Source organism: Micromonospora sp. WMMD729 (assembly GCF_049315225.1).
In the GTDB taxonomy this organism is placed as follows: domain Bacteria; phylum Actinomycetota; class Actinomycetes; order Mycobacteriales; family Micromonosporaceae; genus Micromonospora.
On the sequence record NZ_CP186059.1, the window covers coordinates 3427929 to 3485349 of the forward strand.

A 57421-nucleotide genomic window follows, 5' to 3' on the forward strand; every position below is an offset into this window, starting at 1 on the left:
GGGCGGGACCACGGCAGCGGCGGCGGGGCCCGCGCCGAGCGTCGTGGCGCCGGTCGCGGAGAGTACGGCGGTGGCGCCGGCGGCCTGCAGCACGCGGCGTCGGCTGAGGGGCAGGGACGACATGGGACCTCCAGATGAGCGCTACCGGCGACGGGACGGCAACCGGGCGGGACGGGCTCGGTGGGATGCAGGGGTCCGAACGTTAACGTTCACATCCGTGTCCGGCATGCTACGGCCGGATGACTGGGAAATTCAAGGTTCTAACTATTACGGCTCGCTGTGCACTACGTCTGAGCTGGTAGATCAGCCATCAGGACACCGGTACGGTATGTGACTCCACCTCGTGTTATCGATAACACCGATGGATCCCTGTACGGCGCGGCCGCCGTCGACGCACCCCGAAACGGGATGCGCGCCGACGGGTGTCGCTGGTGGAATCTCGGGATGCAGCACGACGTTGTGCGTCCTCCGAAGGCGCGACCGGGCGACCGCATCGCGGTCCTGTCACCCTCGTTCGCCGCGGCCGGCGCGTTCCCCGAGATCCACGAGCAGGCCATGCGCCGGCTCGCCGACGTGACCGGGCTCGTGCCGGTCGAATACCCCACCACCCGCGCCGTGGGCGCGACCGCGCAGGCGCGCGCGGCGGACATCAACGCCGCCTTCGCCGATCCTCGGGTACGCGCCATCCTCGCCGTCGTCGGCGGGGAGGACCAGATCACCGTCATCCCCCACCTGGACGCCGACCTGGCCCGCGCCGACCCGAAGCCGTTCCTGGGCACCAGCGACAACACCAACCTGCACCAGTGGCTCTGGGGACTCGGCATCGCGAGCTTCTACGGTGGGTCGTCCCAGGTGCACCTCGGCCCCGGTCCGGCCGTGGACGACATCCACGCCCGGTCGCTGCGCGCCGCGCTGCTCACCGGTGAGCGGTTGGAGGTCACCGATCCCGGCGAGTCCGAGGACATCGGGGTCCCCTGGGACGACCCGCGGGCGTTGCAGTCGTTCGGGGACCGCGAGCCGACCGAGCCGTGGAGCTGGTACGGGCCACCGCGTACGGTCACCGGCCCCACCTGGGGCGGGTGCCTGGAGGTCCTGCAGTGGATCCTCACGGCGGGACGCTTCCCGTTCCCGCCCGGGGTGCTGCGCGGCGGCGTGCTGATCATCGAGACCTCGGAGGAACTCCTGCCCGCCCGCGAGGTCGGCTGGATCGTCCGCGCGCTGGGCGAACGCGGTCTCCTCGGCGCGGTCGACGCGGTCCTGGTCGCCCGTCCACCGGTCTCCGACTTCGACCGCCGGCCCGACGCGCAGGAGCGGGTGCGGCTCCGCGAGCAGCAGCGCGACACGGTCGTCGACGTGGTGCGCCGCTACAACGCCGACGCGGTGGTGTGCGTCGGCGTTCCGTTCGGCCACACCAGACCACAGTGGATCCTCCCGCACGGCGGCACGGTCACCGTCGACGGCGCGCAGCGGCGGATCTTCGCCGACTACCGGTAGCCGGCCGACACGCCGCGCCCCGGCCGACGCCGGGACGCGGAGTGGCGTCAGCGGGCCGGAGCGTGGGCGGCCAGCGGATTCGTCAGGGTGCCGACGAACTGGAGGGCGGCCGACGGGTCAGCCAGGTCGATCATCTGCTGGTTGTCGCGGAGTTGGAGGCGGTTGAGGCAGGACAGCGCGAACTCGGGGGCGAACAGGTCGTAGTGGTGGACCCGCTCGGCCAGGTGCGGCACCCGCGCGAAGTAGTCGGCGGCACAGGACGCGACCGTGCCCCAGAAGGCGTCCTCGCTGAGCACGTCCGCCTCGACCAGCACCGCGCTGAGGTGGCGCAGGAAGCAGTCCACCACGTCGGTGAAGATGGTCAGCAGCTTGGTGTCGTCGGGCACCTCGACCCGGATCCGCTCCACCTCGGTTGGCAGCGCGACGTCGGCGCTCAACACCGCGATCTCCTCGGCGATGTCCTTGAAGATCACCCGCCGGACGGTGTCGTGCTCGTCGAGGACCAGGATGACGTTCTCGCCGTGCGGCATGAAGGCCAGGTCGTGGGCGTAGAAGCTGTGCAGCAGCGGGGTCAGGTAGGCGTCCAGATAGCGGCGCAGCCAGACCTCGGGCGCGCGGCCGGACCGCTCGATCAGCGCCGCCGCCAGCGAGCCGCCGTCGGCGTCGACGTGCAGCAGCGCGGCCATCGTGGACAACCGCTCCCCCGGGGCCAGGCCGGGCACCGGGCTCTCCCGCCACAACGCGGCGAGCATCTTGCGGTACGGGGAGGTCCGCTCGGTGGCCGCCTCGTACTGTCGATGCCGGTAGCCGACCGCCGCCCGTTCCCGGATGACGGTCAGGCCCGTGCCGGCCAGCACCTCGTCGTTGCTGATCAGGTCGGCCAGCCAGTCGTTGATGGCCGGAGTGGCGGCCATGTACGTCGCCGACAGTCCCCGCATGAAGCCCATGTTCAGCACCGACAGCGCGGTCTTGACGTAGTGCCGGCCCGGTTCGCTGACGTTGAAGAAGGTCCGGATGGACTGCTGCGCCAGGTACGAGTCGGGGCCGGGGCCGAGGTGCACGAGCCGCCGTTCGGCCAACTCGCCCGCGAACGTCACGGCCAGCTTGTTCCACCACTGCCAGGGGTGCGCGGGGATGAGGTGGTAGTCGGCGAGGTCGAGCCCGACCTCGGCCATCGTGGCGGCGAACCGGGCCCGGGTCGACGCGTCCAACTCGCCCGCGATGAGGGCGTCGTAGTCGAGGTCGGCGGCGCTGCTGAACGTCGAGTGGTCGCGGTGCGCGGCCAGCCACTCCAGGCGTACCGGTGTGGCGGCCTCCGGCGCGTAGCGGTGGTACTCGTCGACGCCGAAGCCGAGCCGGCCGTTGTTGGCCACGAAGCAGGGATGACCCTCGGTCATGGACGTCTCGATGGTCTGGAAGTCGGCCCCGGCCAGCTCGGCGGCGCTCGGCGCGGACTGGGCGAGCTTGTACGCCGTACCGGCGAGCGTGGAGGTGATCTCCTCCAGGTAGACCGGGAGCACCCGCGCGGAGAGCCCGAGGGCGTCGCGCAGCTCGACGATCAGGTCCACCGCGTCGGGTGGCAGCGCGACGCCGTCGCGGTGGCGGGTGATGCTGTCGGCGTCGATCTGCCAGTGGGCCAGGGCGAGCACCCGGGCGGCGAACCGGTAGGTGACCGTGCCATCGTCGCTGCGGACCTCGTACCACTGCCGGTCGTCGGGGCCCGGCACGGGCGCCGGGGTGAGCAGCCGCTCGTGGGTGAACTCGGCGAGCGCCTTACGGACCAGCATCCGGTTGGCCCGCGCCCAGCGCTGCGGGGTGAGGTGCGCGACCGGGTCGCCCGGGGTGGCCGGGGTGGCGACGGCCGGTGGGGTGGGGACGGCGGTGGTGGTCACGCCGGGGCTCCTTCGTCTCGGGCGGCGGCCCGTTCGGTGGCGGTCTGGAACTGGGCGCGGGTGCAGACGCTGAGCAGCGCCTCCTTCTCCGGCTTGGTGATCGGGCCGACGACCTCGAAGCCGACGGTGGCGTTCAGGGCGTGCACGGCGGTGTTGCGCACGTCCGGCTCGACCACCACGCGCCGGGTCGCCGGGTCGGCGAAGAGCCAGGCCATGACGGTACGGATCACCGCGCGGGTGAAGCCGTGCACGGGAGCGTCGGCGGGCGCGCAGAGGAAGTGCATGCCCACGTCGCCGGGCCGGTTCTCGTAGAGGTCGACGAGCTCGACGTGGGCCGGGTCGTAGCGCTCGGCCAGGAAGGCCGGACTCCCCCGCCACAGACCGAGGTACGCGTCGTGGTGCGGGTGCGCGGCGATGCGCCGGTACTCCTCGACGACCTGCGCCTGGTCGGCGTCCTGCATCAGCCAGAACGCCGACCTCGGGTGGGTCACCCAGCCGTGCAGCAGCGCGGCGTCGGCCTGCGGATCGAGGGTACGCAGGGCGAACTCCCCCAGCCGGTCGTCGACCCGGGTGAAGACCACGCTCACGACACCACCCCGAACTCCTGGAAGGTGATGCTCTTCTCGATCGGGTAGTGCTCCCGGCCGAGCAGCTCCCGGATGATCCAGGAGTTGCGGTACGCGCCCATGCCCAGGTCGGGCGAGGTAATGCTGTGCGTGTGGGTGCCCGCGTTCTGCAGGAAGATGCCCCGACCGGTGTGGTCGATGCTGTAGTTGCGGGCCACGTCGAAGCGGCCGTGTGCGTCCCAGCGGATCCGCTCGCGGACCGGTTCGAGGAACTCCGGCACCCGGTAGTGGTAGCCGGTGGCCAGGATCAGTCCTTCGGTACGGAGGGTGAAATCGCGCTCCTGCTCCACGTGCCGCAACCCGAGCGTGTACTCGCCGTCGTGGTGTGCGGCGTCGACCAACTCGGTGTTGGTGAGCAGCCGGGTACGCACCGGGCCGTCCACGCTGTGCGCGTAGAGCAGGTCGAAGATGTCGTTGATCAGGTCGGCGTTGATCCCCTTGAACAGCCCCTTCTGCTCGGATTCCAGCCGGTAGCGGGTCTCCTCGGGCAGCGCGTGGAAGTAGTCCACGTAGTCCGGCGAGGTCATCTCCAGCGTCAGCTTGGTGTATTCCAGGGGGAAGAACCGGGGCGAGCGGGTGACCCAGTTGAGCTGGTAGCCGTACCTGTCGATGTCGCCGAGCAGGTCGTGGTAGATCTCGGCGGCGCTCTGCCCGCTGCCCAGCACGCTGATGCTGCGCCTGGTCCGCAGCGCGTCCCGGTGCTCCAGGTAGCGCGAGTTGTGCACGGCGTCCCCGGCGAGCCCGGCGACGGCGGCCGGCAGGTGCGGCGGCGTGCCGGTGCCGAGCACCAGGTGCCGGGCACGGTACTCGACGCTCTCCGACCCGCCGGTGGTGGCCCGCACCACGTACCGCTCGTCGGCGTCGTCGTACTCCACCGTGGTCACCGTCTGACCGAAGCGCAGGTTCGGCAGCTTCGCCGCCGCCCACCGGCAGTACGCGTCGTACTCGCTGCGCAGCGGGTAGAAGCTCTCCCGGATGTAGAACGGGTAGAGCCGGCCGATCTCCTTGAGGTAGTTGAGGAACGAGTACGGCGAGGTCGGGTCGGCGAGGCTGACCAGGTCGGCGATGAACGGGGTCTGCAACCGGGCCGACTCCAACAGCATGCCGGGGTGCCAGGCGAGGCTCGATCGGGCCTCCAGGAACACCCCGTCCAGCTCGTCGATCGGCGCGGTGAGGCAGGCCAGACCCAGGTTGTACGGGCCGAGCCCGATGGCGACGAAGTCGTGGGTGGACATCTTCTTCTCCAGGCGCGGGGGTGGGGATCAGCCGACGGGGCAGGTCAGGTCGGCCGCGACGGTGTCGCGCACGTACCGCCCGGCGTGGCCGGCGATCAGGTCGAGCACCTGGCCGACGTCGTCGACGGTCGTGGCCGGATTCAGCAGCGTGAACTTGAGGAAGTGCCGACCGTCCACCCGGGTGCCGGCGACCACGGCCAGGCCGGAGGCGGCCAGCGCCTCACGGGCGTACAGGTTGGCGGCGTCGGCCAGCTCGCGGCCCGGACCGGTGGGCAGGTAGCGGAAGACCACGGTGCTCAACTGCGAGCGGGTCACCACCTCGAAGCGCGGATCCTCGCTGACGAGCCGCCAGGCGTCGGCGGCGGCGTCGACCACCTCGTCGAAGAGTTCACCGAGCGCGTCCGGGCCCATCACCCGCAGGGTCAGCCAGAGCTTGAGCGCGTCGAAGCGGCGGGTGGTCTGCAGGCTCTTGTCGACCTGGTTGGGGATCTGCTGCTCCACCATCCGCGCCGGGTTGAGGTAGTCGGCGTGGTAGGTGGCGTGCCGCAGCGCCCGCCGGTCGCGGACCAGCAACGCGCTGGAGCTGACCGGCTGGAAGAACGACTTGTGGTAGTCGACGGTCACCGAGTCGGCGCGCTCGATGCCGTCGAGCAGGTGCCGGCGGGTCGGCGAGACGAGCAGGCCGCAGCCGTACGCGGCGTCGACGTGCAGCCAGACGCCGGTCGCCGCGCAGACGTCGGCGAGTTCGGCGAGCGGGTCGATGGAGCCGAAGTCGGTGGTGCCGGCGGTGGCGACGACGGCCATCGGGACCAGTCCGGCCGCCCGGCACCGGACGATCTCGTCGCGTACGGCGGCGGGCCGGATGCGCCGCCGCGCGTCGGTGGGCACCGCGATCACCGCGTCCGGGGCGAGGCCGAGCAGCTTGGCGGACTTCTGGACGCTGAAGTGCCCGGCGACGGAGGTGAGCACGCGCAGCCGGGGCAGCAGCTCCAGGCGGGCCGCCGAGGTGGTCGCGGCGGCGCACGCCTCCTCCCGGGCCAGCAGCAACGCCTGGAGGTTCGACTGGCTGCCCCCGCTGGTGAACACACCGTCGGCGTCCGGGCCGAGGCCGATCCGGGCGGCGGTCCAGTCGATCAGTCGACGCTCGATGAGGGTCGCGCCGGCGCTCTGGTCCCAGGTGTCCAACGAGGAGTTCACCGCGCTGAGCACCGCCTCGCCGAGCAGCGCCGGGATGACCACCGGGCAGTTGAGGTGGGCCAGGTAGCGGGGGTGGTGGAACCACACCGCGTCACGCAGGTAGACACCCTCCAACTCATCCAGCGCCGCGCCGGCGTCGCCCAGCGGCCGGTCCAGGTCGACCCCGTCGACCAGGGGGGCCAGTTCGGCCGGAGTGATCCCGGTGCCGGGCCGGTCCACCGTGGCGACCCGGCGGGCGACCCGGTCGACGCCGTCGGCGATCGCCCGCCGGTACTGCTCGACCGAGCCGTCGTGCAGCAGGTGGGCGCGGGCCCCGGCGGGTGCCGCGGCCGGTGGTGGAGCGGCCGGCGGGCTGCTCGGGTCGGTCTCGTCGGGGTACGTCGGCACGGTCACGGATGTCCTTCCACGGTCTGACGATGGGCAGCCGGAACCCTCCCCCGGCGCGTGCGCGCGCCGGGGGCCGTGCTGCGTTTCGGTGGGGTCGCCGGTCAGGCGGTGGCGCCGGCCAGCGCCTGCGCGCGCACGTCCTCCTCGGACATGCCGCGCCGCCAGTAGCCGGCGAAGGTCACCCGTCGACGGTCGAGACCGCGCTCGCCGACCAGGTGCCGGCGCAACGCCCGCACCGCGCCGGACTCACCGGCGATCCAGGCGTACGGGTTGGCCGCCGGAAGCCGGGCGGCACGGAGCGCGCTGACCAGCAGGTCACTTCCGGGGGCGGTACGGCCGCGCACGATCCAACGGATCTCCGCCTCGGCGGCGGTGGGCAGCTCGGTGATGTCCGCCGCGTCCGGAACCTCGATCCAGGCCCGGACGCGGGTGCCGGCGGGCAGCCAGGCCAGGATCCCGGCGGTGGCCGGCAACGCCGTCTCGTCGGCGGCCAGCACCACGAGGTCGGTGTCGTCCGGCGGCCGGAAGCAGACGCTGCGGTTGTCGTACACGGCCGGGCCGAGCAGCAGCACCCGGTCACCGGACACCGCGAGGCTGGCCCACCGCGAGGCGGGACCGGTGCCGCCGTGGTCGACGAAGTCGATGTCCACCTCACCGGCGGCCGGCCGGTGCTCCCGGATCGTGTAGGAGCGCATCACCGCCCGGACGTCCAGCGGGAGGGCCCGCCACGCGCCGAACCAGTCCTCGCCGCGCTCGACCGGGACGACCGGGGCGTCCTGGCCCGGGTGCGGCAGGAACAGCGACACGCTCTGGTCCCGGCCGCCGCCGGCGAAGTCGACCAGCTCCGGGCCGCCGAGGGTGATCCGGATCAGCGAGGCGCCGACCCGGCGGGCCCGTACGACGTGCGCGGCGAAGAAGCGGTACTGCAGGGCGACGGGTTCGACGGTGCTCGTGCTCATGGTGTCAGCCGACCTTCTTCGCGTTCCGGATGGCGGTGGCGAGGTTCTCCAGCAGCGGCGCGGCCCCGGCGTACGAGAAGCGGGGCACCGCGTCCCACGGCGTCACCTGGTTGGCCCGCACGGCGGGGAGCTGCGCCCAGGTCGGCTTGGCGGCGAGGTCCTTGGGTTGCAGGGCGGTGCTGCGGTTGTCCAGCAGGATCAGGTCGGCGGGGAACTTTCCGGCGTTCTCCCAGCTCAGCGCCTCGAAGTAGTCGCCGGCCTCGAGCTTGGTGGGCACCACGATGTCGACGCCCAGCTCGGCGAAGTACATCAGGTCGGTGCTGACCTTGGGGTTGGAGACGTAGAACAGGTCGGGGCTGCCCGAGCAGGCCAGGACCCGGATGCCCGGGTTGGCCTTGACGGCCTGGCGCACGGCGTCGGCGGCGGCGTCGAAGCGGGTCTTCGCGTCGGTGACCTTCTTGGCGGAGAGGTCGGCGCCGAGCGACTGTGCCAGCGCGGCGTACCGCTCGATGGGCTTGGTCATCGGCACCCGCGCGGTGGTGATCGCGACACTCGGGGCGAGCGGCAGGATCTTGTCCTTGCTCTCGTCCGGCACGTACCAGAGGGCGTCCGGGTCGTACATGTGCGTGACCAGCAGCTCGGGGCGCAGCGCCGCGTACTTCTCCAGGCTGAACTCGCCCCACACGTTGCCCAGGATCTCGACGGCCTCGACGTTCAGGTCACCGGCCTGCGGGTCCTTCGTGCCGTCGGCCCGCTTGGTCTCGCCGAACACGCCAACGAGCTGCTTGTCGAGACCGAAATCGACCAGAGCCGCCGCGACGCCGGTGAAGGCCACCACGCGCGCCGGACGAGCTGCCGCCTCGACCTTCTTGCTGCGGTCGTCGGTGAACGACCAGGGGCCAGCAGCGTTGTCGCTGCCCGACGGTTTGGCGGCGTCGTCCTTGCCGCAGCCGGCGAGCAGCGCGGCCAGTGTGGCGGCGCCGCCAGCGGCCAGCAGGCCACGACGGGAGAGGCGACGGGCGGACAGTGCATCGGGCATGGTGTCGTCTTTCGATCAAAGGATGGCCGGGGTCGACCGGGACAGCGGGGTTAGGTTAGCCTAACCTCGCTCGTTGTCAACAGCGGTTCGCCGTGTCGCCACACCCCGGAGCCCACACTGGACGCCACACCCACCGTCACCACTCCGACACCATCGGTGCCGGACGCGTCGACGGCCCCCACCCCGAAGCGACGCCGGGCGACCCGCGCCGCCGGCCTGCTCGCCGCCGTGGCGCTGCTCGGCGTGATCCTGGTGCTCAGCGTCGCGGTCGGCGCGAAGTCCCTGCCACTCGCCGACGTCTGGTCCGGGCTGCTGCACCGCGACGCCGCCGAGTACGCCGTCGTGCACCGGATGCGGCTGCCCCGCACCCTGCTCGGACTGCTCGCCGGCACGGCGCTCGGCGTGGCCGGCGCCGTGATGCAGGCGCTCACCCGCAACCCCCTCGCCGACCCCGGGCTGCTCGGCATCAACGCCGGGGCGTCCGCCGCCGTGGCCACCGCCGCCGCCTTCCTGGGCGTCACGGCCATCGGCGGGTACGTCTGGTTCGCGCTGCTCGGCGCGGCCCTGGTCACCGCGCTGGTCTACGCCGTGGGTGGCGGACGGGGCGCCACCCCGGCCCGACTCGCGCTGGCCGGCGCGGCGCTCAACGCCACCCTGTACTCGTTCGTCAGCGCGGTCATGCTGCTGGACACCGCTTCGCTGGACCGGCTGCGGTTCTGGACGGTCGGCTCGCTGGCCAGCGCGGACGCGGCGACGGTGGCCAGGGTGGCGCCGTTCATCCTCCTCGGCCTGCTGGTTGCCCTCGGCGCCGCCCGTCCGCTGAACGCCCTCGCGCTCGGCGACGACGCGGCCCGGGCGCTGGGCGCCCGCCCGGCCATGATCCGCGCCGCCGTGATCGTCGCGGTCACCCTGCTCTGCGGGGCGGCGACCGCGGCCTGCGGTCCCATCGTCTTCGTCGGCCTGCTCGTGCCCCACCTGGTCCGCGCGCTGACCGGACCCGACCTGCGCTGGCTGCTGCCGTACTGCGCGGTGCTCGCGCCGGTCCTGCTGCTCGGCGCCGACGTGCTGGGCCGACTGCTCGGGCGACCCGGTGAACTCCAGGTCGGCATGGTCACCGCCGTGCTGGGCGGCCCGCTCTTCCTCTGGCTGGTCGGCCGCTCCCGGGTGGCCGCCCCGTGAGCGCGAGGAGTGAGCCGGTTTTGCGAGCCCCGCAGTCGAGAATTGAGGTGACCCCGTGAGCGCGAGGAGTGAGCCGGGTTTGCGAGCCCCGCAGTCGCGAACTGAGGTGAGCCCGTGAGCGCGGTCATTCGTACCCCCGGTGGGTTGTCGCTGCGGTTCCGCCCCCGCGCCCTGGCCGTCGGTCTCGGTGCGGCGCTGCTCGCCGCCGGGCTCTCGTTGGTCGCGATGGGCAGCGGCGACTACCCGATGGGCCCGGCCGACGTGCTGCGCGCCCTGACCGGCGGCGGCAGCGCGGCGGAGCAGTTCATCGTGACCGAGCTGCGCCTGCCCCGGCTGGTCACCGCGCTGCTGGTCGGCGCGGCGCTGGCGCTGGGCGGCACGCTGTTCCAGTCGCTGGTCCGTAACCCGCTGGGCAGTCCGGACATCCTCGGCTTCACCCAGGGCGCGTCGACCGGCGCGCTGGTGATGGTCGTGGTGGGCGGTGGGAGCCTGGCCCTGGCCGGCGCGGCCGTCGTCGGCGGGCTCGCCACCGGCCTGGTGATCTACGCGCTCGCGTGGCGGCGGGGCGTGCACGGCTACCGCCTCGTCCTGGTCGGCATCGGCGTCGCCGCGATCCTCACCGGCGTCAACGGCTACCTGCTGACCCGTGCCCCGCTGATGGACGCCGCCCGGGCGGTGCTCTGGCTCACCGGCAGTCTGGACGGGCGGGGCTGGGCCAACGCCGGGCCGCTGCTGGCCGTCACCGCCGTGCTCACGCCGCTGGTGCTCGTGGGCTGCGCCCCGGCGCTGCGGATGATGGAGCTGGGTGACGACACCGCCAGCGCGCTCGGCGTGCCGGTGCGTCGGGTACGCCTGGTGCTGCTCACCGCGGCGGTGCTGCTCGTGTCGTTCGCGGCGGCGGCGGCCGGCCCGGTGTCGTTCGTGGCGCTCGTCGCGCCGCACGTCGCGAAGCGACTGACCCGGGCGCCCGGCCCGAACCTGCTGCCCTCGATGGCGGTCGGCGCGGCCCTGCTGGTCGGCGCCGACCTGGTGGCCCAGCGCGCGTTCGCCGGGCACCAGCTTCCGGTCGGCGTGGTGACCGGCGTGCTCGGCGGCGGCTACCTGGTCTGGCTGCTGGCCGTCGAACGCCGGGCGGGCCGGCTGTGACCACCCCTGCACAAGGAGCTTCCCAATGCTGTTGTCAAGCCGCCGCTGTGACGGGAGGTGAGAGGTGGTAGGACTGTCCGTCACGGATCATGGCCCACAGGACGTTGACGCGGCGGCGGGAGAGAGCCAGCAGTGCTTGTTTGTGGCCTTTCCCCTCGGCCCGCTTGCGTTGGTAGAAGGCTTTCGAGGCTGGGCAGGACTTCAGGCTGGCGAACGAGGAGAGGTAGAACGCTCGCAGCAGTCCGCGGTGGAAGCGCCGGGGCCTGCGGAGGTTACCGCTGACGCGTCCGGAGTCGCGTGGGGCCGGTGCCAGCCCGGCGTATCCCGCGAGTCGATCGGCGGTGCCGAAGGCGTCCATGTCGCCGCCGGTAGCCGCCAAGAACTCGGCGCCCAGAAGCTTGCCCATGCCGGGCAGGCTGAGGATCACCGCAGCGTGCGGATGCTCACGAAACCGGGCCTCGATCAGGGCGTCGAGTTCCGCGATCTCCTGGTCGAGGGCGATCACCCCCTTGGCCAGACGCGCCACCATGGCGGCGGCCAGCTTCTCGCCGGGCAGCACGGCGTGCTGGGCCTGCGCGGCCTGCATGACAGCCGTGGTCAACGTGCCGGCTCCGCGGACCTTGCGGTGGCGAAGCCAGGTCTCGACGCGCTTCGCACCGGCCTGGCGGATGGCCGCCGGCGTCTGATAGCCGGTCAGCAGCAACACCGGTCCCTGGTTGGTCAGATCCAACACCCGCTCCAACGCCGGGCATACCTCCAGCAGCTGGGCACGAAGACGGTTGATCTGGCGAGTCCGGTCGGCCACCACATCCGTGCGGCGGGTGGTCAACGTGCGAACGTCGACGGCAATGTCGTCGCCCGGCCGCAGCAGGCCGAGATCCTTACGCATGCGGGCCTGGTCGGCGATAACGAAGGCATCCTTCGCGTCGGTCTTGCCTTCGCCGCGGTAGGTGCCCGAGGCGCGATGCACGGCCAGGCCGGTCAGGTACGCCACGGGCTGATCGCCACTGACCAGCAAACCGATCAGCAGCGCGGCCGCGCCGTGATTGACATCGACCGCCCACAGCGCGTCGTCGTCGAGAGCCAGAACGTCCCGGATCAGCTCCAGCAGAGCCGACTCATCGTTCAGAACACGACGCGACAGCAGCCGCCCACCGCTCGCGTCGATCACCACACAGTGGTGATGCTCCTTGCCGATATCCACTCCGGCCCAGATCCGGGGCACGGTCACCTCCGCCAGCTCGACACGGCTCCAACTCCCAGCAGACGACCTCGCCGACGTTGCCCTACACAGCGATCACATCGCAATTCCCAATCGGCGGTCGAGTCGTCGCGGGGCTCCGGGCGGCCAAGCTCCTTAAGCCATCTCGTGGTCTCAGCCATGACAGCCATACCCAGAGCCCCTGGGCCGCTCCGATCCTACGAATGATCAGCTCCAACCCACCCAGAAAGGTAGGGCGGGGCTCCGGGCGGCCAAGCTCCTTAAGCCATCTCGTGGTCTCAGCCATGACAGCCATACCCAGAGCCCCTGGGCCGCTCCGATCCTACGAATGATCAGCTCCAACCCACCCAGAAAGGTAGGGCACTCATGACCACCCGCCTTGGCGGCAGCGCGCTGACCCTCGCCTACGACCGGCGCACCATCTCCGAGAACCTCACCGTGGCGGTGCCCGACGGGTCGTTCACGGTGATCATCGGACCGAACGCGTGCGGCAAGTCGACGCTGCTGCGCGCGCTGTCGCGGATGCTGCGCCCGAGCGCTGGCGCAGTGCTGCTGGACGGCCGGGACATCCACGCCCAGAGCGCCCGCTCGGTCGCCCGCACCCTCGGCCTGCTGCCCCAGACGTCCATCGCGCCGGACGGGATCGGCGTCGCCGAGCTGGTCGCCCGGGGTCGCTACCCGCACCAGGGGCTGCTGCGGCAGTGGTCGCGCGAGGACGAACGGATCGTCGCCGAGTCGATGGCCGCCACCGGCGTCGCCGACCTCGCCGACCGGCCGGTGGACGAGCTGTCCGGCGGCCAGCGGCAGCGCGTCTGGATCGCGATGGCGCTGGCGCAGCAGACGCCGCTGCTGCTGCTCGACGAGCCGACCACCTACCTCGACATCGCCCACCAGATCGACATCCTGGACCTGTGCGCCCGGCTGCACGAGGAGCAGGGCCGGACGCTTGTCGCGGTGCTGCACGACCTCAACCACGCCGCCCGGTACGCCACCCACCTCATCGCCATGCGCGACGGTCGGGTGGTGGCCGCCGGCGACCCGCGCGAGGTGGTGACCGCCGATCTGGTCGCCGAGGTGTTCGGGCTGCCCTGCCGGGTGATCGACGATCCGGAGACCGGCACCCCGCTGGTCGTACCGGCCGCCCGCCGGCGAGCGGCCGAGCCGGCATGACCGCCCGGCTCTTCCGCGACCCGTGGGGCGTGCCGCACGTCCGCGCCGACGACCCGCTCGCCCTGGCGACGGCGCAGGGTCGGGTGACCGCGTACGACCGGGCGTGGCAGATCGAGGTCGAGCGGCACCGGTCGCAGGGCACCAGCGCGGCCTTCCTCGGGACCGACGCGCTCGGCTGGGACCGCTTCGCGCGGCAGGTCCGGCTGGACGACACCGCCCGCCGCTGCCACGCCAACCTGGACGCGGCGACCGCCCGGTGGGTGGGCGCGTACGTGGCCGGGGTAAACGACGGCCTCGCCGCCGGGGCGGCCCGCGCGCCGGAGTTCGCGGCCGTCGGGCTCGCCCCGGGCCGGTGGGAGCCGTGGACGCCGCTCGCGGTGTGGCTCGGGCATCACATCCTGTTCGCGGGGTTCCCGGGCAAGCTCTGGCGGGCGCACGTCGCGCGAATCCTCGGCCCGGCGGCGGTCGACGCGTTCGCCACCGACGGGCCTGCCGTCGCCGGCAGCAACGGGTGGCTGCTCGCCGGTTCCCGCACCGCCAGCGGAGCGGCGCTGCTGGCCGGCGACCCGCACCGGATCCTCGAGGACCCGGGCGTCTACCAGCAGATCCGGCTGGCCTGCCCGGAGTACGACGTGGTCGGCCTGGCCGTGCCCGGCGTGCCGGGCGTCGCGCACTTCGGCCACGCCGGCCCGGTGGCCTGGGCGATCACCAACGCGATGGCCGACTACCAGGACGTCTACGTCGAGCGACTGCGCCGGCACGACAGCGGGGTACGGGCGCTCGGCCCGGACGGCTGGCGGGAGGCGTCCGTCCACGTCGAGACGATCGAGGTGGCCGGTGCGGACCCGGTGCGGGTGGAGGTCGTCGAGACCGACCGGGGACCGGTGATCGTCGGCGGACCGGACGACGAGACGGCGCTGAGCCTGCGCTATCCGCCCCGGGTCAGCGGTGAGCTGGGGTTCGCGGCGATACCGGAGCTGCTACGGGCCCGCAGCGTGTCCGACGTGGACGCCGCGCTGCGGCACTGGGTGGAGCCGGTCAACGTGGTGCAGGCAGCGGACACCGCCGGCGGCCTGCTGCACCGGGTCGCCGGCGTGGTGCCCCTGCGCCACCCGGACAACGGCCGGCGGCCGGTCCCCGCGTGGGACGCCACGTACGCCTGGCGGGGCTGGTACGCGCCGATGCCCCGGGCCGAGGTGACCGACCGGGCGGTGATGGCCAACGAGCGCGGGCTGTCCGGGCCGCTCGGCGTCGAGTTCGCGCCACCGCACCGCGCGCGGCGCATCGCCGACCTGCTGGACACCGGCCGGGACCACACCGTCGACGACATGGCCGCGCTGCACACCGACACGTACCTCGGGTCGGCCGGCGCGCTGCTGGGGGTACTCGACGCGGTGACCGGGCTCGGTCCGGCCGCCGCCGCGCTGCGCGACCGGCTGCGGCAATGGGACCGGCGGATGGACGCCGACAGCGTCGACGCCGCCGACTTCGCCCGGCTGCGCGCCGCCGTCGTACGCCGGATCGCCGACCACCCGGCCCTCGCTGCGCTGGCCGAGCCGCCCGCGTACCCCGAGGTGTTCGCGCCCTGGTTGGCGCTGACGCCGCGGGTCGGTTACGCGCTGGAGCACCTGCTCGGCGCGGTCCCGCTGCCCGGCGTGGACGTGACGGCGGTGGTGCGCGCGGCGGCCGAGGAGGTCGCGGGCGCGACGGACGGCACGGTGCGCTGGGGTGACCTGCACCGGCTGACGGCCTGGCGTGCCCTGCCCGACCCGGACGCCCCGCCCGGGCCCCGCCTCGACGGCGACCACGACTGCGTGCTGGCCACGTCGAGCGTGCCCGGGATCACCCACGGCTGCTTCCGGGGGCCCGCCGCCCGGTACGTCTGGGACCTGGCCCGGCGCCACGACAGCCGGTGGGTGGTCCCGTCCGGCGCGAGCGGAGTGCCGGGCGACGCGCACCACGACGACCAGCAGGCCGCGTGGCTGACCGGCGACCTGCTGCCGGTGATCACCGACTGGGACCGCCTCACCGAGGAGCCGGCATGAGCACCTATCGACGCGACGTGCCCGGGTTTGGCGTGGTCACCATCCGACCGGTACGCCCCGACGACGACGCCGACCTGCTGCACGGTTGGGTCACCACCGAGCACGCCCGGTTCTGGGGGATGCGCGACGCCAGCCGCGAACGGGTGCGCCAGATCTACGCGTACCTGGATTCGCTGACCACCCACCACGCGTACCTGGTGCACCGCGACGGCCTGCCGGTGGCGCTGGCGCAGACGTACGAACCCGACGCCGATCCGGTCGGCGAGCACTACGAGGTGCGCCCCGGCGACATCGGCGTCCACCTGCTGGTGGCTCCCCCGGTGACCGCCGAGCCGGGCTTCACCGGCGCGCTGTTCGGCGCACTCCTGGAGTTCGTCCTCGCCGACCCGGGCCGGCTGCGGATCGTCATGGAGCCGGACGTGCGTAACGACCGGATGCACCGGCGGCTGCTGCGCAGCGGCTTCCGGCCCGGCGCGGAGATCGAGCTGCCGGAGAAGCGGGCGCGGCTGCACTTCCTCGACCGGCCGGAACACGTCGACCGCGCCCCCGACTGAGCCCAGCACGGCGACGGCCGCCGGTCGGGATGCGATCGCACCCCGACCGGCGGCCGGTCCGCACTACCGCAGGCCGAACGCCCGGGTGATGCTCTGGCTCACGGTGTTGCCGGCCGCGTCGCGCGCGGTCGTCCGCAGGCTCACCAACCGGGCCTTCGCCGGCGCGTCCAACGCGGTGCGCCAGCCGTCACCGTGCCGGGTGAGGCGCGGCTTCTGCCACGTCCTGCCGTCGTCGTAGGACACCTCGACGCTCACCGCGCCGACGGTGGCCGTGACACCGGGCAGCTGGGAGGCCACCACGGTCAGCGGCGCCCGCCGCGACGCCGTACCGTCGCGGTCGATGGCCACCTCGTAGTCGAGCTGGATCATCGGCAGCACCTCGGCCGACTCCGCGCCGGTGGCCGCCGAGCGGAAACCCCACTCGGTACGGGTCTGCCGGGAGTACGGATTCGTCCAGGCGGCACGGTCGTTCTCCACCACCAGGCGGTACGGCAGTCGCTGCGCGGACAGACCGCCCACCTGGAGGTACTCGGCGTTACCCCAGTTCAGCTCCTTGTCCCCCTGATACAGGGTGGTCCGGTTGACCATGTCGAAGTTGGCGTACGCCTCACCGACGTGCCCGCCGCCGTCGCCCCACCCGGGCGCGGGCAGGTAGACGGTGTCCAAATAGCGCACCGGGATGTAGCTCCCGCCCATCCGGGGGCGTTGGATGGGCCCGAACCAGGTGACCGTGCTCGGCTTGTCCGCCGAGTAGGTGGCCACCGCCATCGGGTGCTGGCCGGTCTCGCCGGCGATGAACGCGTCGTCGAGCCACCGCTGGTCGGCGCTCACCCAGTCGGTGCGCCGGCCCTGCGCCGGGGCGGGTTCCTGGTTGCCCGACGCCCAGCCGCGCCAGATGTCATTGCGGAACTCCAGCGCCTTGCCCTGCCGGTAGTTGCGGAACTCCACGTCCACCCGGGCCAGTTGCCGCTTCGTCGGCCGGTAGGTGGGGTCGACCGGCACCGCGCCGGACCAGTGGTGCGCCACGTCGTACAGGTAGGTGGTCTCCGGGTGGGATTCGACGCTGAGCCGCACCGGGCCGCGCTCCAGCGCCCCGATCAGTTGGTCGCCCTCGTCGGCGGTGAGGGTCGCCACGGTCACCGGGGCCGGGCTCTCCGGGCTCCACGGCGCCTCGTCCCACGGCTGGAGTCGCCCGACGCCGTCGTTGACCACCAGCAGCAGGGTGGCACCGGCCGCCGCGGCGGCCTGCGCCTGGGTGGCGATGTCGACCGTGTCGCTGCGCCGGACCACCACGGCCCGGTCCCGGACCGGCCGCTTGGCCAGACCGGCCGCCGACGCGTCGGCGACGTAGACCGCGTCGAGCTGGCGACGACCCGCCGGCAACGCCGGGGTCGCCCGCTTGACCAGCAGATCGTCGTACGACCGGCCGCCGGCGGTCACGGTCAGCGCCGGCTGCTCCAGCCGCCACCGGGCGCCGAACTCGAACTCGCCGTCGGTGACCGCACGGCCCGTCGGCAACGCCCACATGCTGTCGTACGAGTCGTCCGGCAGCACCTGGCTCTCGGTGAGACTGTTGCCGGTGGAGCGGTGGATGTCCATCCGCAACGAGGTGGGGGTGGCCTCCTGCGGCACCTCGGTCCGCACCTGTCGGGCCTGGCGCGCGTCCAGGGTGACGGTGCGGTCGGCGCTCAGGTCGACGTCGACGAAGCTGAGCATCGCCATGCCCTTGGAGTGCGGCCCGTGCACGCCGCGCACGTCGGCGGACATCCAACCGGACCAGCTCGCCACCGGCAGCCGCAGCGTCGCGGTGCCGCTCTCGGGCAGGTCCACGGCGGTGAACAGGCCGTCGGTGGTGAGGATGACCTTGCCGGCGAGCGGCTTGCCGTCCCGATCCTTGGCGATCAGCGTCAGGTTCTGCCGCTGACCCTCCCGGTTCGCCCCGATCAGGGTGCGACCCCGTACCGTCCCGGCCTGGTCGGTGGCGACGATCATGCCGCTGACCTGCTCCTCGACCGGCAGCTTGTCGTACGCGGCGGTGAGGGTGACGGTGGCCGTGCCGTTGGCCGGCACGGTCACCGTGTCGGCGGAGAGCGCGAAGAGGCCGGCCGGGGCGCTCGGCGCGTCGAGGGCCAGCGTCAGGGTGACCGGAGCGCTGCCGACGTTGGTGTAGGTGACCGTCCGGTCGACGGTCGTGCCCGGCTGCTGCGGCCAGCTCTGAAAGCCGGAGTAGGCGCTCGGGGTGGCGAAGACGGTGGCGTGCGCGGCGGCGACCGCGTCCACCCGCCCGGCCCCGGCCTGGTACGGGGTGTAGCCCGGGGTGGCCGTGACGGTGCTGACCAGCGCCTCCTTGATGCGCTGACCGGTCCAGTCCGGGTGCGCGGCGGCGACCAGCGCGGCCGTACCGGCAACGTGCGGAGTCGCCATCGAGGTGCCGCTCATCAGCGTGTAGTCCCCGGAACCGCCGCGCACCAGGTGCGAGCGGGCGGCGAGGATGTCCACGCCGGGCGCGGTGATCTCGGGCTTGAGTCCACCGTCGCCGGCACGCGGGCCCTGGCTGGAGAAGTCGGCGAGGTGGTCGGTGGCGTCGACGGCGCCCACGGTGAGCGCGGAGTTCGCCGCGCCGGGGCTGCCGATGGTCGCCGGGCCGCTGTTGCCGGCCGCGATCACGAAGAGCGCGCCCGTCTCGGCGCTGAGCCGGTCGACGGCCTGGCTCATCGGGTCGGTGCCGTCGGTGGACTCACCGCCCAGGCTCATGCTGACCACGCGGGCCTTCTGCTCCCGGGCCGCCCACTCCATGCCGGCGATGATCCACGAGTCCTGCCCGCTGCCCTCGCTGTTGAGCACCTTGCCGACGTGCAGTCGCGCGCCGGGGGCGACGCCCCGCTCGACGCCACCGGACGCGGCACCGGTACCGGCGATCGTCGAGGCGACGTGCGTGCCGTGGCCCTTGTAGTCGAGGATGTCGGGCTCGCTCGGCACGAAGCTGCTGGACGCGGCGATCTGGCCGGCGAGGTCCGGGTGTTCGGCGTCCGCCCCCGAGTCGAGCACCGCGACGTCGACGCCGGCAGCGGTGTTCCCCTCGGCCCACAGCTTCGGCGCGCCGATCTGCGCGGTGGACTCGGCGAGGTCGCCGTGCACCTTGCCGTCCAGCCAGACCTTGGCGATGCCGCCCGCGAGGGTCGGCGTGTCGCCGGTCCGGCGGGCCGTCCCGGCGGTCAGCGCACCCCAGAACTTCTCGGCGTCGGCCCGTGGGCGGGTCAGCGCCGCGCCCCGCACACTCTCCAGTGGCCGCACCAACTGGGCACCGTCCACGGTGGGTCGGGTGCGGGCGCGGGCCGCGGCGTCGGTCAGGGTGACGATCACCGGCAACGAGTCGGTGTGCGCGTCGTCGTACCCGTCGGCGATCAGTTCGGTGACGTTGAACAGCCGGCGGTCCAGCAGGCCGCTGGTGACGTACGGCAGCGCGGCGTCCGGGTAGACGTAGGTGTCGCCGTCTTGGACGGTGCGGTGGAAGGTCGGCGTGCTGCCGTCCGGGCGACGGACGACCGAGACGGTGCTGCCGTCGGCCGCCGTGCTGACCGTGACGATGTCACCGGTGATCAGGGTGACGGTGGACGCCCGCCCCGGGACCGCGGGCGGCTGGCCGGTTGGGCGGGTGGGATTGCCGGGCGGGGCGGCGGACGCCCCCGTGCCGGGTGGGGTGAACCCGGCGGCCAGAGCGAGGGCGGTACCGAGGGCGATCAGCCCGGATCGGCGACGCCTGGGAGACAGAGCCACGATGACCTCTTTGTGTCGAGGAGCGGTACGCAGCACAGCATCAAGGCAACGCCCGGCTGTCCGACCCCGCGCCCCCCGGCGCGTTCCCGCCATGGCACAAACCCGCCACCCCGCCCTGCCATCCCTCCCCGCCCCCGCCCCCGCCCCCGCCTTCCGCGCCGATCTTGCACTTACTGTCGCCGATGCGCCCCGATTCACGACTTTCGTCGGGACAGAAAATGCAAGATCGGCGCGGGGTGGAGGGGGGAGGCGCGCGTGGGTGGAGGGGCGGGGGTCAGGGTTGGGTTGTCAGGTTGGCCAGGTGGTTTAGCTGGGTGGGGTCGGACAGGGCTGAGCCGACGGCTGCCACTCGGACGCCGGCGTCCAGGAAGGACTTGGCGTTGGTCGCGTCCAGGCCGCCCGTTGCCACGAAGCGGAGTTGGGGGAAGGGGCCGGCCATGGCTTTGAACCAGGCTGGGCCGAGGGAGATCGCGGGGAACGCCTTGAGCCAGGTGAGGCCGTGCCGCAGCGCCGCCTGCGCCTCGGTGGGGGTGGCCACGCCGGGCAGGTGCGGCAGACCGCGTGCGGCGGCGGCGTCGGCCACCGCGAGGTCCAGGCCGGGCGCGACGGTGAACGCGGCGCCCGCGTCGGCGGCCGCCGCGACCGTCTCGTCGTCGAGCACCGTGCCGGCCCCGACGATCCGGCCCCGCGCCGCGCCCGCCTCGACGGCGGCACGCAGGGCGGGCACCGCGTCGGCGGTGGCGACCGGCACCTCCACCACCTCGATGCCGAGATCCCAGGCGCGCTCGGCGAACCGGACCGTCTCGGCGACCGGCAGGCCGCGCAGGATCGCCATCACCCGGGCGCCGCCGAAGATGTCCGCGAAGTCTGCTGTGGTCATGGTCCACTCCATCCGAGTTCGTGGGAGATCTGCTGGGTGGTGTGCAGCAGTCGGGGTAGCACGGCACGCAGGTCGGCCAGGCTGGCGACCACCGTCGGCGCGGTCACCGACACGGCGGCCGTGACCGTGCCGTCGGCCTGCCGGACCGGCGCGGCCACACAGGTGATCAGCGGTTCGAACTCGCCGTCGTCGGCGGCCCAGCCCTGCGCCGCGATGGTCGCCAGCTCCGCGCGCAGCGCGGCCGGGTCGCAGATGGTGGCCGGGGTGTACGCCGACAGCGGGGCGCCGTCGACCAGCCGGGACACCCGGGACGCCGGAGCGTACGCGAGCACCACCTTGCCCACCCCGCTGGCGTGCAGCGGGGCGGTACGGCCGATCCGGGAGTACATGCGTACCTGGCCCCGGGCCTCGATCTTGTCGACGTAGACGAGGTCGTCGTCGACCAGCTGCGCGAGGTGGATGGTGTGCCCGCAGTCGCGGCCCAGCGCCGCCAGGTGGGGGCGGGCCACCGCGCGTACGTCCAGCGAGTCCAGGGCCTGCTGGGCGAGGTCGATCAGCCGCAGCCCCACCGTCCAGCCGCCGTCGGTGCGGCGCGCGAAGCCACCCGCCTCGAGCGTCTGCAGCAGCCGCAGCGCGGTGGACTTGTGCACGCCCAGGTGGGTGGCCACGCCGCCGAGCTGCGCCGGCTCACGGGCCAGGAGTTCGAGCACGCGCATCGCCCGCTCGACACCCTCGGACACCGCTCAGCCCTCGCCGTGCGCGGCGGTCAGGTCGGGTGGCGACCAGGGGCCGTCGATCAGCCGCTCGAACCACGACCACGGCGGCACCGGCGCGCTGTCACCGGTGCTGCCCAGCGCCTGCGCGGCGACGAGGTGACCGAGGCGCAGCCGCCGCGTCGGGTCGAGGTCCCGCAGCAGTCCGGCCAGGTAGCCGGCGGCGAACGCGTCACCGGCGCCCACCGGCTCCACCACCGACACGCGGGGGGCCGGTACGACGACCGGCTCGGTATCGCGGACCAGGACGGTGGCGCAGACCGCGCCGTCCTTGACGACCACCGCCTGTGGACCGGGCAACAGTCGGCGTACGGCGGCCGGGTCGCTCGTGCCCCAGAGGGCGTACGCCTCGTCCTGGCCGACGAAGACCAGGTCGCTGCGGTCGGCGAGGTCGCGCAGCACGGGCGCGGCCCGTTCGGCGGGCCAGAGTCGGGGCCGGTGGTTGACGTCGAAGCTGACCAGCGCGCCCGGTAGCGGGCGGTCGGTGACCGCGCGCTCGATCAGTTCCCGGCAGGAGGGCGAGAGCGCCGCGGTGATGCCGGACAGGTGCAGGACCCGCGCGCCAGCCAGCCGTGGGTGGGCCAGGGTGTCACCGTCCATCCGGGACGCGGCCGAGCCCGCCCGGTAGTAGTGCACGGCGGTGGCCGTCGGGCCGGGATCCTTGACGTAGAGGCCGGTGGGTGCGGCCGGGTCCACCGCCACCAGGTCGACGTCGACGCCGGTGGCGGCGACGTGCCGGACGACCAGCCGGCCGAAGGGATCGTCGCCGATCCGGCTCACCCAGGTCGCCCGGTGGCCGAGCCGCGCCAGGTAGCCGGCCACGTTGGACTCCGCGCCACCGACCGAGACGGTGACCCGCTCGGCGTGCTCCAGCGGCTCGCCGACGGGTGGGCACAGCATCACCATGCTCTCGCCCACCGTGACCACCTCGGCCGGCGTCGAGCCGGCCGAGGCGGCCGCGCGGTCTTCTCGGGGCTCGCTCGACATCGCGGCGCACGTCCTCGGGGAGGGGTCCGGGGTCCCGCCGAGCCTAGGCGCGTTGTGCCACGCGAGCAACCCGTTGCGGAGAGCGCAACGACGGTCAGGGCAGGGTCAGGCCGTACGCCGCCAGCACCTCCGCGATGGGCTGGTAGTAGGTCGTCCCGCCGGCGGTGCAGTTGCCGCTACCCCCGGAGAGGATGCCGATGATCGTGCCGGTGGACGCCACGTACAGGGGTCCGCCGCTGTCGCCCGCCTCGGCGCAGATGTTGGTGCGGATCAGGCCGTAGACCACGCCGGTGGCGTAGTTGACGGTCTGGTTGAGCGCGGTGACCGTGCCACAGCGCACCCCGGTGGTGACACCGCTGCGGCACACCGCCTGACCCACGTACGCCGTGCCGGGGCCGTTGATGGCCAGCAACCCGGGATAGGTGTAGACCGCGCTCGGGTGCGCGATCCGGCCGGTGTAGCGGATCAGCCCGTAGTCGTTGCCCGGATAGCTGGTGCCGGTACGGGTGCCGAGCACGGTGGTCTGCGCGCTGTCGGCGTACCAGGTGCTGACGGTCGCGGTGCAGTGGCCGGCGGTGACCACGTAGTAGGTGGTGCCGCTGCGCACGTTCGCGCCCAGCGAGCAGCGGCTACCGCTGCCGTAGATGCCCTGGCCGGCGGCGATCAGGGGCCGCAGTGTGCCGGTCTCCCGGCGCAGCACCGCGCCGGCCCGATCGGCCACCGCCCGCAGCCTCGTCAGCTCGGCGGGGGCCACCGTGTCGTCGGCGGTGACGGTCATCCGGCCGGTGGCCGGGTCGGCACCCCAGGCGACGCCCGGGGTGCGTACCCCGGACAGGACGCCGACCACGTCGGACGCGGCACGGTCGGGCAGGGCCGCCTGCGCCGCGCCCGGCGCGACGAGCAGGAGGGCGGTCAGGACGAGGGCGACGAGCGGGAGACGGCGCATCCGAACCTCCGACGGAGATCGAGACCGATGGATGTCGACAAGCCTCGCCCGGGGCGGAGCGCCGTGGCAACCTCCGGTCGCCCTCTTCCCCGGTCAGCGGGAATCGCCGATCCGGGGACGCGCCACGCCCCCGCCGCCGATAATCCTCCAAGACACGGCGGGAGGCCGGGCATGACCACCGGAGGCACCACGGCGCTGGTCCGCCGGCCGGACGGGTCGACCCGGGCGACGCTGCTCGAACTGCTCTTCGACGTGGTCTTCGTGGCCGCGCTCGCGCAGACCTCGAAACTGCTCGCCGACCAGGAGTCCTGGGCCAGCGGCGCCGGGGTGCTCCTGATGCTCACCGCGATCTGGTGGACGTGGTCGGTCACCTCGACCACGACCGAGTTCTACGATCCGCAACAGCGCCCGATCCAGGCCATCCTCATGGTCGCCATGGTCGGGTCGGTCGGGATGGCGGCGGCGCTGCCGATGGTCACCAGGGCGCAGGCCACCGCCTTCGCGCTCGCCTACGTCGGCACCCACGTCATACGCGGCATCATCCTGGTCAGCACGCTGTACCGGCAGCGGCACCGCTCGGCCATGGCGCGTGCCACCCGGTTCCTGTTCTGGTTCCTGGTGTCCGGCGTCCTCTGGATCGCCGGCGTGCTGTCCGACGCGCAACGGTGGTGGATCTGGATCACCGCGATCGCGATCGACCTGCTCTCCGCCGCGGCGCGCTACCCGACGCCCAGGCTGGGCCGGGTGCCGCTCGACCAGTACGACCGGACCACCGCGCACCTCGGCGAGCGGTACCAGCAGTTCGTCATCCTGGCCCTCGGCGACATCATCCTGGTGCCCACCCTGGAACTCAGCCGCAGCGAGTTCGACCGCCTCCGCATCGTCGCACTGCTCAGCGCGTTCGCCATCATGCTGCTGCTCTGGCAGATCTACGTCTTTCGGGCCGGCCAGTTGCTCGAGGCCGCAGCCGAGTCGGTGCCCGGCCGGTCCACCCGGATCGCCCCGTACACCCATCTCGTGCTGCTGGTCGGCGTGGCCCTCACGGCGGCCTCCTTCGACCTGGTCGTCAACCGTCCGACCGGCACGACCCCGGTACGGTGGCTGATGCTGATCATCGGCGGGCCACTGGTGTTCGTGCTCGGCCGGGCGCTGTTCGCCTACCTGCTCTCCGCCCGCGTGCCGTGGCGGCGGGTGGTGTCGCAACTGCTGCCCCTGCTGGTGCTGCCCTGGGCGGGCGGCTGGCCGCCGGTGCTGGTCACCGCGATCGTGGCGGCCGCGCTGGCCGGGCATGTCCTGGCCCCCGGTGCCGGCGAGCGGGAGACCACGCGAGGGCTGAGCCCACGCCGACGTCCCGGCTGACCGTCATCGGTCAGGTGAGGTGTCGCCCCACCCACTCGGCGAGGTCGCGGGCACAGTCGTCCACCGACTCCCGCCAGGTCCGGGCCGCGCCCTCCCCCGCCTCGTCACTGACCTGCTTGACCAGCCGGCACGGCACCCCGGCCTGCGCGGCGGCCCAGGCCACCGCGTACCCCTCCATGTCCACCAGGTCGGCGCGCTGCGCCAGCCGGTCCCGCGCGTCGTCGTCCGCCACGAACGTGTCACCGGTGGCCAGCACCGCGCCCTCGGCGGCCAGCGCGAGCGGCGCGCCGTAGGTCTGGCCGGTGAGGGTCCGCAGCAGGGCGGTGTCCAGGTCGTGCTGGAGCACGGTGGCGACCTCGTGGATACCCGTCCAGCCGGGGCGCAGCGCGCCGGCCGTACCCAGGTTGAGCAGCAGGCTGGGACGCGGCCCGGCGGCCAGCACCGCCGCGACCGCGCTGGCGGCGTTGACCTTGCCCATGCCGGTGAGCAGCACCGGCAGCTCGTCCGGGAGGTAGCGGGCCTCCTCCCCGACGGCGAGGACCACCAGCGGACGATCGGCGCGGACGACACCCCGGACATTCACCGGAGCATCGTACGGGCCGTCGCCGGCAGGCCCGCCACACACCCGGCCGCCGTCCGCGCGGTCGGGTGTTCAGTCGTCGGCGAAGCGGTACAGCACGAAGTCCCGGTCCGCCCCGCACGCGATGACCCGGGTGTTCCACGAACAGGACGCGCTGCGCACGTCGACGAGCTGACCCAGCTCGTCGACCTCACCCGACTCCGCCCACACCCCGGCGAGGCTGCGGCTGTCCGCGACCGTGCTGGTCGGCTCGGCGAAGACGAGCAGGTTGCCGGCGTCCAGTCGGGCCGCCACGCCGGGGCGCTCGGCCAGTACCGCCTTGCCGGCCGTGTCGAACAGGGTGACCGTGGCCTCGGGGTACTCCCGCTGGGCGAGCACCTGCTCGCCCAGCGGGACCAGGCCGGACACGCCCGGTGCCGACCAGGACACCGGGGCCTTGCCCTCGGTGGCCGCCACGACCTCGGTGCGTTCGGCGTCGCTGCCGCGCACCTGCACCAGGCACGCCCGCCGCTCGCCGCACGCCACAAGCGTCTTCGGCCGGTACTCCGCGTTCCCGGACCGGTACAGGACCACCGGTGCGGCGTCGGACGTCAGGTCGTACGCCAGCACCTGGTACCCGTTGTCCGTCGGGGCCACGTAGAGCCGGTCCTCGTGCGCCACCACCAGGTCGTCGAGGTCGGCGACGTTGCCCCACTCGCGCAGCACCTCGCCGGAGCCCATGTCGAGCAGTCGCACCGACCGGTCGGCCCCGACCTGCACGAGTCGCCGGCCCTTGCCCGTCCACGGCTCGCGGGCAGCGCCATCGAGGAAGGAGGGTCCGCCCGCCGCCGCGTCGGTGGTCACCGGCCGCACGACGGTACGCGCCCCGCCGTACTGGTCGCTCGGATTGGGCCTGCTCCACCGGTCGGTGCCGTCGCTGAGCTTCAGGCCGACCAGCCGGCCGGCGGTCCGGTCCACCAGCACGGCGGTGTCGTCGGAGAAGTAGATGTCGTCGTCGCCGCGGACCGCCCGGTGCCACCGCTGGGCACCCGAGCGTCCATCCAGGACGGCCAGTTCACGCGGGGTGCTGTCGCCCGGGGCGTCGGCGAGGACGGCGACGGCCCCGGGTACGGCGATGAGGCCGGCCCAGTCGTCGGCCGTGACGTCGGTCTGCCTACGCCACAGCTCGTCGCCGGTACCGGTGTCGACGGCCACCACCTCCAGCCGATCATCCGGCAGGTCGAACCCGAGATAGGCCCGATCACCGAGCACCGCCGTGAACATGTCGGTGGGCCGCTCGACGCCGGCCGCCGGCCTGGACAGCTCGCGCAGGGGCCCGAACTCCAGGTCCGGGTAGCGGTCGCGCAGGAGGTAGAGCGTCGCCGCGGTGGTCACGCCGGCCAGGGCGAGCACCGCGCCGAGCACCACCCAGCGGACCCGCCGCCAGGTCGAACCGTGCGATGGACCGGACGACGCGCCGACCGGGGTGCCCGCCTCAGCCGGGGGCTCCGGCACGGTCGGCGCGGGCGCCGGCGGCCACCCCGGGCCGACCGGCGGGGGCGACGCCGGTCCGGGTTGCGACGGTACGGTCGGCACGGTCGGGCCCGCCACAGCCGGCGCGGGCAGGGCAGCCGGAGCCGACGGTGCGGGCGGTGCGGCCTGCGGCCCCGCGTACGCCGGCAGCGGCCGGCGCAGCGGAATGTCCGTGAGCGCACCCTCGGCGACCGGCAGTTCGGGCTGGTCCAGCACCGTCGGCGCGACCCCCAGCTCGGTGTGCAGCATCCGCCCCACCAGTGGTATCCGCGACGAGCCGCCCACCAGGAACAGGCCGGCGAGCTGGTCGGGGCGCAGCCCCGCAGCGGCGATGACCTCCCGGGCCCGCTCCACCGCCCGACGCAGCAGGGGCGTGAGCACCCTCTCGACGTCCTCCCGCGTCAACCGCACCGCCTCGGCGACCCCGGGCACCGCGACCGGGGCCACGGTCGAACGGGACAGCGTCTCCTTCGCACCGCGTACCTCGTCCCACAGCCGGACCTGGTCGCGGCGTTGCGCCGGGTCCGACGGCCGGACCAGCCGGGCCCACCGCCGGGCGTGCCGCTCGCCGAGCAGCTCGCCGACCCGGCCCACCAGCGCCGCGTCCAGGTCCAGTCCGCCCAGGTCGGGCAGGCCGCCGTCGGCGATCACCCGGAAGCCGGAATCACCCCACGGGTCGGCGCCCTCGTTGCGCAGCACCGCCACGTCGAGCGTGCCGCCGCCGAAGTCGAACACCGCTATCGCGCCGCCGACCGGCACCGGCCGGTGCAGCACCTGCGTGTAGTAGCGGGCTGCGGCCACCGGCTCGCGCAGCAGCCGGGTGCCCGACGGCGTCGGCCCGGCGAGGGTGTGCTCGGCCGCCTGCGGCCAGCCCGCCCGCAGCAACGCGTCGGCGAGCACCTGCCGACGCGTCTCGTCCCAGGCCGCCGGGCAGGTCAGCACGGCCGGAGGCAGAAAACCGACGGCGTCCACCGCGGCCCGTCCGATCGCGGCCAGCACCGCGGCGAGCAGTTCCGCCGGAAGGTACGAACGGTCCCCCAGCCGTACGCTCGGCTCGTCCACCCGGCGTTTCGGGTTCGGCTCGAACCGGGCCGGATCGGCCTGCGCCAACCGACGGGCGTCCCACCCGACGTGCAGGGTGCCGTCCGGGTCGGCGTACACGGCGGACGGGCTGACCGGCTGACCGTCCATCAGCAACGGGCGGGTCCGCCCGTCCGGCCACCGCAGCACGGCGACCGTGTTGGACGTACCGAGGTCGACACCGAGGGCGAAACCCTCGTGCTGGCCCTTCATCTGCCGATACCTCCGCCGGTACGAGGGGAACTCAGCCCCGCATCGTACGCAGCGCGCGCCGCCGGCCCGGGCGGTCGGTCGGTCGATGGGTGGCCGACCGTCGCGGCGCCGTAAGAGAACCGCAAGAACTGCCCGTCCGGGTCGGTCGGCGGCCCTGGCTAGGCTGGCTGCGGGGAGGTGACCGGTGGCGCAGCGGGTGCTCGTGGTCGACGACGACCGGACGGTCAGCGACGTGGTCTGCCGCTACCTGGAACACGCCGGGTACGAGGTGAGCCACGTCGCGGACGGGCTGGCCGCCCTCGAGGCCGTCCAGGACCGGCCGCCGCACCTGGTCGTCCTGGACCTGATGCTCCCCGGGCTGGACGGGTTGCAGGTGTGCCGGCGGCTGCGGGAGCGGCCGGACGGCGTACCCATCATCATGCTGACCGCCCGGGGCGACGAGGCGGACCGGGTGCTCGGGCTGCAACTCGGCGCCGACGACTACCTGGGCAAGCCGTTCTCGCCGCGCGAGCTGGTGCTGCGGGTCGGTTCGGTGCTGCGCCGGGCCGGCGAGCCGGCCGCGCCGGCGGCCGAACTGCTCAGCGACGCGGGGTTGGAGGTGGCCACCGGGCCACGGATCGCCCGCCTGCACGGCCGCGAGCTGGCCCTGACGCTGCGCGAGTTCGACCTGCTGGCCCACCTGATGCGGCACCCGACGCGGGCGTTCAAGCGCGCCGAGCTGCTGGAACGCGTCTGGGGCTGGAACTTCGGCGACCAGTCCACGGTGACGGTGCACGTCCGCCGGCTGCGGGAGAAGATCGAGGACGACCCGGCCGAGCCACGACGGATCGTCACGGTCTGGGGCGTGGGCTACCGGTACGAGCCGGCCGATGCGTGACCTGGCGCTGATCTTCGGGGCGGCGCTCGCGGCCGCGCTCGGCGTGGGCCTGCTGGGCGCGCTGACCCTGCGGCTGCTGCGCCGTCGGTCGATCACCGTGCACGTGTGCGTCCTGCTCACCATCACCGTGGTCGCCGTGGTGGCGGGAGTGGTGGTCGTCGCCCAGGCGATGTTCCTGTCCCCGCACGACCTGCAGGTCGTCCTGCTCACGGTCGCCGCGGCGGCCGTCGTGAGCCTCGGGGTGGGCTGGTACTTCGGGCGTCGGCTGGCCGCGGCGGCGGTGTGGGCGGCGCAGGCCCGGGAGCGGGAACGCCGGGTGGAGAAGGGCCGCCGGGACCTGGTCGCCTGGGTATCGCACGACCTGCGGACACCGCTGGCCGGTCTGCGGGCGATGGCCGAGGCGCTGGAGGACCGGGTGGTCGACGACCCGGCGACGGTCGCCGAGTACCACCGGCGGATCCGCGTGCAGACCGACCGGATGACCCGACTCGTCGACGACCTGTTCGAGCTCTCCCGGATCAACGCCGGGGCGCTGCGCCTGACCCTGTCGGCGGTGCCGCTCGGCGAGGTGGTCTCCGACGCCCTCGCCGGCACCGCGCCGCTGGCGAAGGCTCGCCGCATCCGTCTGGAGGCCGCCGAGTCGGGCTGGCCCACCGTGCTGGCCAGCGAACCCGAACTGGCCCGGGTGGTGGGCAACCTGCTGCTCAACGCGGTCCGCTACACGCCGAGCGACGGCACCGTGCGGGTGGACGCCGGCTGCGAACGCGACGCCGCCTGGCTGGCGGTCGCCGACACCTGCGGCGGCATCCCCGAGGACGACCTGCCCCGACTGTTCGACGTGGCGTTCCGGGGCGAGCCGGCCCGGACCCCCCGCCCCGAAGGGGAAGGCTCCGGAGGGCTGGGGCTGGCGATCGTGCGCGGACTGGTCGAGGCGCACGGCGGCCGGGTGGACGTGCACAACGTCGGCGGCGGCTGCCGTTTCGTGGTCCGCCTGCCGGCCGCCTGACGCCCGCGTCCTCAGCGACCCGCCCGCAGCTCACCGAACCAGCGCCGGCCCTGCCGGAACACGTCCCGTACCGCCAACCCGGCGGCGGCCGCGACCGTGGGCACGGCCCGCGCGTCCACCCGGGCCCAGCGGAACCCCGGGCCTAGCAGCACCCGGCCGGCCCGCTGCTCGGCGGCCACCCGGGCCTGTCCCTGCCACGACCCCGCGCCGGGCGGCTCCAGCTCGACAAGCACGGTGCCACCCGGTGCGAGCAGGTCCCGACAGCGGCGCAGCAGCGCCACCGGATCGCCACCGATGCCGATGTTCCCGTCGATCAGCGCCGCGTGCGCCCACCGACCCTCGGCCGGCAGCGGGCCGAACAGGTCCCCGTGCACCGCGACCGCGCCGCGGGCCCGGGTGAGCCGTACCGCCGTCGCGGAGACGTCCACGCCGACCGCGGTCAGGCCGGCACGGGTCAGCGCCACGGTGAGCCGGCCCGGCCCGCAGCCGAGATCGAGCGTCGGGCCGCCACAGCGGGCCACCAGGTTGGCGACCGCCGCCTCGGCCGTGCCGTGCCAGCGGTCCACCGGCAGCCGGCTGCGGACACCGTCGCCGTGCACCAGCCACCGCCGCAGGGCCGCGCGGTCGGCGGCGAGCGCGGCGGCGAAGGGGTCGCCGTCGTACCCACGGGTCGGTGTCGGCGCGGACGGTGACCGCAGCGGCGGCGCGGCCTCGACCGGGGCGGTGTCGACGGGGTTCACCGGCGGCCGTCCGGCAGCAGGGTGAGGCGGACCGCCGCGACCTGTTGGGCGAAGCGCCCGCCGGGAACCTCGACGGCCACCGCGAGGGCGTCGGACCACTCGTCGACGTCCCGCAGCACCGGCAGTGGCGCGGTGCGCAGGCCACGCCCGGTCAGGGCGGCCCACGTGTCGCGGCCGGTGTCGGGCGTCGACATGGGCACGTCCCGCAGCACCCGGGCGTGCCGCGGTTCGCGCAGCCCCAACGACCACCACCCGCCGTCGTGCGCCCGACCCAGCACGGCGTCGGCGGCGCGCAGCCGGGCCACCGCCACCGCCAGCCGGGCCGGCGTCACCTGCGGGGTGTCCATCCCGATCTGCACCACCGGCTCGCCGGGGTACGCGGCGGCGACCTCCGCGTACGCGTTGGCGAGCCGCTCGCCGAGCCCGACCCCCCGCTGGTCGAGCACCGACCAGCCGTCCAGTGCGGCGGTCAACACGTCGGCGTCCTCCGCCTCGGCCAGCCGACCCGACCAGGCCAGCACGGGTATGACACCGGGGGTGGCGCGGACGGCGTCGAGGGTGTCGCGCAGCGCGGCGGCGGCGATCCGGGCCGCCTGGGCCGGCGTGACCGGTGGGCAGAGCCGCGTCTTCACCGCCCCGGCGACCGGCGCCTTGGCGACCACCAGCAGGACGGTCACCGGGAGCCGTCCACGGTCCGCAGCACCCCGGCGAAGTCGCGGGTGGCCCGCAGGGTGCCCCGGACCGAACCGGAGACCTTGGACCGGGTACCGGCTGCGCGGGGGGCGTAGCTGACGTCCGTCTCGTGGATCCGCCAGCCGGCGGCGGCGGCCCGGATCAGCAGTTCGAGGGGGTAGCCGAAGGCCCGGTCGGTGACGCCGAGGTCGAGCAGCGCCTGGCGGCGGGCCACCCGGATCGGGCTGAGGTCCCGCAACGGTACGCCCCGACGGCGCAGCAACGCGGCGACCAGCGCCGTGCCGGCACGGGCGTGCCACGGCCACACCCCCATCCCGACCGGTCGACGCCGACCCACGCTCAGGTCGGCCGTGCCGGCGGACACCGGGGCGACCAGGGCCGGCAGCTCGGCGGGGTCGAACGACCCGTCGGCGTCGAGCACGCACACCAGCTCCGCGTCGGCGGCCTCCAGACCGGCGTGCACCGCCGCCCCGTAGCCGCGTCGGGGTTCGTGCACCACCCGGGCACCGTGCCGGGCGGCCACCTCGGGCGAGCCGTCCCGCGAGCCGTTGTCCACCACGATGGCCCGGTAGCCGGGCGGCAGCGCGGTGAGCACGCCCGGCAGGGCGGCTGCCTCGTCCAGGCAGGGCAGCACCACGTCGATCTCAGTCGCCATACCGCCGACGCTAGGGCGGCACCCTCGCGGCGGAGGCCGAAATGTGCTTACCGAACCCTTACCGAGCGGGCATTTCTTACCGTCCGGTGACGGGCCGCCGATTGGCGAGCGCGGGGGTGGGCTGTCCCCGTACCGTCCGGTGGTCATGGCCTCAACCACCGCGCACGTCGCCGCCCCCGGGCGGACCCCACCTCGCCGCCACGCCGGGGACCTGTTGGTCCTGGGCGTGGAGGGGGCGCTGCTCGGCGTCGCCGTGCTGGTGGGGGCCGTGCTCAACGCGCGCGGCGGCGGTTTGCACGCGGACGCCGCCCCGCTGTACGCGACGTGGCGGCCGCACGTCGGCTGGGGCAGCCCGGCGGCGCTGGCGGTGGCGGTCGCGGTGGTGGTCTGGGGGGTCCGGTGGGCCCGCACCGCCCGGTGGGGCCGCCTGCTGGCCGCCGCCTGGCTGACGGCGGTGGCCTGGACGGTGTCGTTGGCGCTGGTCGACGGCTGGTCGGCGGGGCTCACCCGGCGGCTCACCCCGCAGGCCGAGTACCTGCACGAGGTGCCCGGGGTGACCGACATCCCGGCGATGCTGGCCGGCTTCACCGACCGGATCGTGGACTTCCAACCCGACTCCTGGTCCACCCACACCGCCGGCCACCCGCCGGGCGCGCTGCTCATCTTCGTCTGGCTGGACCGCGTCGGTCTCGGCGGCGGCACGGCCGCAGCGCTGGCCTGCGTGCTGCTCGGCGCCACGGTCGCGGTGTCGGTGCCGGTGACGCTGCGCGCGCTCGGCGCGCCGGACGCGGCCCGCGCGGTGGTGCCGTTCCTGGTGCTGCTGCCGGGGGCGGTCTGGGTGGGGGCCTCCGCCGACGGCATCTTCGCCGCCGTGGTCGCGGCCGGTCTGGCGCTGCTGGCGGTCCGTGGCCGGGTGGCCGCCCTGGTCGGGGGCGCGGTGCTCGGCTTCGCGCTGCACCTGTCGTACGGGTTCCTCCTGGTGGGTGTGCTCGCGCTGGCCGTGGTGGCGCTGCGCCGTACCCACCGCCTGGGCGCACTGCTCGCCGCCGCCGTCGGCGTCGCGGCCGTGACGGCGGTGTTCGTCGCGGCGGGCTTTCACTGGTGGGACGGCTACCACCTGGTGGTCCAGCGGTACTACCAGGGCTGGGCGGCCGACCGCCCGTACGCCTACTGGGTGTGGGCCAACCTGGCCGCGCTGCTGCTCAGCGCCGGCCCGGTGCTGGGGCCGGCGCTGCGTCGTGCGCTGGCGGCCGCGCCCGGCTGGCGGGCCGTGGGGCCGTCGGCCCTGCCTGCGGCGGTACGCGCAGCGGGTCCCACGGTGCTGCTGCCGCTGGCCGCCCTGGTGGCGGTCCTCGGTGCCGACCTGTCCGGGCTGAGCAAGGCGGAGGTGGAGCGGATCTGGCTGCCCTTCGTCGGCTGGCTGCTGGTGGCCACCGCCCACCTGCCGGCCGGGTCGCGGCGTTGGTGGCTGGCCGCGCAGGCGCTCACCGCGCTGGCCGTCAACCACCTGCTCTGGACGGTCTCCTGACCACCAACCTGATGCGTCGATCTTGCAGTTTCGGTTGTCGATATGGACTGTGTGCCCACATTTATCTCAGCAGAAAGTGCAAGATCGGCGCGCAACAGGCGCGGCGGGCGGCGCGTGGGGGTCAGCCTGCCACGGCGGCTGGTTCGCGGAGCGGGTCGGTGGCGAAGCCGGCCACGCCTTCGGCGAAGCCGACCCGGGCGGTGTAGCCGAGCAGCTCCGTGGCCCGGCGCGGGTCGGCGACCACATGGCGTACGTCGGCCGCCCGTGCCCCGCCCACGACCTGCGGGGCCGGTCCGCCCATCGCCTCGGCCAGCGCGACCGCCAGCTCCCCGACGGTGTGCGGCTCGCCCGAGCAGACGTTCACCGGCATCAGGGTGGCCGGCGGGAGGCCGCTGCCGAGCGCCAGCAGGTTGGCCCGCGCCACGTCGGTGACGTGCACGAAGTCTCGCCGCTGCCGGCCGTCCTCGAGCACCCGGGGTGCCACGCCGGCCGCCAGCGCCGACCGGAAGATGGACGCCACGCCGGCGTACGGGGTGTCGCGGGGCATCCGGGGACCGTAGACGTTGTGGTAGCGCAGCGCCCACACCGTCCCACCGGTCTGCCGGGCCCAGGCGGCGGCCAGGTGTTCCTGCGCGAGCTTGCTGGCGGCGTACGTGCTGCGCGGCTCCAGCGGCGCGTCCTCGGGGACGAGCACCGGGTCGAGCGCCCGACCGCAGTGGGGGCAGGTCGGGTCGTACCGGCCGGCCGCCACGTCCTCGTGCCGCCGGGGCGCGGGACGTACCGTGGCGTGCTCGGGGCAGGCGTAGCGCCCCTCGCCGTACACCACCATCGAGCTGGCCAGCACCAGACGGCCGATCCCGGCCCGGTGCAGCGCGGCCAGCAACACGGCCGTGCCGTAGTCGTTGTGCGTGACGTAGTCGGGGCCGTCCGACGGGTCCAGTCCGTGGCCCACCATCGCCGCCTGGTGGCAGACCGCGTCCACACCGGCCAGCAGGCGGTCCAGCAGGGGGCCGTCCCGGACGTCGCCGCGGACCACCTGGTGCTCACGGGACCAGGTGGGCAGCTCCCCGCCGTGCGCCTGGGGCAGCAGCGCGTCCAGCGCCACCACCTCGTGGCCCTGCCCGACGAGCAGGTCGACGACCTGCGACCCGATGAACCCGGCCGCGCCGGTGACCAGTACGCGCATGTCGGCCACGGTAGGGCCGCCCGGGCCCCCGGCGGGCCGGTTCGGCGCAGCCGTAAGGAGTTCGCAACAGCTCGACCGGCGGCGGTGGCCCGGTAAGCGTTCGGTAATGCGTAAACCCCGTTCCGCCGTACCTCTGCGGTCTAACCTGCCGGCAGTGCCCGTGCCCGGCGGACCGGCGACGGCAGGGCGGGATGCGCGGAGGGAGCAGCGGGTGTCAGGAGGTAGGGCGGGCCCGGACGGCAGCGGGGTCCGGACGTCGGAGGCGGACGGGTACGGCGCGCCGCGCGGGCTGTGGCGCGGGCTGGCCCGGCATCGTCCGCCGGGTGTGGACGCGGCCGAACGCGCCTGGCGCAGTCCGTTGCGCGGTCCCTGGCTCACCGCCGTCTACGGTGCGGCGCTGCTGGTGGCGCTGCCCCTGGTGATCATCACAGGGCTGCTCGACTACGCCGCCTACGGCCCCCGCTTCGACCAGGCGTTCCCGCAGGACGTGGGGTGGTTGCGGCTGCCCGTCTTCGACTGGCCGACGCGGCCGTCGTGGCTGTTCCGGGTCACCCAGGGCCTGCATGTGACACTCGGGATCGTGCTCGTGCCGGTGGTGCTGGGCAAGCTGTGGTCGGTGCTGCCGAAGCTGTTCGACTGGCCGCCGGCCCGCTCGGTGGCGCAGGTGCTGGAACGGCTCACCCTGCTGCTGCTGGTCGGCGGGATCCTGTTCCAGATCGCCACCGGCCTGCTCAACATCCAGTACTCGTACGTGTTCGGCTTCGACTTCTACACCGCCCACTACTTCGGAGCGTGGATCTTCACGGCGGCCTTCGTGGCGCATGTGATCATCAAGTTCCCCCAGTTGGTGACCGCGCTGCGGTCCCGCCCGCTGGGCACGGAGCTGCGGACCTCGCGCGCCGACACACGACCCGAGCCGCCCGACCCGGACGGCCTGGTCGCGACCGAGCCCGGGCCGGCCACGGTCAGCCGGCGTGGGGCGGTGGCGCTGGTGGGCGGCGGCGCGCTGCTGCTGGCCGTGCTGACCGTCGGGCAGAGCCTGGACGGTCCGCTGCGGCGTACCGCGCTGCTGCTGCCCCGGGGTCGACAGCCCGGCACCGGACCGAACGGCTTCCCGGTCAACCGCACCGTGGCCGCCGCCGGCGTACGCCCCGAGCAGACCGGCGCGGGCTGGCGGCTGACGTTGCGCGGCGGTGGTCGGACGGTGACCCTGGACCGGCCCGGCCTGCTGGCCCTGGCCCAGCACACCGCCGAGCTGCCCATCGCCTGCGTCGAGGGCTGGTCGACCCGGCAGCGGTGGACCGGCGTACGGCTGCGGGACCTGGCGGCGCTCGCCGGCGTCCCCGATCCGGTGTCGGCGCGGGTGTCGTCGCTGGAGCAGGCCGGGCTGTTCCGCACCGCGGTGCTCGCGGCCAACCAGCTCCTCGACCCCGATGCGCTGCTCGCCCTGCGGGTCAACGGCGTCGACCTCGCCCCCGACCACGGCTACCCGGCCCGGGTCATCGTGCCCGCCCTGCCCGGTGTGCACTGCACCAAGTGGGTCGCCGAGATCGACTTCCGGGGGCGGGCCGATGACTGAGCGGGTCGGGCCGACGCGGGGACCGGCCGGGCGGCTGCGGGCGGCCTACGGCGCCGCGCCCTGGCACCTCGTCCTGGTGACGGCGGTGATCGTGCTCGCCGGCTGGGTGGCGCTACGCCTCGCCGACGAGGCGACGTTCGGCCGCATGCTGCTCTGGTTCGTCGGCGCGGTCATCGCCCACGACCTGGTGCTGTTCCCGGTGTACGCGAGCGCCGACCGGGTGCTGCGCGCGGTGGCGCACGGTCGGGTCGCGCTGCTCAACCACCTGCGGGTGCCGGCGCTCGGCACGGCGCTGCTGTTCCTGGTCTACGCCCCCGGCATCCTGCGCTGGGGCGAGACGACCCACGAGGCGGCCACCGGCCAGACCCAGCGGCCGTACCTGCTGCGCTGGCTGGCGCTCAGCGGTGCGCTCTTCCTGCTCAGCGCGCTCGCGTACGCGCTGCGCCGGCGCCGTCAGCCGTCCCGGCAGCGGTCCGAGAGCGCGTAGCGCAGCAGCACCACGTCGCCGATCTGGCGCGTCTCGGCCAGTCGGGCGCGGCGGCCCGGGTGCCAGGGGAAGTCCCCCTCGCCGACGAAGCGCGGCGCCCGGTGGTCACCGACGAAGAACGGGGCGACGACCAGGTGCAGCTCGTCGGCGAGGCCGGCGGTGAGGAACTGGGCGTGTACCGTCCCGCCACCTTCGACCATCAGGCGGCGTACCCCCCGCGTGTCCAGGTCGGCCAGGACCCACCCGAGGTCGACCGGCTCTCCCCCGTCGACGACGGTGGCCAGCTCACCGACCCGCTCCCGGGTCTTGTCCAGCGCACCGCTGGCGCAGTAGACCAGCCGGGTGGAGTCGCCGGCGGTGAAGAACCGGGCGGTCGGGTCGAGGTCCCCCCGCGCGGTCAGCGTCACCTTGACCGGCGAGGCGGGCCGGCCGTCCGCCACCCGTTCGGCCCGCCGCACCGGGGACCGCACCAGCAGGCGGGGGTCGTCGCGGCGGACGGTGGCGGCCCCGACCAGGATCGCGTCACAGCCGGCCCGGACCGCGTCGACCCGGTCGAGGTCGTCCGCGTTGGACAGCAGCAGACGCTGGTCGGAGGCGTCGTCGATGTACCCGTCGATGGAGGTGGCGCAGCTCAGCAGCACGTAGGGCCGTGGCGACGCCGGTCGGCAGCTCACCGGGAGACGGGCCGGTCGGGGCCCGCCTGCGCCTCGGCCGCTGCCGTCTCCGCCGCCTCGACCTCGGCCGCCTTGGCGGCCTTGGCGGCCAGGTAGTCGGCGTTGGCCGGGGAGAGGAAGATGCTGGTGGGGACGCGTTCCACCACGTCCACGCCCAGCCGGGTCAACTGTTCGGCCTTGTCCGGGTTGCTGCTGAGCAGGCGTACCCGCGGCACGCCGAGGGTGGCCAGCATCTGCGCGGCGGCGGTGTAGTCGCGCTCGTCCTCGCCTCGGCCCAGCGCCACGTTGGCCTGGTAGGTGTCCAGGCCGGCGTCCTGGAGGGCGTACGCGTCGAGCTTGGCGTACAGGCCGATGCCCCGGCCCTCCTGGCGCAGGTAGAGCAGGAACCCGCCGGTCTCGGCGATCCGCTGCACCGCCTCGCGCAGTTGCGGCCCGCAGTCGCAGCGCTGACTGCCGAACACGTCCCCGGTCAGGCACTCGCTGTGCGGACGGACCAGCGGCGGTTCACCGCCGGCGGCGACGGCGTCCAGCGCGCCGGCCCAGTCGCCCAGGCCGAGGGCGAGGTGTTCCCGACCGTCGACGAGCCCCTTGAAGGTGAACACCCGAACGGTGGTGGTGTAGCCGTCGGGGAACGCCAACGGCACCGTGACCTGCGTACGAACCGTGGCGACCGGCAGTGCTTCAGGCATGGAACTCCTTTGTCCGGCGCCGCGGGACGGCGGCGACGCGTACCGTTTCACCACTGACTCAACAGCCCTCGTGCAAGGCGGCTTCCCGAGCGGTGGTGGGTTTGCGGGCCCGCCGGGCGAGCAGCACGGCCGCGCCGGGCAGGCTGGCCACCAGCACGAGGGCGCCGTAGACGGTGGCGGTGGCGACCCCTTCGGCGGCGCTGAGACCGGCCGCGCCGAACACCCAGGCGGCCACCCCCTCGCGGGGACCGAAGCCCGCGACGTTCAGGGGCAGGCCCATGGCCAGCAGGGCGAGCAGGGTCAGCGGCAGCAACCGGGTCAGCGGCGCGTCGGAGCCGGCGGTCCGGGCCGCGACGAGGAACGTTGCCAGGTGACCGGCGACCATCACGGCGGAGGCGACCAGCACACCGAGCCAGGTCCGCCGGGCCAGCAGCCCGGCCCGCACGTCGGCGACGGCGGTGCGCAGGCCGCGCGCCCACCGGGACCGACCGGTCCCGGGCGACAGCCGAGCAAGGAGTACGGCGGCCAGCCCGACCGCCACGAGCAGCGCGGCGGCGGCCGGCAGGTACCCCCGCACCGGGGACGGGAACGCCGCGAGCACCACCAGGGCGACACCGACCAGGACCACCTGACCGGCGGTACGCTCCCAGACCACCGCGCGGATGCCCCGGCTGACGTCGCCGGCGTCGCGGCCGTGGCGCACCGCCCGGTGCACGTCCCCGAGCACCCCGCCGGGCAGCGTGGCGTTGAGGAACACGGCCCGGTAGCAGTGCGCCACCGCGGTCGCCAGTGGCAGCCGTACGCCCAGGCCACCGGCCACGAGACTCCACCGCCACGCGGCGCAGACCGTGGTGAGCACGCCGATGAGCAGCGCCGCGGCCAGCGCCGGGGCGTCGATCAGCCGTACCCCGGCGAGGAACGCGCCGCCGCCCACCTGCCACAGCAGGACGGCGAGCAGCCCCGCCCCGCCGACCACTCGTGCCCAGGCCCACACCATCGACGCCGGTCCTCCCTGAAGATCGTCCACTCCCTCTAGTGCACGTACCCAGGGTGTCGATGGTTCATCCGCCGGCCAGCAGGTCCCGGTGCTCGACCAGCACGCGCAGCCGGCCGGCCGCCGCCTCGGCCAGCCGACGCTCGGCGTACGCGCCGGCCGGACCGGCCAGGTCGGGACGCTGCTCGCAGGCCGCGCCGAGCCAGCCCCGGAACCATTCGGCGGCCAGGTCGGCCTGCTCGGGGCCGAGCCGCCACGGGCTGGGCCGCTCGACCACCGGCACGCCCCGCCGGGCGAACGCGGCGGCGGTGACGGCGGCGGCGTCCGGGCCGAGCAACGGGCGGCCGTCGACGGTACGGCGCTGGTGCGCGTTGAACGCCTCCTCGACGGCGGCGTCGAGCGGGTCCTCGGGGGTGAGCCGGACCCGTCCGGTCACCGAGAGGGCGAACAGGGCGGGGCGGCCGGCCTCGACGCAGGCCGTGACCACCCGTTCGATCTCCTCGGCGGTCAACATGTCCAGCAGCGCGGACGCGGTGACCAGCGCGCCGTCGGACAGGTCGGCGGCGGTCAGCCGGGTCAGGTCGCCGCAGCGGGTGTCCACGGTGACCGGCGCCCCGTCGGCGGCGGTCACCCCGGCCATGCTGTCGGCGGCCCGGGCCAGCAGGTCGGCGTCCCGGTCGTGCAGCACCCACCGCTGGGGACCGGTGAGCCGGGCGGCGAGCCAGCGGCTCATCGAGCCGGTGCCGCTGCCCAGGTCGTGGATCACGATCGGGTCGTGGCCGACCAGCCGGGGTCGGACGGCGTCCAGCAGGTCCTCGGCGCGGGCCGCCGCGTCGGCCGGTTCGCGCAGACTCAGCCAGTCGGCGAACGGCAGGGTCTCCTCGACGGTCACCCCGTCACCTCCTCGAGCACGGCGGCCAGGCGCGCGGTCGTCACCGGCCAGTCGGTCAGGGTGTCGCGGCGGGCGAGCGCGGCGCGCCGCAGCCGGGACCGCAGCTCGTCGTCGCCCAGCCACCAGCTCAGTGCGCCGGCCAGGGCGGCCGCGTCGTCCGGTGGGACCAGCAGACCGGGTACGACGCCGTCGGGGGTGCGCCCCAGCGCCTCGGGCAGACCCCCCACGTCGGTGCCCAGCACCGGCACGCCCCGCGCCAGGGCCTCGGTGACGACCATCCCGTACGTCTCGCCCCGGGAGGGCAGGACCAGCAGGTCGGCGGCAGCGTACGCGGCGTCGAGCGCCGGGCCGGTCAGCGGGCCGGCCAGTCGTACCCGGTGCGCCAGGCCGGCGCCGACGAGCCGGTCGCGCAGCCGGCCCACCAGATCGGGTTCCCGGGTCAGCGTGCCGGCGCAGACCAGCGTCCACGGCGTCTCGGCCAGCACGCACAGCGCGTCGACCAGCAGGTCGTGGCCCTTGTGGCGGGTGACCGCGGCGACGCAGAGCAGCCGGTCACCGGCGGCGTCGCCGGCAGGCGTCACCGGCGCGGGCGTCACACCGGGCGGCGCGACGTAGATCCGGTCGGCGGGCAGCCAATGGCGGGCCAGCAGCCGGCGACGGGTCCACTCGCTGGTGGTGACGACGGCTCGCGCGGTGGCCAGCGCGCGGCCCTCGGCGGCGTCGTCGAGCGGCATGTGCACCAGCGGGACGAGGCGCAGCCGTGTCGCGTGCGGGGCGAGCAGGTCCGGCACGGCCGAGGCGATCAGGCCGTCGACGAGCACCACGGCGTCGTCCGGCGTGGCGGCGAGCAGCCGGGACAGGGCGGCCCGCGCGGCGCTGTCGGGGTGCGGCCACCCGCCGGGCACCGGGTGCTCGTGCACCGCCCAGCCACGCTCGCCGAGCCCGGCGCAGACCCGCCGGTCGTACGTGTTGCCGCCGCTGGGCGTGCCCGGGTCGTCGATGTCGCCGGGCAGGACGACGTGCACCGTACGGCGGGTCGACGCCCCGGAGGCGTGGGCCGGCGTCGGCCGGCCCGCGTCGATCACAGCGACCGCTCGTAGCTGGCCCAGGCGACGTGTGACTCGTGCAGGGTGACGGTGATGCCGGCCAGCTCCCGGGCGCCGGGCCCCAGGTCACCGGCGTGCACCCGTTCGGCCAGTCGGTCGGCGACGGTACGGGCCAGCACCTCGGTGGTGGTGTTCATGCCGGCGAACGCGGGCTCGTCGTCGAGGTTGCGGTAGGACAACTCCCCCACCACGGCCCGGAGCTGCTCGGTGGCCAGGCCGATGTCCACGACGATGCCGTCGGCGTCCAGGTCGGGACGGCGGAACGTGGCGTCCACCACGAACGTCGCCCCGTGCAGGCGCTGGGCCGGGCCGAACACCTCGCCCCGGAAACTGTGGGCGATCATCATGTGATCCCGAACGGTCACGCTGAACACGGTCACTCCCCGTCGTCGTAGGTGATGAGGTGGCAGAGCGCGGGCAGGTCGCCCGAACTCAGTCGGGCGAGTACGTCGGGCAGCTCGGCGAACCGGGACGCGCCGGTGATCAGCGCGTCGAACGCCGGGTCGTCGAGCAGGTCCAGGGCCAGCGCCAACCGGTCGGTGTAGCTGCGACGACCGCGCCGCGCGGGCGCGACCATGCCGACCTGGCTGCTACGGACGGTGAGTCGTCCGGAGTGGAACGCCCCGCCCAGGGACACCTGCACCTGTCGGTCGCCGTACCAGCTCAGCTCGACCACCGTGCCCTCGGGCGCGAGCAGGTCCAACGCCTGTTGCAGGCCGGCGGAGGTGGCGCTGGCGTGCACGACCAGGTCCCGGTCGCCGGTGGCGTCGGCGGGTCGGGCGAACCGGACACCGAGCGCCCCGGCCACCCCGGCCCGGCGGGCGTCGGTGTCGACCAGCTCGACGTCGACTCCGGGGAACCGGGCCAGCAGCGCCGCGACGCAGCAGCCCACCATGCCCGCGCCGATCACGCTGACCCGGTCGCCGACCAGGGGCGCGGCGTCCCACAGGGCGTTCACGGCGGTCTCCACCGTGCCGGCGAGCACCGCGCGGGCCGGCGGCACGTCGTCCGGTACCGGCACCACGGCGCCGGCCGGCACGACGTAAGCGCTCTGGTGCGGGTGCAGGCAGAACACCGTACGCCCGAGCAGGTCCGGCGGGCCCTGTTCGACCACGCCGACGCTGAGGTAGCCGTACTTGACCGGCCCGGGGAAGTCGCCCTCCTGGAACGGGGCACGCATCGCGGCGTACTGGTCGGCGGGCACCCGACCGGCGAACACCAGCGTCTCGGTGCCCCGGCTGACCCCGGAGTAACGCGCCCGGACCAGCACCTCGTCGGGGCCCGGGGTGGGCAGCGACACCGGCCGGATCTCCGCCGCGCCGGGCTCGCGCACCCAGCAGGCGTACGCCTCGCGGTTCACCCTCGTACACCTCACCTTTTGTCCCGGTCGAACCGAACGGCCCTGATTTCCGTGTTCCCTGTCGGGGTCGTCGATCATAAACACGGAGGTACGGTGCCCACAGTTCGAAGCGGTCCGGTGATCGGGCTTACCGCACAGCTCGCCGTGCTGGCGGCGCTGGCCGCCACCGTGGGTCTGGACGCGGCGGGTTGGCTGGCCGGCGTCGGCTACGCGGCGGTCACCTGCCTCGCGTTGAGCCGGGGCCTGCACCTGTCCGGCGCGTCCCGCCTCGGCCCCGCCGACCGGGTGACGTTGGCCCGGGGCGTCCTGGTCGGCGCGGTCACCGCGCTGGTGGTGGACTCGTTCGACCGCCCGACGCCGGTGGGGCTGCTGGTCACGCTGAGCGCGGTGGCCCTGCTGCTGGACGCGGTGGACGGTCAGGTCGCCCGGCGCACCGGCACGGTCAGTGCCCTGGGGGCCCGCTTCGACATGGAGGTCGACGCGTTCCTCATCCTGGTCCTCAGCGTCTACGTGGCCCCGGCGGCCGGGAGTTGGGTGCTGGCCATCGGCGCGATGCGGTACGTCTTCGTCGCGGCCAGCGCGGTGCTGCCCTGGCTCCGGGGCACGTTGCCGCCGCGCTTCTGGCGCAAGGTGGTGGCCGCCGCCCAGGGAGTGCTGTTGACGGTGGCCGCCGCGCGGGCCCTACCGGAGCCGTGGACCACACTGGTCCTGGTGGCGGCGTTGGCGCTGCTTGTCGAGTCGTTCGGCCGGGACGTGGCCTGGTTGTGGCGGCGCCGCCCGGCGCCCCGGCCGGCTCGCGCACTGCTGCCGGCGCCGACCGCGGCGCTGCCGGTGCCCAGCGCGGCGCTGCCGGTGCACACGACGGCGCTGCCGGTGCCCAGGCGCGCGCTGGCGGCCCGCTCGGCCGGTACGGTGCGTTCCGACTGGAGGCCCCGATGACCCTTCCCGCTCGGCGACGCCGGCTGGCCGACCGGCTACCCGGGCGCGCCGCGTCGACCGGTCACGCCGGTGGTCGTACTCCCGTGGTGTCGCCCGCGTCGGACGGCCCGGCGCGGCGGGCGCGACGGTGGGTGGGCACGACGCTGGCGGTCCTGCTGGTGTACGCCGTCCTGATCGGACCGGACCGCCTCGGTGAGCTGACCCCCGGCGCGTTCGTGCGCATCCCGCTGGAGGGTCTGCTGATCGCCGCGCTGCTGCTGGCGCTGCCGGCACGCCCACGGCGCGCGGTGGTGGCCGTGCTCGGGCCGCTGCTCGGCCTGCTGGCCATCGTGCGGCTCGCCGACCTGGGGTTCCGCACGGCCCTCGACCGGCCGTTCGACCTGGTGCTGGACTGGCTGTTGCTGGACGACGCGTTCGGCTTCGTCCGGGACTCGGCGGGGCGGGCCGGCGCGCTCGGCGCGGTGGTCGGCGTCGTGCTGCTGGTCGGAGCGCTGCTGGTCGTGGTGACCGTGGCGCTGCGGCGGCTGGCGTCCCTGCTGGTCGACCACGAGCGGACGGCGACCCGGACGGTGGCCGCGCTGACGGCCGTCTGGGTCGTCTGCGCGGTCGCCGGGGTCCGGCTCGTGCCGGGCGTGCCGGTGGCCGACGCCGGGGCCACCGCGCTGGTGGGCGCGCACGCCGAACAGGTCGACGCGCGGCTGCACGACCGGAGCCGGTTCACGGCTCAGATCGACGCCGACCCGTTCCAGGACGCCCCGGGCGAGCAGTTGCTGACCGGGCTGCGCGGCAAGGACGTGGTGCTGGCCTTCGTGGAGAGCTACGGGCGGGACGCCGTCGAGGACCCGGAGTTGGCGCCGCAGGTCAACCCGGTGCTGGACGCCGGGACCGCGCGGCTGCGCGCCGCCGGTTACGGCTCCCGCAGCGGCTTTCTCACCTCCCCCACGTTCGGCGGCGGTAGCTGGTTGGCGCACGACACCCTGCTGTCGGGCCTGTGGACGGACAACGAGCAGCGGCACCGCAGCCTGCTGGCCAGCGACCGGCTCACCCTGAACGGCGCGTTCCGCCGGGCCGGCTGGGAGACCGTCGGGGTGCTGCCGGCGGCGACCCAGCCCTGGCCGGAGAAGGACTTCTTCTCGTACGACCGCTACTACGACGCCGAGGCGCTCGGTTACCGGGGCCCGAAGTTCAGCTACGCCCCGATGCCCGACCAGTACACGCTGTCCTTCTTCCAGCGGCAGGTCCGGGCCGACGCGGACCGTCCGATCATGGCGGAGATCCCGCTGATCTCCAGCCACTCCCCGTGGACGGCCGTGCCCCGCATGATCGGCTGGGACGCGGTGGGCGACGGCTCGATCTACCACGATCAGGCCACGGCGGAGGACGACGACCCGGGCGACGCCGGCCGGGCGCGCGCCGGCTACCGGCAGGCCATCGCCTACTCGTTGCAGTCGCTGATCTCCTATGTCGAGACCTACGGCGACGACGACCTGGTGCTGGTCTTTCTCGGCGACCACCAGCCCGCTCCAGTGGTGACCGGCGAGGGCGCGAGTCGGGACGTGCCGATCACCATCGTCGCCCGGGACCCGGAGGTCTTCGACCGGATCGCGGGGTGGGGCTGGCAGGACGGCCTGCGCCCCGGCCCGCAGGCGCCGGTGTGGCCGATGGACTCGTTCCGGGACCGGTTCCTGACCACCTTCGGGTCGACGACGGCGCCGCTGGCCGCCCCGCGCTGAGGGCGCCGTGCCCTGCGGATGATCGACACGAGGTCACCGATGTCGGGGTATCCAGCTGGCCGGGATACCCCGACATCGCCGATGTCGTGATGATCACCGCTCAGTCGGACCCGGCGGGGGCGGGGACCTGCCAGGTGCTGTTCGCGACGTCGTAGACGGCCCTGCGGTCGACCTGCGCCGGGACGGGCTGACCGAGCCGCCACGGCTCGGACGTGGCGTACAGGTCAACGGTCACCGAGCCCGGCGTGCTGGTAGCGATCTCGCCGACCCAGTGCCGGCTCTCCTCGATCAGGCGCTCGACGGTCTCGACCGGCGGCGCCGTCACCTCCACCGCCGCGCTGCCGACAAGCGCCGAGCCGACCAGCAGTGCCAGGAGACGACCCAGCAGCCGCGCTGGGACAGCCCGATCCGTCGTCTCGACGAAGACGTAGCAGTCGTCATGTCCGGAGAACAACAGGCGCGAGCCGGGAAGATCAGGCAGAACCGGCTCGTCGAACCTGGCGCTCCCAACGGTGATGATCGCCTCGTCGAGGCGCTCGGCCGTCGGCGTACCCGGAAGGTCCAGCAATGTCAGTTCGTAGGGTGACCAGCCGGTCAGGAAACGAGGTATCTGCTCGCGGTCGATCAGTAGGGCCTCTTCGCTGAGACCAACGACACCGGACGCCAGCACAGACACATCGTGTGCCGCGAAGCTGACGCCCTGCTCCGCAGCGATCCGTGACGGCAGCCACTGCTGGTACTCCTCGTCCAGGAAGCTGTTCGTCTCCAGGCCAACGACCATGATCGTGTCGTTGGCGGGAGGCATGAGCACGTCGGCCAGTTCCACGGCCTGCGCCGCGGTCGCATCGACCATCCAGGAGCCGTTGATCTCGCGGACGCTGAAACTCAACGGAAAGGGCGATCCACTGACCCCCACGCTGTTCGCGGAGAACGCCCCGTGAGGTCCGACCCGGACCGTCGCGGTGCCACCGTGCGTGCGGTCCTCGGCGATCGGGGGGCCGACTGCGGCGATGTCCCTCCGCCCGGCGACGGCATATCCGGTCACGGGGTGACCCTAGTGGTCAGGCCACGCTCGGGAGCACCGGCCAGGTCGCCCGGCTATTACCGCTCGGTGGCAGCGGGGCGGGCGCGTACGTGCAGCCGCTCTCCCTGCGGCCCGAAGAGGCTGAGCGCCTCCGCGGTGCCCGGCCCGGGATTGAAGAAGAGGTGCGGGATGCGGGTGTCGAACTCGGCCACCTCCCCCGGCATCAGGATCAGGTCACGGTCACCGAGCACCAGGCGCAGCCGGCCCGAGAGCACGTACAGCCACTCGTACCCCTCGTGGACCTGCGGACTCCGTCCCCCGGCGGTCGGGTCCGGCGGGAAGATCTGCTTGAACGCCTGTAGACCGCCCGGTCGGCGGGTCAGCGGCAGGTGCGTCACACCGTGGATCACGATCGGCTTGGGGCGTACCCGGGGGTCGCCGGTGGCCGGGGCGTCCACCAACTCGTCCAGCGCGATCTGGTAGGCCCGGGCCAGCGGGAGCAGCAGCTCCAGGGTGGGTTTGCGGCTGCCGGACTCCAGCCGGGACAGGGTGCTCACCGAGATGCCGGTCAGGTCGGCGAGCTGGGCCAGCGTGGTGCCGCGCTGCTGGCGCAGGGCCCGCAGTCGGGGCCCGACGGCTGCCAGCGCGGCGTCATCCTCGTTTGCCATAACGGCAACGATACTTGCCATCTCGGCGACGGCGACGGATGGTGGGCTCAGCCGACTCAAGAGGGGGACTTTCCGGTGGACGAGACGTACGACGTGGTGGTGGTGGGCGGCGGCGCGGCCGGGCTCAGCGGCGCCCTGGCGCTGAGCCGCGCCCGCCGATCGGTGCTGGTGATCGACTCCGGGGAGCCGCGCAACGCGCCCGCCGACCATGTGCACAACTACCTCGGCCGGGAGGGAACGCCACCGGCCGAGCTGATCGCGGCCGGACGCGCCGAGGTGGCCGGGTACGGCGGGCAGTTCCGCGCCGGCCGGGTCCGGACCGCGACCCGCGACGACGACGCCTTCCGGCTCACCCTGGACGACGGCGACGCGGTGCGGGCCCGCCGCCTCCTGGTGGCCACCGGGCTCACCGACGAGCTGCCCGACGTGCCCGGGGTGGCGCAGCGGTGGGGCCGTGACGTGCTGCACTGCCCGTACTGCCACGGCTGGGAGGTACAGGACCGGCGGATCGGCATCCTGGCGACCGGGCCGATGGCCGTGCACCAGGCCGAGATGTGGCGGCAGTGGTCCTCCGACGTGCTGCTCCTGCTGCACGACGCGCCGACCCCGGACGAGGAGACGGCCGAGCGGCTCGCCGCCCGGCGCATCGCGGTGGTGCCCGGGCCGATCGCCGCGTTGGAGGTGACCGGGGACGCGCTCAGCGGTGTCCGGCTCGCCGACGGCCGGGTGGTGGCGCTCGACGTGGTGGTGGTCGCCACCCGCACGTCACCCCGGTCCGACCTGCTGGTGGGGCTGGGCCTCGCACCGGAGGAAGTGACCATGGGCGGGCACGTGGTGGGCACCCAGATCCCGTCCGACGCCACCGGGGCGACGACCGTGCCCGGTGTCTGGGTGGCCGGCAACGTGGCCGACCTGCGCGGGCAGGTCATCACGTCGGCCGCCGCCGGGCTGATGGCCGGGGCGGCGATCAACGCCGACCTCATCGCCGAGGAGACCCGGGACGCGGTGACCGCGTACCGGCAGTTGGTCGCCACGACCTTCGAGGAACCGGCGTGGGAGGAGCGGTACCAGTCGAAGCCGGCGGTGTGGAGTGGCCGCCCGAACCCGCAGTTGGTCACCGAGACCGCCGAGCTGACCCCGGGGCGGGCGCTCGACGTGGGCAGCGGTGAGGGCGCCGACGCGGTGTGGCTGGCCGAGCGGGGCTGGCAGGTCACGGCGGTGGACATCTCGACCACCGCCCTGGGCCGGGCCGCCGAGCACGCCGACGCCGCCGGGGTCGGTCACCGGATCGAGTTCACCCACGCCGACCTGCGCGACAAGCCGCCCGCCGAGGAGGCGTACGACCTGGTGACGGCGCAGTACATGCACCTGCCCCCGGAGCAGCAGCGGGAGTTGTTCGCCCGCCTCGCCGCCGCGGTGGCCCCGGGCGGGGCCCTGCTGATCGTCGGCCACCATCCGATGGACCTGTGGGCGTCGAGTCACCGACTGCACATGCCGGACATGATGTACACCGCCGAGGAGGTCGCCGCGGAACTGGACCCGACCCACTGGGACGTCCAAACCGTCGACACCCGCCCCCGCCCCGGCCCCCACGACGCAATCCACCACGACGCCGTCCTGCTGGCCCGCCGCCGCCGCTGAGCAGCCGGCACTGAGCACCGTCGATCATGGAGTCGTGGTGGCTGACAAGAGCCGCGGATCCGGGCCTTCCGGGCACCACGACTCCATGATCCGCGAATGAGGGGTGCGCGCCTTCGCACGGGGGTGGGCTCGGCGGTAGCGTTGCGCCACACTCACGGCCCGCAGGGCAGTTGACCTTGCGCCCGACGTACGGAGGATGGTGCATGTCCATCGGCGCTGAGCCGCTCGCAACACGCGACGATGCGGCCTCGCGGCCGAGCTTCGAGCTCGCCCTGCGCGGCTACGACAAACGCCAGGTGGACCGGCACCTGGAGCAGCTCGACGGGCAGATCGCCATGCTCAGCGGCGAGCACGGGCGGTCGGCGGTGCGGGTGCGTGAGCTGACCGCCGAGGTGCAGCGGCTGCGCGCCGAACTGGCCGAGATGCACGAGCAGCCGGTGCAGGTGGACCGCGCCTCGTTCCAGGATCTGGGCCCGATGGTGGGCGAGATCCTGACCCTCGCCGAGAAGCAGGCCGCCCTCATCACCGAATCGGCCACCGACCGGGCCAACGAGCTGCGCGCCGAGGCGGAGCGGATCCTCGCCGACACCCGTGAGCGGGCCGCGCAGGCACGCCAGGACCTGTCCGAGGAACTGGCCGCGCGGCGCAGCGAGCAGGAGCAGGCGTACGAGGAACGGCGCGCGGTGGCCGAGGCCGAGTTGACGGCGATCCGGGAACGCGCCGAGCAGTTGCGCGCCGACGGTGAGGCCGCGCACGAACGCGCCCAGCACGAGGCGAAGCGCATCACCGAGCAGAGCGCGCAGCAGCTCAACCAGACCCGGGTGGCCGCCGACGCGCTGATGAAGTCGGCGCGTACCCAGATCCAGCAGGAGATCCAGGCGGCCCGGACCAAGAACCAGCAGGAGATGGCGCAGTGGCAGGCCGGCGTGGAGCGCGAGGTCGCCGAGCGGCGCAGCGCCGCCGAGCAGGAGATCGCCGAGTTGCAGGCGGCGGCGCAGGAGGAGCTGGCCGAGCAGCGCACCTCGACCGAGGAGCAGATCGCCGCGCTGCTGGCCGAGGCGCAGCAGCACGTCACCGAGCTGCGTAACCGGGCCGACGAGCAGGCCGCCAGCCACCAGGAGCAGTTGACCGCCCTCCAGCAGGAGATCGCGGAGCGCCGCGAGGAGTCGGCCCAGCTGCACGCCGAGTTGGAGACCGCCCAGCAGCAGCTCGCCGAGGTCCGCCAGGAGGGCGAGACCCTCGAGAACGAGCTGTCCCGCACCCAGCAACGGCTGAGCGAGGTGCGCCGGGACCTGACCGCCGAGGCGACCCGGCTCGACGAGGCCCGGCGGGCCGGCGACTCCGCCGAGCGGCACGCGAAGGAGGTCCGCGCCCGGGTGCAGCGGGAGGCGAAGCGGGTGGCCGACCTGGCCGCCGCCGCCGTGATGGCCGCCGCAGCCGGTGGTACGGAGACGGCCGAGTACCCGATGGTCGGTCCACGGTCGGCCCCGTCCCGGGCCGGTGTCGAGGTGCTCTCCGTCGACCAACCGAACGACCGCACCGAGGATGCCGAGCGTGCCGGCGGCGACGAGGGCAACGCCGAGCAGTTCCACGCCGACCGGGTCGGTGCCGACGGGGTCGGTCGCCACGAGGCGGCCGCTCAGGACGGGGCCCGAGCCGAGGAGACCCCGGCCGAGGCGGAGGACACCGACGGTGACCGGACCGATGACGAGCGCCCGGAGGGGACGCCCGTGCGCTATCCGGTAGCGCTGCCCGACCGGACGGCCACCTCGGGAACGCCCGCTCCGCAGCCCGAGCCGATCTTCACCCGCCCCGACCCGACGCCCGTACCCTTCCTGGCCTTCGGGCAGCCGGTCAGCGACAACGGCAACGCCCGGCACTGACCTCAGCGCTGACGGACCGGGCCCGGGGCGCATGCGCCCCGGGCCCGGCAGGATCCGCGGTCGGGAGCCTGCACCGAATCAGCACACTGTCGTCACGACACGCCCACGAACCGGTGGTGGGATGGGCGGATGAGCCAGCTCACGAGTGCGGACCGGATCGCGTACCTGGACACGGCCGCGGCCATTCCGACCGGGCGTGACTACAAGAGGCGTGCCGTCGACGCGCTCGATCTGCGGCCGGGGCACCGCGTGGTGGACGTCGGCTGCGGACCCGGTACCGACCTGGGGCGACTGGCCGACGTGGTCCGCGCCGACGGCCTGGTGGTCGGGATCGACCGTGACCCGGGGATGCTCGCCGAGGCAGGTCGGCGGGTGGCCGACCGGCCGGGGGTCGACCTGCGTCGGGGCGACGTCCACACGCTTCCGCTGGACGACGACAGCATGGACCGGGCCCGGATCGACCGGGTCCTGATGCACGTGGCGGATCCTGCGGCGGCGTTGGTGGAGGTGCACCGGGTGCTGCGCCCGACGGGTGTGCTGGTGGTGACCGAACCGGACTGGGACACCCTGGCCGTCGCCGACGAGGACGTGGCGACGAGCCGCCGTTTCGCCCGGTTCGTGGCCGGTCGGGTGCGGAATCCGACCATCGGGCGGGAGCTGGTCCGGTTGTCGGGGCGGGCCGGCCTGCGGGTGCGGTCGGTCGAGGCGATCGCCGTCGTCTTCGACGATTTCGACACGGCCGATCGGATCCTGGGGCTGCGGCGCAACTCCGCCCGTGCGGTGGCGGCCGGCGAGCTGACCGACGCGGAGGTCCGACCCTGGCTGCGACGTCTCACCGCCGGGCCGCTGTTGGCGAGCGTCACCCTCTACCTGGTCACCGCCGAGGCCTGAGGACCCCGCCGGCTTTCGCCGGGAACCACCCCGGACGTGCCGTCGGAGCTGGCAGGCTGGGCTGGCCGACCCGCACCGACGACCGCCGCCCGAAGTGGCGACGACGAGCCTCCCGGCCGCGAAGGAGTACCCGTGCCCGATCAACCGGAGGACTTCGACCTGCTCGTCGTGGGTGGCGGCAAGGCGGGCAAGACGCTGAGCATGGACCTGGCGCGCGCCGGACGCCGGGTGGCGATGGTGGAGCGCGGCATGATCGGCGGGAGCTGCATCAACGTCGCGTGCATCCCCACGAAGGCGCTGGTGACGAGCGCGCGGGTGGCTCACCAGCTACGGCAGGCCGCCGCGCTCGGCCTCTCCGTCGAGGGTGCCCGGGTCGACGTGGACCTGCTGCGGGCGCACAAACAGGACGTGGTCGAGCAGATGGTGGCCGCCAACCGGCAACAGTTCCTCGACTCGGGTCTGCACCTGGTGATCGGCTCGGCCCGGTTCGTCGCCGCCCGGACCGTGCGGGTGACCCTTGCCGACGGAGGCGAACGGCTGCTGCGCGGCGCCGACGTGGTGATCAACACGGGCACCCGCCCGCATCTGCCGTCCGTGCCCGGGATGACCGAGGCGGGCGTGCTGACCAGCAACGACCTGCTCCGGCTGGAGCGACTGCCGGCACGGCTGGTGGTGCTCGGCGGCGGGACCGTCGGGGTCGAGTTCGCGCAGATGTTCGCCTCGTTCGGCAGCGCGGTGACGGTGGTCGAGGGCGGCCCGCAACTGCTCAGCCGCGAGGACCCGGACGTCGCCGACGCGCTGATGCGGGTCTTCCTCGCCGACGGCATCGACGTCCGCGTCGGCGTGGCCGTCGCCCGCGTCGACCGTGATCCCGACGGGACGCTCCGGGTCGCCCTCGACGACGGCAGCGTGGTGACCGGTGACGAGGTCCTGGTGGCGGCCGGCCGGGCACCGGTCACCGACGGGCTCGGGCTGGACGCGGCCGGCGTCCGGCTCGACGAGCACGGCTTCGTGCTGGTCGACGAGTACCTGCGCACCAGCGCCGAACGGACCTGGGCGGCCGGGGACGTCGCGGGCAGCCCGCAGTTCACGCACGTCTCGCTCGACGACTACCGGATCATCCGGGCCAACCTGACCGGTGAGCGGCGCAGCACCTCGGGACGGCTCATCCCGTACACCGTCTTCACCACCCCGGAGCTGGCGCGGGTCGGTCTCAGCGAGAGCGACGCGCGCCGGGCCGGGTACGACGTCGAGGTGGCCCACCTTCCGGTCGCCGCGATCCCCCGCGCCCGTACGCTGCGGGACACCCGGGGCATGTGGAAGGCGGTGATCGACACCCGCACCGACCTGATCCTGGGCGCGTCGCTGCTCGGTCCGGAGTCGGGCGAGGTGATCACCTCGGTGCAGTTGGCCATGCTGGCGCGGATGCCGTGGACCGCGCTGCGGGACGCGATCATCACCCATCCGACCATGGCCGAGGGGCTCAACCTGCTCTTCGCCTCGCTGCAACCCCGACCGGTGCGCTGAGCACCGCTCAGCCGGCGATCTCGGCGCGTACCCGTTGCTGGAAGGCGCGGGCCTCGGGGCCGGTGGGCGGCGGGCCGCCGTGCCGGGCGGCGATGGCCCGGCGGATCGCCTCGGCCGGGTCGCCGCCGTCGACGAGCCGCTGACCGGCGGACACCTTGGACAGCCAGACGCCGTCCCGGTGCCGTACCAGCGAGCGACAGGCGCCGAGCACGGCGTCCTCGGCGCCGGGCGCGGGACCGTCGTCCGGCGGCGTCGGCAGGGCCAGCCACCAGGTCAGCGCCTCGACCAGCAGGCGACGCAGGTCGGTCGGGGCGAGGTCGGTGAAGACCTCCGCCGCCGGCGGACCGAGCAGCGACAATCCGCTCTGGTGCAGGATGCTGCGGTCCAGCCCGTACCAGAACCGGCCGTCGGCGCCCGGTCGGTCGGCCGGGTCGAGGGTACGGCGGAACGGCATGGCGCGGCCGGTGTTCAACTCGACCTCGAAACCGGGTTCGGGGCTGCCGGACGCCGCCACGGCCCGCTGGTAGACGACCAGTTCCAACCCGCGTGCCGGGCAGGGCAGCGCCTCGTGTCGCAGTCGCGCCACCAGTGACCGCTTGACGGCCTCGGTGAGCGGACCGGCGCAGACCAGCGCCACGTCCACGTCGCTGCGCCCGGCCTGGTACGCGCCGAGACCCACCGAACCCGCCGCGTACGCGCCGACGAGCCCGTCGCCGAGCACGTCCCGGGCGGTGTCCACGAGATCGTCGAGGTAGCGCTTGAGAGCAGAGTCCACGCCCCCATCCTCGTCTGCGGGCGCGGACGGCGGACTGCCGGCCGGCGGACACCACATTGAGCGTGATGCCTCTGCGTCATCTTGATGACCCAGAGGCATCACGCTCAATGGAGCGGGCGGCTCCGATCCGGCCGGAGCACGAGCCCGCGAGCGGCGGGCGACCAGCGACCGGCTTCGGGCTTTGACAACGGCCTAACCGGCGTAGAGCAGCAGCAGACCGGCGATGGTGTAGGCGACCATCAGCGCGAGCAGCGGGAGCTGACCGGCGACCGCCCGCGCCCGGGGGAACAGGTACAGGGCGCGGTCGTGGGCGAGCAGCGTGCCGAGCAGATGACCGACGATGATGACGGTGATCTGAAGGTTGGCCACCCCGGAGGGGGTCACCAACGCGGTGTGCGGTTCCCAGCCGGCGGTGCCGAAGACGTCCGCGCCGGTGTCCCGGGGATCGGACAGCAGGGCGAGGGTGCGTTGACCCTCCAGGACCAGCAGCGAGTAGTAGTGCGCCACCACGTAGCCCACCGCGATGGGCACGATCGAGTGCGCGATCTCGCCCGGCACCCGCCGCCCCGCGTCCGCGTCGCCGTCCGTCCGCCCGGTGCGGCCGACCCGGGCCGCGACGCCGGTGGCGGCCAGGTACGCCACGGCGACGGCCCCGATGACCAGGACCAGCCCGGCACTGCCGGTGACCACCGGCGGCAGCCCGTTCTCCTGGGCGAAGCGCAGCCAGGCCGGCGCGTTGGAGAGGCTGTCGAACATCGTGGAGCCGAGCAGCACGACCACCACGGCGACCAGGCCGGGGCGCGGCCGCAGCCCGGCGATGCCGTCGAGCGGGTTGCGCCACACCAGCACACCGTCGGCGGCCCGGCCGATCGGAGCGAGCCGGCCGACGAGCCCGCTGTAGACCTCGAACGGGTCGGCCCGGTCGAACCAGCCCGCCCCGAACACCACTGCGCCCGCCAGCATCACCACGGCGTACCCGGCCAGCCACGCGGTGATGACCGGCAGGGTGGCCCGGTCCGGCGCGACCAGTTCGAGCCAGACGAACCCGAAGAGGGTGAGCGCGGCGGGCCAGAGACCCAGACCGACCGGCAGTTCACGGACGCCGCGCGTCGGGTCGCGCCGGGCCGCCAGCGCGCCGAGCAGATGCACGGTACGCAGTGGGTTGACCGCCCGCCAGACGGGACCGAACAACAGCGAGACGGGCACCAGGCCGACCCAGAGGAGCACGTAGAGCGCGCCGGCCGTCGGGTTCTCCGGGGTGTCCGGCCCGGCGAGCAGGCCCACGCAGAACCAGCCGGCGGCGAGCAGGCCCAGTACGCGCAGCGCCCACCGCAGCGCGGGGGCGTCGACGAGGCGGGCCAGCCGGTCCGGCACCGGACGACCACCTGCGGCGTCCCGGTCCAGGCGTGGCTCGCGCCAGAGCACGCCCAGCGCGACGAACGTGACGACCAGGGTCAGGGCGGCGGCCACGACGAGTTCGGGCAGCGTGATCGGGAGATCCTGCCGGCCGCCGACGCCGTGCGCCAGCAGCGTGGGTGCGGCGGTCATTGCGGTCAGCGGACGACGAGCTGGAACAGCACCAGCTCGGTCTCGTGCGTCTCGACCTCGAACAGCCCGGTCTTGTCGGCCCGGAACTGCACCGAGCCCGGTGTGCCGGCGGGCAGCCGGGCACCCAGGTCGTACCCGTGTACGTGCAGCTCGTCGGCGACGTCCGAGGTGACCGTGATCCGCACCGACTGGCCCTTGGTCACGGTCACCCGGCCGGTCGGCGGGGTGATCCGTCGCTTGGCGATGGTCACGGTGATCTCCCGGTCGACCGTGGGCGCGCTGGGCGTGGCGGCCGGGGTGGGATCGCCGGTCGGGGCCGCCGCGGCCGAGGTGGTCGGCGCGGCGGCGGAGGTCGGGGCCGTCGAGGGGGTGGCCACGGACGGGTCGTCGTCCTGGCCGCAGCCGGTGGCGAGCAGGGCGGTGAGCAGACCGGTGACCAGCAGGGCGGCGGAGCGGGCGGTGGGGCGCGAACCGGGGACGGGCACGGGTGGACTCCGAACGACGCGAGGGGACGGGGTGTCGAGGTGATCGTCGGAGGGTGAACTCTACGTCTTGTTCGGCGGCGGCGAAATGACCATGATGAACGAATGCGATCGAGGCTGGTCACTGTCGGTAATGTCGCGCGTCGTGCCCTGGTGGGGCTGGCCGCGCTGGTGGTCGCGTCGCTGGCGCTGCCCGCCGCCCCGGCGTCGGCGCACGGCCAGTTGGCGACGTCCACCCCGCTGACCGGCACGGTGGTGCGCCAACCCCTCGAGCGGGTCGGGTTGTACTTCACCGAGAAACCCGCCGCCAACGCGCACTTCACCCTCACCGGTCCGGACGGGTCGCGGGTGGACAGCGGCTGGTCATACGGCGAGCCGAAGCGATTGGACAAGCCGGTCCAGGAGTACTTCATGGTCAACGGCACCTTCGAGCCACGGCTGTACCACACCGGCTTCCCCGCGATGGTGGCGGTCGCGCACTGGCCCGCGAAGGGCCGCTACACCGCGAGTTACCTCACGGTCGCCTCCGACGGTGAGGCGGTACGCGGCACCGTCACCTTCGACTACCAGGGGCCGAGCACGGCGGCTCCGGCCGGTTGGACGGCGCCGACGAACGGTCCCGATCCGGCCCTGCTCGCCCAGGCCGAAGGCAAGGCGTCGGCGTCCGCCGTGCCGGCGGCGACACTCGACCCGGCGATCACCCCCGCCGCCGCGCCGCCGGCCCCCGCGAAGGAAGGCGGGCTCCCGCCGTGGGTGGTTCCCGCCGCCATCGTCGCCGTCGTGGGCACGCTCATCGTCGTGGCGGCCCGCCGTCGCCCGGCGGCACGGCCGTCCACGGGCGCGACCCGCCAACGTGGCGGCGCGGCACGTCCACAGGGCGGTGGCGCTCCCCGCCCACGCGGCGGAGCGAACCGCCGGCCGGCCCGTCGCGGCCGCCGCTGAGACCCTGGTAGCCGGCCACATCCCCGGACATTCAGGGATCAGTGCCGCGAACTTTCGCAAAGACATCGGGAACTTTTGATGCATCGATGCAAAGGCATGGACACCTCAATCGAAACACCTTAATGTCTCGACCCATCAACCCGGTGTTTCCGGATCGTCACTCGTCGGCGTCGAGGACGTTACGGACCGGGCCGGCGGCCACCACCTCACCATGCTGCACGCCGGCCGTCGGTCACTCCTCATCCTCGTTGGAGGAACGATGGGTACACGGCTGCCTCGCCGATTCCGCAGTCCCGTCCTGGGCGCGCTCGCGCTCGTCCTCACCGTCGGCCTCTGGGCCGCCCCGGCCGACGCCGCTCCGGAACAGGAGCCGGGCGTCACCCTGCGCGTCTACGACGTCCAGGTGCCGCTCTCGGAGATCTGTACGCTCAAGCCGGCGCAGACGCCCAATGTGGACAAGCTCATGTCCACGATCAACTGGACGTCGGCGGCCGACTTCGGCTTCGACGACAACTTCGTCTCGCAGGTCCTCGGCAACATCACCGTCACCCAGGCCGGCAGCTACACCTTCCGGCTCAGCAGCGACGACGGGTCCAGGCTGACGATCGACAACACCGTCGTCGTGAACCACGACGGCCTGCACGGCGCCA

Annotated in this window: 50 protein-coding genes and 1 pseudogene (2 of these 51 only partly in view); 20 read left to right on the forward strand and 31 right to left on the reverse strand. The window is 73.9% G+C overall.

Annotated elements, in window-relative coordinates; all coding sequences use genetic code 11:
• A protein-coding gene (locus ACN263_RS15860; RefSeq protein WP_422735062.1) for a beta-L-arabinofuranosidase domain-containing protein crosses the window boundary here: on the reverse strand, positions 1-123 show its 5' portion. The gene continues 2211 nt to the left of window position 1, outside the view; 123 of the gene's 2334 nt are visible here — the first part of the coding sequence; it begins with the start codon at positions 121-123; the stop codon falls past the left edge of the window.
• A gap of 321 nt (positions 124-444) precedes the next feature.
• On the opposite strand from ACN263_RS15860, the gene ACN263_RS15865 reads away from it, so the two are divergent.
• Positions 445-1494 (forward strand): S66 family peptidase, encoded by a 1050-nt coding sequence (locus tag ACN263_RS15865; protein ID WP_422735063.1) that lies wholly within the window; start codon positions 445-447, stop codon positions 1492-1494.
• A gap of 47 nt (positions 1495-1541) precedes the next feature.
• Here the strand turns inward: ACN263_RS15865 and ACN263_RS15870 are convergent, their stop codons facing one another.
• The 6 genes from ACN263_RS15870 to ACN263_RS15895 form a co-directional block, all read right to left on the reverse strand.
• Positions 1542-3281: an IucA/IucC family protein gene (locus tag ACN263_RS15870; protein ID WP_422740724.1), complete on the reverse strand. Its 1740-nt coding sequence runs from the start codon at positions 3279-3281 to the stop codon at positions 1542-1544.
• A 101-nt stretch (positions 3282-3382) separates the two neighbouring features.
• Positions 3383-3973, reverse strand: a complete 591-nt coding sequence (locus tag ACN263_RS15875; RefSeq protein WP_422735064.1) for a GNAT family N-acetyltransferase — start codon at positions 3971-3973, stop codon at positions 3383-3385.
• Positions 3970-5247 (reverse strand): lysine N(6)-hydroxylase/L-ornithine N(5)-oxygenase family protein, encoded by a 1278-nt coding sequence (locus ACN263_RS15880; protein WP_422735065.1) that lies wholly within the window; start codon positions 5245-5247, stop codon positions 3970-3972. The genes ACN263_RS15875 and ACN263_RS15880 overlap by 4 nt, the downstream gene beginning before the upstream one ends.
• Before the next feature lie 27 nt (positions 5248-5274).
• Entirely contained in the window at positions 5275-6837 is a 1563-nt protein-coding gene (locus ACN263_RS15885) for a pyridoxal phosphate-dependent decarboxylase family protein (RefSeq protein WP_422735066.1), read from the reverse strand.
• 95 nt (positions 6838-6932) lie between these two features.
• Positions 6933-7790 (reverse strand): siderophore-interacting protein, encoded by an 858-nt coding sequence (locus ACN263_RS15890; RefSeq protein WP_422735068.1) that lies wholly within the window; start codon positions 7788-7790, stop codon positions 6933-6935.
• 4 nt (positions 7791-7794) lie between these two features.
• Positions 7795-8829, reverse strand: a complete 1035-nt coding sequence (locus ACN263_RS15895) for an ABC transporter substrate-binding protein (protein ID WP_422735070.1) — start codon at positions 8827-8829, stop codon at positions 7795-7797.
• Positions 8830-8946: 117 nt separating this feature from the next.
• Between ACN263_RS15895 and ACN263_RS15900 the strand changes: the two genes are divergently transcribed.
• Both ACN263_RS15900 and ACN263_RS15905 read left to right on the forward strand, forming a co-directional pair.
• Complete coding sequence (locus tag ACN263_RS15900) at positions 8947-10008, forward strand: FecCD family ABC transporter permease (RefSeq protein WP_422740725.1); 1062 nt, start codon at positions 8947-8949, stop codon at positions 10006-10008.
• A gap of 114 nt (positions 10009-10122) precedes the next feature.
• Positions 10123-11154 carry a FecCD family ABC transporter permease gene (locus ACN263_RS15905; protein ID WP_422735071.1) on the forward strand — a complete coding sequence of 344 codons (1032 nt, stop codon included), beginning with the start codon at positions 10123-10125 and terminating at the stop codon, positions 11152-11154.
• Between the two features lie 34 nt (positions 11155-11188).
• Here ACN263_RS15905 and ACN263_RS15910 read toward each other — a convergent pair whose 3' ends face one another.
• Positions 11189-12385: an IS110 family transposase gene (locus tag ACN263_RS15910; RefSeq protein ID WP_422735073.1), complete on the reverse strand. Its 1197-nt coding sequence runs from the start codon at positions 12383-12385 to the stop codon at positions 11189-11191.
• A 357-nt stretch (positions 12386-12742) separates the two neighbouring features.
• Here ACN263_RS15910 and ACN263_RS15915 point away from each other — a divergent pair, with 357 nt between their 5' ends.
• Genes ACN263_RS15915 through ACN263_RS15925 form a run of 3 tightly spaced genes read left to right on the forward strand, consistent with a single transcriptional unit; the run spans position 12743 to position 16145 of the window.
• Entirely contained in the window at positions 12743-13546 is an 804-nt protein-coding gene (locus tag ACN263_RS15915; protein WP_422735074.1) for an ABC transporter ATP-binding protein, read from the forward strand.
• On the forward strand, positions 13543-15591 hold the full coding sequence (locus tag ACN263_RS15920) for a penicillin acylase family protein (protein ID WP_422735075.1): 2049 nt from the start codon (positions 13543-13545) through the stop codon (positions 15589-15591). The genes ACN263_RS15915 and ACN263_RS15920 overlap by 4 nt, the downstream gene beginning before the upstream one ends.
• Complete coding sequence (locus ACN263_RS15925) at positions 15588-16145, forward strand: GNAT family N-acetyltransferase (RefSeq protein WP_422735076.1); 558 nt, start codon at positions 15588-15590, stop codon at positions 16143-16145. Before ACN263_RS15920 ends, ACN263_RS15925 begins: the two co-directional genes overlap by 4 nt.
• A gap of 63 nt (positions 16146-16208) precedes the next feature.
• On the opposite strand, the gene ACN263_RS15930 is transcribed toward ACN263_RS15925, so the two are convergent.
• The 5 genes from ACN263_RS15930 to ACN263_RS15950 all read right to left on the reverse strand — a co-directional run bounded on the left by ACN263_RS15930 (position 16209) and on the right by ACN263_RS15950 (position 23508).
• Positions 16209-19922: a S8 family serine peptidase gene (locus ACN263_RS15930; protein WP_422735077.1), complete on the reverse strand. Its 3714-nt coding sequence runs from the start codon at positions 19920-19922 to the stop codon at positions 16209-16211.
• Positions 19923-20196: 274 nt separating this feature from the next.
• A complete protein-coding gene (locus ACN263_RS15935; RefSeq protein ID WP_422735078.1) occupies positions 20197-20802 on the reverse strand; it encodes a bifunctional 4-hydroxy-2-oxoglutarate aldolase/2-dehydro-3-deoxy-phosphogluconate aldolase in 606 nt (201 codons plus the stop codon).
• On the reverse strand, positions 20799-21542 hold the full coding sequence (locus ACN263_RS15940) for an IclR family transcriptional regulator (RefSeq protein ID WP_422735079.1): 744 nt from the start codon (positions 21540-21542) through the stop codon (positions 20799-20801). The genes ACN263_RS15935 and ACN263_RS15940 overlap by 4 nt, the downstream gene beginning before the upstream one ends.
• Positions 21543-21545: 3 nt before the next feature.
• Positions 21546-22562: a sugar kinase gene (locus tag ACN263_RS15945; RefSeq protein ID WP_422735080.1), complete on the reverse strand. Its 1017-nt coding sequence runs from the start codon at positions 22560-22562 to the stop codon at positions 21546-21548.
• Positions 22563-22656: 94 nt separating this feature from the next.
• Positions 22657-23508: a S1 family peptidase gene (locus ACN263_RS15950; protein ID WP_422735081.1), complete on the reverse strand. Its 852-nt coding sequence runs from the start codon at positions 23506-23508 to the stop codon at positions 22657-22659.
• 171 nt (positions 23509-23679) lie between these two features.
• Here ACN263_RS15950 and ACN263_RS15955 point away from each other — a divergent pair, with 171 nt between their 5' ends.
• Positions 23680-24867, forward strand: coding sequence for a low temperature requirement protein A (locus tag ACN263_RS15955; protein ID WP_422735082.1), 1188 nt, complete (start codon positions 23680-23682; stop codon positions 24865-24867).
• A 10-nt stretch (positions 24868-24877) separates the two neighbouring features.
• Here the strand turns inward: ACN263_RS15955 and ACN263_RS15960 are convergent, their stop codons facing one another.
• Both ACN263_RS15960 and ACN263_RS15965 read right to left on the reverse strand, forming a co-directional pair.
• On the reverse strand, positions 24878-25450 hold the full coding sequence (locus tag ACN263_RS15960) for a nucleosidase (protein WP_422735083.1): 573 nt from the start codon (positions 25448-25450) through the stop codon (positions 24878-24880).
• Positions 25451-25519: 69 nt separating this feature from the next.
• Complete coding sequence (locus tag ACN263_RS15965; protein ID WP_422735084.1) at positions 25520-28252, reverse strand: Hsp70 family protein; 2733 nt, start codon at positions 28250-28252, stop codon at positions 25520-25522.
• A gap of 184 nt (positions 28253-28436) precedes the next feature.
• Between ACN263_RS15965 and ACN263_RS15970 the strand changes: the two genes are divergently transcribed.
• Together ACN263_RS15970 and ACN263_RS15975 are read left to right on the forward strand one after the other, a co-directional pair.
• On the forward strand, positions 28437-29129 hold the full coding sequence (locus ACN263_RS15970) for a response regulator transcription factor (RefSeq protein ID WP_422735085.1): 693 nt from the start codon (positions 28437-28439) through the stop codon (positions 29127-29129).
• On the forward strand, positions 29122-30135 hold the full coding sequence (locus ACN263_RS15975) for a sensor histidine kinase (RefSeq protein ID WP_422735086.1): 1014 nt from the start codon (positions 29122-29124) through the stop codon (positions 30133-30135). The genes ACN263_RS15970 and ACN263_RS15975 overlap by 8 nt, the downstream gene beginning before the upstream one ends.
• Before the next feature lie 11 nt (positions 30136-30146).
• Here the strand turns inward: ACN263_RS15975 and ACN263_RS15980 are convergent, their stop codons facing one another.
• The 3 genes from ACN263_RS15980 to ACN263_RS15990 are packed head-to-tail and all read right to left on the reverse strand — an operon-like array spanning position 30147 to position 32223.
• Positions 30147-30875, reverse strand: a complete 729-nt coding sequence (locus ACN263_RS15980) for a class I SAM-dependent methyltransferase (protein ID WP_422735087.1) — start codon at positions 30873-30875, stop codon at positions 30147-30149.
• The gene (locus ACN263_RS15985) at positions 30872-31552 is read right to left on the reverse strand and encodes a TIGR04282 family arsenosugar biosynthesis glycosyltransferase (RefSeq protein WP_422735088.1); all 681 of its coding nucleotides are present in this window, start codon (positions 31550-31552) and stop codon (positions 30872-30874) included. The genes ACN263_RS15980 and ACN263_RS15985 overlap by 4 nt, the downstream gene beginning before the upstream one ends.
• Positions 31549-32223 (reverse strand): glycosyltransferase family 2 protein, encoded by a 675-nt coding sequence (locus ACN263_RS15990; RefSeq protein WP_422735089.1) that lies wholly within the window; start codon positions 32221-32223, stop codon positions 31549-31551. Before ACN263_RS15990 ends, ACN263_RS15985 begins: the two co-directional genes overlap by 4 nt.
• Positions 32224-32368: 145 nt before the next feature.
• On the opposite strand from ACN263_RS15990, the gene ACN263_RS15995 reads away from it, so the two are divergent.
• Complete coding sequence (locus ACN263_RS15995) at positions 32369-33751, forward strand: hypothetical protein (protein ID WP_422735090.1); 1383 nt, start codon at positions 32369-32371, stop codon at positions 33749-33751.
• 121 nt (positions 33752-33872) lie between these two features.
• On the opposite strand, the gene ACN263_RS16000 is transcribed toward ACN263_RS15995, so the two are convergent.
• On the reverse strand, positions 33873-34937 hold the full coding sequence (locus ACN263_RS16000) for an NAD-dependent epimerase/dehydratase family protein (protein ID WP_422735091.1): 1065 nt from the start codon (positions 34935-34937) through the stop codon (positions 33873-33875).
• 211 nt (positions 34938-35148) lie between these two features.
• On the opposite strand from ACN263_RS16000, the gene ACN263_RS16005 reads away from it, so the two are divergent.
• Positions 35149-36516, forward strand: a complete 1368-nt coding sequence (locus ACN263_RS16005) for a molybdopterin-dependent oxidoreductase (RefSeq protein WP_422735092.1) — start codon at positions 35149-35151, stop codon at positions 36514-36516.
• The gene (locus tag ACN263_RS16010) at positions 36509-37003 is read left to right on the forward strand and encodes a hypothetical protein (RefSeq protein WP_422735093.1); all 495 of its coding nucleotides are present in this window, start codon (positions 36509-36511) and stop codon (positions 37001-37003) included. Before ACN263_RS16005 ends, ACN263_RS16010 begins: the two co-directional genes overlap by 8 nt.
• Here the strand turns inward: ACN263_RS16010 and ACN263_RS16015 are convergent.
• From ACN263_RS16015 to ACN263_RS16045, 7 genes are all read right to left on the reverse strand, one after another.
• Positions 36970-37677: a RibD family protein gene (locus ACN263_RS16015; RefSeq protein ID WP_422735094.1), complete on the reverse strand. Its 708-nt coding sequence runs from the start codon at positions 37675-37677 to the stop codon at positions 36970-36972. The genes ACN263_RS16010 and ACN263_RS16015 overlap by 34 nt on opposite strands.
• On the reverse strand, positions 37674-38366 hold the full coding sequence (locus tag ACN263_RS16020) for a GTP cyclohydrolase II (protein ID WP_422735095.1): 693 nt from the start codon (positions 38364-38366) through the stop codon (positions 37674-37676). Before ACN263_RS16020 ends, ACN263_RS16015 begins: the two co-directional genes overlap by 4 nt.
• Before the next feature lie 58 nt (positions 38367-38424).
• Positions 38425-39363, reverse strand: coding sequence for a lysylphosphatidylglycerol synthase transmembrane domain-containing protein (locus tag ACN263_RS16025; protein WP_422735097.1), 939 nt, complete (start codon positions 39361-39363; stop codon positions 38425-38427).
• Positions 39364-39427: 64 nt separating this feature from the next.
• Entirely contained in the window at positions 39428-40252 is an 825-nt protein-coding gene (locus tag ACN263_RS16030) for a class I SAM-dependent methyltransferase (RefSeq protein WP_422735098.1), read from the reverse strand.
• Positions 40249-41334, reverse strand: coding sequence for a glycosyltransferase family 4 protein (locus ACN263_RS16035; RefSeq protein WP_422740726.1), 1086 nt, complete (start codon positions 41332-41334; stop codon positions 40249-40251). Before ACN263_RS16035 ends, ACN263_RS16030 begins: the two co-directional genes overlap by 4 nt.
• A complete protein-coding gene (locus ACN263_RS16040) occupies positions 41334-41732 on the reverse strand; it encodes a 6-pyruvoyl trahydropterin synthase family protein (protein WP_422735099.1) in 399 nt (132 codons plus the stop codon). Before ACN263_RS16040 ends, ACN263_RS16035 begins: the two co-directional genes overlap by 1 nt.
• A gap of 2 nt (positions 41733-41734) precedes the next feature.
• On the reverse strand, positions 41735-42718 hold the full coding sequence (locus ACN263_RS16045) for a dehydrogenase (protein ID WP_422735100.1): 984 nt from the start codon (positions 42716-42718) through the stop codon (positions 41735-41737).
• A gap of 93 nt (positions 42719-42811) precedes the next feature.
• On the opposite strand from ACN263_RS16045, the pseudogene ACN263_RS16050 reads away from it, so the two are divergent.
• Positions 42812-43501 (forward strand): annotated as a pseudogene (locus ACN263_RS16050) (CDP-alcohol phosphatidyltransferase family protein); the annotation flags it as partial.
• Positions 43502-43653: 152 nt separating this feature from the next.
• Positions 43654-45390 (forward strand): sulfatase-like hydrolase/transferase, encoded by a 1737-nt coding sequence (locus ACN263_RS16055; RefSeq protein WP_422735101.1) that lies wholly within the window; start codon positions 43654-43656, stop codon positions 45388-45390.
• 100 nt (positions 45391-45490) lie between these two features.
• Here the strand turns inward: ACN263_RS16055 and ACN263_RS16060 are convergent, their stop codons facing one another.
• Together ACN263_RS16060 and ACN263_RS16065 are read right to left on the reverse strand one after the other, a co-directional pair.
• Positions 45491-46216, reverse strand: coding sequence for a hypothetical protein (locus ACN263_RS16060; RefSeq protein WP_422735102.1), 726 nt, complete (start codon positions 46214-46216; stop codon positions 45491-45493).
• A gap of 275 nt (positions 46217-46491) precedes the next feature.
• Positions 46492-47082: a helix-turn-helix domain-containing protein gene (locus tag ACN263_RS16065; RefSeq protein WP_422735103.1), complete on the reverse strand. Its 591-nt coding sequence runs from the start codon at positions 47080-47082 to the stop codon at positions 46492-46494.
• 75 nt (positions 47083-47157) lie between these two features.
• On the opposite strand from ACN263_RS16065, the gene ACN263_RS16070 reads away from it, so the two are divergent.
• The 4 genes from ACN263_RS16070 to ACN263_RS16085 all read left to right on the forward strand — a co-directional run bounded on the left by ACN263_RS16070 (position 47158) and on the right by ACN263_RS16085 (position 53024).
• Positions 47158-48723, forward strand: a complete 1566-nt coding sequence (locus ACN263_RS16070) for an FAD-dependent oxidoreductase (RefSeq protein WP_422735104.1) — start codon at positions 47158-47160, stop codon at positions 48721-48723.
• A gap of 203 nt (positions 48724-48926) precedes the next feature.
• Positions 48927-50606, forward strand: coding sequence for a hypothetical protein (locus tag ACN263_RS16075; protein ID WP_422735105.1), 1680 nt, complete (start codon positions 48927-48929; stop codon positions 50604-50606).
• Between the two features lie 129 nt (positions 50607-50735).
• The gene (locus tag ACN263_RS16080; protein ID WP_422735106.1) at positions 50736-51497 is read left to right on the forward strand and encodes a methyltransferase domain-containing protein; all 762 of its coding nucleotides are present in this window, start codon (positions 50736-50738) and stop codon (positions 51495-51497) included.
• Between the two features lie 132 nt (positions 51498-51629).
• A complete protein-coding gene (locus ACN263_RS16085) occupies positions 51630-53024 on the forward strand; it encodes a dihydrolipoyl dehydrogenase family protein (RefSeq protein ID WP_422735107.1) in 1395 nt (464 codons plus the stop codon).
• A gap of 7 nt (positions 53025-53031) precedes the next feature.
• Here ACN263_RS16085 and ACN263_RS16090 read toward each other — a convergent pair whose 3' ends face one another.
• From ACN263_RS16090 to ACN263_RS16100, 3 genes are all read right to left on the reverse strand, one after another.
• The gene (locus ACN263_RS16090) at positions 53032-53799 is read right to left on the reverse strand and encodes a nucleotidyltransferase domain-containing protein (RefSeq protein WP_422735108.1); all 768 of its coding nucleotides are present in this window, start codon (positions 53797-53799) and stop codon (positions 53032-53034) included.
• Positions 53800-53991: 192 nt separating this feature from the next.
• The gene (locus tag ACN263_RS16095) at positions 53992-55347 is read right to left on the reverse strand and encodes a hypothetical protein (RefSeq protein ID WP_422735110.1); all 1356 of its coding nucleotides are present in this window, start codon (positions 55345-55347) and stop codon (positions 53992-53994) included.
• Between the two features lie 5 nt (positions 55348-55352).
• A complete protein-coding gene (locus ACN263_RS16100) occupies positions 55353-55832 on the reverse strand; it encodes a hypothetical protein (RefSeq protein ID WP_422735111.1) in 480 nt (159 codons plus the stop codon).
• A 102-nt stretch (positions 55833-55934) separates the two neighbouring features.
• On the opposite strand from ACN263_RS16100, the gene ACN263_RS16105 reads away from it, so the two are divergent.
• Together ACN263_RS16105 and ACN263_RS16110 are read left to right on the forward strand one after the other, a co-directional pair.
• The gene (locus tag ACN263_RS16105; RefSeq protein WP_422735112.1) at positions 55935-56771 is read left to right on the forward strand and encodes a copper resistance protein CopC; all 837 of its coding nucleotides are present in this window, start codon (positions 55935-55937) and stop codon (positions 56769-56771) included.
• Positions 56772-57030: 259 nt separating this feature from the next.
• Positions 57031-57421 carry the 5' portion of a ricin-type beta-trefoil lectin domain protein gene (locus ACN263_RS16110; protein ID WP_422735113.1) on the forward strand. It continues 2015 nt past the right edge of the window, so only the first 391 of its 2406 coding nucleotides appear in the window; the start codon lies at positions 57031-57033; its stop codon lies beyond the right edge, outside the window.

Bases quoted from the DNA above. Each gene is read 5' to 3' on its own strand.
- ACN263_RS15865 (WP_422735063.1), top strand. From the start codon at position 445: ATGCAGCACGACGTTGTGCGTCCTCCGAAGGCGCGACCGGGCGACCGC.
- ACN263_RS15870 (WP_422740724.1), bottom strand. From the start codon at position 3,281: ATGCTGGTCCGTAAGGCGCTCGCCGAGTTCACCCACGAGCGGCTGCTC.
- ACN263_RS15880 (WP_422735065.1), bottom strand. From the start codon at position 5,247: ATGTCCACCCACGACTTCGTCGCCATCGGGCTCGGCCCGTACAACCTG.
- ACN263_RS15890 (WP_422735068.1), bottom strand. From the start codon at position 7,790: ATGAGCACGAGCACCGTCGAACCCGTCGCCCTGCAGTACCGCTTCTTC.
- ACN263_RS15895 (WP_422735070.1), bottom strand. From the start codon at position 8,829: ATGCCCGATGCACTGTCCGCCCGTCGCCTCTCCCGTCGTGGCCTGCTG.
- ACN263_RS15915 (WP_422735074.1), top strand. From the start codon at position 12,743: ATGACCACCCGCCTTGGCGGCAGCGCGCTGACCCTCGCCTACGACCGG.
- ACN263_RS15920 (WP_422735075.1), top strand. From the start codon at position 13,543: ATGACCGCCCGGCTCTTCCGCGACCCGTGGGGCGTGCCGCACGTCCGC.
- ACN263_RS15925 (WP_422735076.1), top strand. From the start codon at position 15,588: ATGAGCACCTATCGACGCGACGTGCCCGGGTTTGGCGTGGTCACCATC.
- ACN263_RS15935 (WP_422735078.1), bottom strand. From the start codon at position 20,802: ATGACCACAGCAGACTTCGCGGACATCTTCGGCGGCGCCCGGGTGATG.
- ACN263_RS15945 (WP_422735080.1), bottom strand. From the start codon at position 22,562: ATGTCGAGCGAGCCCCGAGAAGACCGCGCGGCCGCCTCGGCCGGCTCG.
- ACN263_RS15950 (WP_422735081.1), bottom strand. From the start codon at position 23,508: ATGCGCCGTCTCCCGCTCGTCGCCCTCGTCCTGACCGCCCTCCTGCTC.
- ACN263_RS15955 (WP_422735082.1), top strand. From the start codon at position 23,680: ATGACCACCGGAGGCACCACGGCGCTGGTCCGCCGGCCGGACGGGTCG.
- ACN263_RS15965 (WP_422735084.1), bottom strand. From the start codon at position 28,252: ATGAAGGGCCAGCACGAGGGTTTCGCCCTCGGTGTCGACCTCGGTACG.
- ACN263_RS15975 (WP_422735086.1), top strand. From the start codon at position 29,122: ATGCGTGACCTGGCGCTGATCTTCGGGGCGGCGCTCGCGGCCGCGCTC.
- ACN263_RS15990 (WP_422735089.1), bottom strand. From the start codon at position 32,223: ATGGCGACTGAGATCGACGTGGTGCTGCCCTGCCTGGACGAGGCAGCC.
- ACN263_RS15995 (WP_422735090.1), top strand. From the start codon at position 32,369: ATGGCCTCAACCACCGCGCACGTCGCCGCCCCCGGGCGGACCCCACCT.
- ACN263_RS16000 (WP_422735091.1), bottom strand. From the start codon at position 34,937: ATGCGCGTACTGGTCACCGGCGCGGCCGGGTTCATCGGGTCGCAGGTC.
- ACN263_RS16010 (WP_422735093.1), top strand. From the start codon at position 36,509: ATGACTGAGCGGGTCGGGCCGACGCGGGGACCGGCCGGGCGGCTGCGG.
- ACN263_RS16020 (WP_422735095.1), bottom strand. From the start codon at position 38,366: ATGCCTGAAGCACTGCCGGTCGCCACGGTTCGTACGCAGGTCACGGTG.
- ACN263_RS16025 (WP_422735097.1), bottom strand. From the start codon at position 39,363: ATGGTGTGGGCCTGGGCACGAGTGGTCGGCGGGGCGGGGCTGCTCGCC.
- ACN263_RS16055 (WP_422735101.1), top strand. From the start codon at position 43,654: ATGACCCTTCCCGCTCGGCGACGCCGGCTGGCCGACCGGCTACCCGGG.
- ACN263_RS16065 (WP_422735103.1), bottom strand. From the start codon at position 47,082: ATGGCAAACGAGGATGACGCCGCGCTGGCAGCCGTCGGGCCCCGACTG.
- ACN263_RS16075 (WP_422735105.1), top strand. From the start codon at position 48,927: ATGTCCATCGGCGCTGAGCCGCTCGCAACACGCGACGATGCGGCCTCG.
- ACN263_RS16080 (WP_422735106.1), top strand. From the start codon at position 50,736: ATGAGCCAGCTCACGAGTGCGGACCGGATCGCGTACCTGGACACGGCC.
- ACN263_RS16095 (WP_422735110.1), bottom strand. From the start codon at position 55,347: ATGACCGCCGCACCCACGCTGCTGGCGCACGGCGTCGGCGGCCGGCAG.
- ACN263_RS16105 (WP_422735112.1), top strand. From the start codon at position 55,935: ATGCGATCGAGGCTGGTCACTGTCGGTAATGTCGCGCGTCGTGCCCTG.